General features: G+C 64.8%; 46 protein-coding genes and 2 tRNA genes. 15 read left to right on the top strand and 33 right to left on the bottom strand.

The genetic code is table 11. The features are described from left to right. The 3 genes from B2J86_RS14575 to B2J86_RS14565 form a co-directional block, all read left to right on the top strand. A partial coding sequence (locus B2J86_RS14575) for an FtsX-like permease family protein (protein ID WP_173025981.1) occupies positions 1 to 1269 on the top strand: 1269 nt, incomplete at its 5' end. Between the two features lie 19 nt (positions 1270 to 1288). Continuing rightward, a complete protein-coding gene (locus B2J86_RS14570; protein ID WP_169168790.1) occupies positions 1289 to 2365 on the top strand; it encodes a PLP-dependent cysteine synthase family protein in 1077 nt (358 codons plus the stop codon). 30 nt (positions 2366 to 2395) lie between these two features. Further along, positions 2396 to 3523 carry a lipocalin-like domain-containing protein gene (locus B2J86_RS14565; protein ID WP_173025980.1) on the top strand — a complete coding sequence of 376 codons (1128 nt, stop codon included), beginning with the start codon at positions 2396 to 2398 and terminating at the stop codon, positions 3521 to 3523. A 76-nt stretch (positions 3524 to 3599) separates the two neighbouring features. On the opposite strand, the gene B2J86_RS14560 is transcribed toward B2J86_RS14565, so the two are convergent. From B2J86_RS14560 to B2J86_RS14540, 5 genes are all read right to left on the bottom strand, one after another. Continuing rightward, positions 3600 to 4595, bottom strand: coding sequence for a branched-chain amino acid ABC transporter permease (locus B2J86_RS14560; protein ID WP_169168788.1), 996 nt, complete (start codon positions 4593 to 4595; stop codon positions 3600 to 3602). 12 nt (positions 4596 to 4607) lie between these two features. Further along, a complete protein-coding gene (locus B2J86_RS14555) occupies positions 4608 to 5492 on the bottom strand; it encodes a branched-chain amino acid ABC transporter permease (RefSeq protein ID WP_169634799.1) in 885 nt (294 codons plus the stop codon). Between the two features lie 37 nt (positions 5493 to 5529). Further along, on the bottom strand, positions 5530 to 6726 hold the full coding sequence (locus B2J86_RS14550; RefSeq protein WP_173025979.1) for an ABC transporter substrate-binding protein: 1197 nt from the start codon (positions 6724 to 6726) through the stop codon (positions 5530 to 5532). 61 nt (positions 6727 to 6787) lie between these two features. Continuing rightward, complete coding sequence (locus B2J86_RS14545; RefSeq protein WP_173025978.1) at positions 6788 to 7513, bottom strand: ABC transporter ATP-binding protein; 726 nt, start codon at positions 7511 to 7513, stop codon at positions 6788 to 6790. A gap of 1 nt (position 7514) precedes the next feature. After that, on the bottom strand, positions 7515 to 8285 hold the full coding sequence (locus tag B2J86_RS14540) for an ABC transporter ATP-binding protein (RefSeq protein WP_169168784.1): 771 nt from the start codon (positions 8283 to 8285) through the stop codon (positions 7515 to 7517). A 220-nt stretch (positions 8286 to 8505) separates the two neighbouring features. Between B2J86_RS14540 and B2J86_RS14535 the strand changes: the two genes are divergently transcribed. Then, positions 8506 to 10326 carry an ABC transporter transmembrane domain-containing protein gene (locus B2J86_RS14535; protein WP_173025977.1) on the top strand — a complete coding sequence of 607 codons (1821 nt, stop codon included), beginning with the start codon at positions 8506 to 8508 and terminating at the stop codon, positions 10324 to 10326. Between the two features lie 121 nt (positions 10327 to 10447). Here B2J86_RS14535 and B2J86_RS14530 read toward each other — a convergent pair whose 3' ends face one another. From B2J86_RS14530 to B2J86_RS14420, 23 genes are all read right to left on the bottom strand, one after another. After that, positions 10448 to 10918: a DUF1178 family protein gene (locus tag B2J86_RS14530; protein WP_173025976.1), complete on the bottom strand. Its 471-nt coding sequence runs from the start codon at positions 10916 to 10918 to the stop codon at positions 10448 to 10450. A 33-nt stretch (positions 10919 to 10951) separates the two neighbouring features. Continuing rightward, on the bottom strand, positions 10952 to 11257 hold the full coding sequence (locus B2J86_RS14525) for a DUF2818 family protein (RefSeq protein ID WP_169168781.1): 306 nt from the start codon (positions 11255 to 11257) through the stop codon (positions 10952 to 10954). Between the two features lie 19 nt (positions 11258 to 11276). Next, positions 11277 to 12770: an NADH-quinone oxidoreductase subunit NuoN gene (nuoN, locus tag B2J86_RS14520; RefSeq protein ID WP_169168780.1), complete on the bottom strand. Its 1494-nt coding sequence runs from the start codon at positions 12768 to 12770 to the stop codon at positions 11277 to 11279. A gap of 24 nt (positions 12771 to 12794) precedes the next feature. Then, positions 12795 to 14270 carry an NADH-quinone oxidoreductase subunit M gene (locus B2J86_RS14515; protein ID WP_169634805.1) on the bottom strand — a complete coding sequence of 492 codons (1476 nt, stop codon included), beginning with the start codon at positions 14268 to 14270 and terminating at the stop codon, positions 12795 to 12797. Positions 14271 to 14283: 13 nt separating this feature from the next. Then, positions 14284 to 16320, bottom strand: coding sequence for an NADH-quinone oxidoreductase subunit L (gene nuoL, locus B2J86_RS14510; protein WP_169168778.1), 2037 nt, complete (start codon positions 16318 to 16320; stop codon positions 14284 to 14286). Positions 16321 to 16347: 27 nt separating this feature from the next. Next, positions 16348 to 16656, bottom strand: coding sequence for an NADH-quinone oxidoreductase subunit NuoK (gene nuoK / locus B2J86_RS14505; RefSeq protein ID WP_169168777.1), 309 nt, complete (start codon positions 16654 to 16656; stop codon positions 16348 to 16350). Then, on the bottom strand, positions 16653 to 17327 hold the full coding sequence (locus B2J86_RS14500; protein ID WP_169168776.1) for an NADH-quinone oxidoreductase subunit J: 675 nt from the start codon (positions 17325 to 17327) through the stop codon (positions 16653 to 16655). The genes nuoK and B2J86_RS14500 overlap by 4 nt, the downstream gene beginning before the upstream one ends. A 42-nt stretch (positions 17328 to 17369) precedes the next feature. Further along, a complete protein-coding gene (nuoI, locus tag B2J86_RS14495; RefSeq protein WP_169168775.1) occupies positions 17370 to 17879 on the bottom strand; it encodes an NADH-quinone oxidoreductase subunit NuoI in 510 nt (169 codons plus the stop codon). Between the two features lie 14 nt (positions 17880 to 17893). After that, on the bottom strand, positions 17894 to 18976 hold the full coding sequence (gene nuoH, locus B2J86_RS14490; protein ID WP_169168774.1) for an NADH-quinone oxidoreductase subunit NuoH: 1083 nt from the start codon (positions 18974 to 18976) through the stop codon (positions 17894 to 17896). After that, entirely contained in the window at positions 18973 to 21108 is a 2136-nt protein-coding gene (nuoG, locus tag B2J86_RS14485; protein WP_169168773.1) for an NADH-quinone oxidoreductase subunit NuoG, read from the bottom strand. Before nuoG ends, nuoH begins: the two co-directional genes overlap by 4 nt. A 15-nt stretch (positions 21109 to 21123) precedes the next feature. Then, positions 21124 to 22479 carry an NADH-quinone oxidoreductase subunit NuoF gene (nuoF, locus tag B2J86_RS14480; RefSeq protein WP_169168772.1) on the bottom strand — a complete coding sequence of 452 codons (1356 nt, stop codon included), beginning with the start codon at positions 22477 to 22479 and terminating at the stop codon, positions 21124 to 21126. Continuing rightward, complete coding sequence (gene nuoE, locus B2J86_RS14475) at positions 22476 to 22967, bottom strand: NADH-quinone oxidoreductase subunit NuoE (protein ID WP_169168771.1); 492 nt, start codon at positions 22965 to 22967, stop codon at positions 22476 to 22478. Before nuoE ends, nuoF begins: the two co-directional genes overlap by 4 nt. Next, complete coding sequence (locus B2J86_RS14470; RefSeq protein ID WP_169168770.1) at positions 22964 to 24217, bottom strand: NADH-quinone oxidoreductase subunit D; 1254 nt, start codon at positions 24215 to 24217, stop codon at positions 22964 to 22966. The genes nuoE and B2J86_RS14470 overlap by 4 nt, the downstream gene beginning before the upstream one ends. 27 nt (positions 24218 to 24244) lie before the next feature. Next, positions 24245 to 24853 (bottom strand): NADH-quinone oxidoreductase subunit C, encoded by a 609-nt coding sequence (locus B2J86_RS14465; RefSeq protein ID WP_169168769.1) that lies wholly within the window; start codon positions 24851 to 24853, stop codon positions 24245 to 24247. Positions 24854 to 24862: 9 nt separating this feature from the next. After that, entirely contained in the window at positions 24863 to 25342 is a 480-nt protein-coding gene (locus B2J86_RS14460; RefSeq protein ID WP_007849129.1) for an NADH-quinone oxidoreductase subunit B family protein, read from the bottom strand. 25 nt (positions 25343 to 25367) lie between these two features. After that, the gene (locus tag B2J86_RS14455) at positions 25368 to 25727 is read right to left on the bottom strand and encodes an NADH-quinone oxidoreductase subunit A (RefSeq protein WP_169168768.1); all 360 of its coding nucleotides are present in this window, start codon (positions 25725 to 25727) and stop codon (positions 25368 to 25370) included. A gap of 77 nt (positions 25728 to 25804) precedes the next feature. Beyond that, positions 25805 to 25889, bottom strand: a tRNA-Leu gene (locus B2J86_RS14450). 113 nt (positions 25890 to 26002) lie between these two features. Then, positions 26003 to 26407: a preprotein translocase subunit SecG gene (gene secG, locus B2J86_RS14445; RefSeq protein WP_169168767.1), complete on the bottom strand. Its 405-nt coding sequence runs from the start codon at positions 26405 to 26407 to the stop codon at positions 26003 to 26005. A 41-nt stretch (positions 26408 to 26448) separates the two neighbouring features. Next, positions 26449 to 27198, bottom strand: a complete 750-nt coding sequence (tpiA, locus tag B2J86_RS14440) for a triose-phosphate isomerase (RefSeq protein ID WP_169168766.1) — start codon at positions 27196 to 27198, stop codon at positions 26449 to 26451. Between the two features lie 2 nt (positions 27199 to 27200). Next, a complete protein-coding gene (locus tag B2J86_RS14435) occupies positions 27201 to 28187 on the bottom strand; it encodes an NAD(P)H-quinone oxidoreductase (RefSeq protein ID WP_173025975.1) in 987 nt (328 codons plus the stop codon). Positions 28188 to 28279: 92 nt separating this feature from the next. Next, positions 28280 to 30508 carry a polyribonucleotide nucleotidyltransferase gene (gene pnp / locus B2J86_RS14430; RefSeq protein ID WP_173025974.1) on the bottom strand — a complete coding sequence of 743 codons (2229 nt, stop codon included), beginning with the start codon at positions 30506 to 30508 and terminating at the stop codon, positions 28280 to 28282. 195 nt (positions 30509 to 30703) lie between these two features. Further along, positions 30704 to 30970, bottom strand: coding sequence for a 30S ribosomal protein S15 (rpsO, locus tag B2J86_RS14425; protein WP_169168763.1), 267 nt, complete (start codon positions 30968 to 30970; stop codon positions 30704 to 30706). Between the two features lie 120 nt (positions 30971 to 31090). Next, entirely contained in the window at positions 31091 to 32248 is a 1158-nt protein-coding gene (locus B2J86_RS14420; protein WP_173025973.1) for a pyridoxal phosphate-dependent aminotransferase, read from the bottom strand. Positions 32249 to 32405: 157 nt separating this feature from the next. On the opposite strand from B2J86_RS14420, the gene B2J86_RS14415 reads away from it, so the two are divergent. The 8 genes from B2J86_RS14415 to ribD all read left to right on the top strand — a co-directional run bounded on the left by B2J86_RS14415 (position 32406) and on the right by ribD (position 41021). After that, positions 32406 to 32630 carry a hypothetical protein gene (locus B2J86_RS14415; RefSeq protein WP_173025964.1) on the top strand — a complete coding sequence of 75 codons (225 nt, stop codon included), beginning with the start codon at positions 32406 to 32408 and terminating at the stop codon, positions 32628 to 32630. Positions 32631 to 32732: 102 nt separating this feature from the next. Continuing rightward, positions 32733 to 33311, top strand: coding sequence for a GspH/FimT family pseudopilin (locus B2J86_RS14410; RefSeq protein WP_173025972.1), 579 nt, complete (start codon positions 32733 to 32735; stop codon positions 33309 to 33311). Continuing rightward, a complete protein-coding gene (gene pilV / locus B2J86_RS14405) occupies positions 33299 to 33976 on the top strand; it encodes a type IV pilus modification protein PilV (protein WP_254068133.1) in 678 nt (225 codons plus the stop codon). Before B2J86_RS14410 ends, pilV begins: the two co-directional genes overlap by 13 nt. 2 nt (positions 33977 to 33978) lie before the next feature. Continuing rightward, the gene (locus tag B2J86_RS14400; RefSeq protein ID WP_173025971.1) at positions 33979 to 34902 is read left to right on the top strand and encodes a PilW family protein; all 924 of its coding nucleotides are present in this window, start codon (positions 33979 to 33981) and stop codon (positions 34900 to 34902) included. 19 nt (positions 34903 to 34921) lie between these two features. Further along, on the top strand, positions 34922 to 35671 hold the full coding sequence (locus B2J86_RS14395; protein ID WP_173025970.1) for a PilX N-terminal domain-containing pilus assembly protein: 750 nt from the start codon (positions 34922 to 34924) through the stop codon (positions 35669 to 35671). Positions 35672 to 35767: 96 nt separating this feature from the next. Beyond that, positions 35768 to 39442 (top strand): pilus assembly protein, encoded by a 3675-nt coding sequence (locus B2J86_RS14390; RefSeq protein WP_173025969.1) that lies wholly within the window; start codon positions 35768 to 35770, stop codon positions 39440 to 39442. 30 nt (positions 39443 to 39472) lie between these two features. Then, positions 39473 to 39889 (top strand): type IV pilin protein, encoded by a 417-nt coding sequence (locus B2J86_RS14385; protein WP_169168759.1) that lies wholly within the window; start codon positions 39473 to 39475, stop codon positions 39887 to 39889. 25 nt (positions 39890 to 39914) lie between these two features. Continuing rightward, positions 39915 to 41021, top strand: coding sequence for a bifunctional diaminohydroxyphosphoribosylaminopyrimidine deaminase/5-amino-6-(5-phosphoribosylamino)uracil reductase RibD (ribD, locus tag B2J86_RS14380; protein WP_173025968.1), 1107 nt, complete (start codon positions 39915 to 39917; stop codon positions 41019 to 41021). Between the two features lie 52 nt (positions 41022 to 41073). Here ribD and selD read toward each other — a convergent pair whose 3' ends face one another. After that, on the bottom strand, positions 41074 to 42150 hold the full coding sequence (gene selD, locus B2J86_RS14375; protein ID WP_173025967.1) for a selenide, water dikinase SelD: 1077 nt from the start codon (positions 42148 to 42150) through the stop codon (positions 41074 to 41076). A 91-nt stretch (positions 42151 to 42241) separates the two neighbouring features. Here selD and mnmH point away from each other — a divergent pair, with 91 nt between their 5' ends. Further along, positions 42242 to 43294 carry a tRNA 2-selenouridine(34) synthase MnmH gene (gene mnmH, locus B2J86_RS14370; protein ID WP_173025966.1) on the top strand — a complete coding sequence of 351 codons (1053 nt, stop codon included), beginning with the start codon at positions 42242 to 42244 and terminating at the stop codon, positions 43292 to 43294. 113 nt (positions 43295 to 43407) lie between these two features. Here the strand turns inward: mnmH and fumC are convergent, their stop codons facing one another. Beyond that, positions 43408 to 44808, bottom strand: a complete 1401-nt coding sequence (gene fumC, locus B2J86_RS14365) for a class II fumarate hydratase (protein WP_169634821.1) — start codon at positions 44806 to 44808, stop codon at positions 43408 to 43410. A 139-nt stretch (positions 44809 to 44947) separates the two neighbouring features. Here fumC and B2J86_RS14360 point away from each other — a divergent pair, with 139 nt between their 5' ends. Further along, positions 44948 to 46501: a fumarate hydratase gene (locus B2J86_RS14360; RefSeq protein ID WP_169168754.1), complete on the top strand. Its 1554-nt coding sequence runs from the start codon at positions 44948 to 44950 to the stop codon at positions 46499 to 46501. Between the two features lie 108 nt (positions 46502 to 46609). Beyond that, positions 46610 to 47473, top strand: a complete 864-nt coding sequence (murI, locus tag B2J86_RS14355) for a glutamate racemase (protein ID WP_173025965.1) — start codon at positions 46610 to 46612, stop codon at positions 47471 to 47473. A gap of 81 nt (positions 47474 to 47554) precedes the next feature. Here the strand turns inward: murI and B2J86_RS14350 are convergent, their stop codons facing one another. The 3 genes from B2J86_RS14350 to B2J86_RS14340 form a co-directional block, all read right to left on the bottom strand. Beyond that, entirely contained in the window at positions 47555 to 48079 is a 525-nt protein-coding gene (locus tag B2J86_RS14350; RefSeq protein ID WP_169168752.1) for a YgjP-like metallopeptidase domain-containing protein, read from the bottom strand. A gap of 46 nt (positions 48080 to 48125) precedes the next feature. Further along, entirely contained in the window at positions 48126 to 48758 is a 633-nt protein-coding gene (locus B2J86_RS14345) for a DUF6806 family protein (protein ID WP_169168751.1), read from the bottom strand. 13 nt (positions 48759 to 48771) lie between these two features. Beyond that, a tRNA-Leu gene (locus B2J86_RS14340) sits at positions 48772 to 48864 on the bottom strand. Between the last annotated feature and the right edge of the window lie 194 nt (positions 48865 to 49058).

Here is a 49058-nt window from a genome sequence, read left to right as displayed (position 1 = left end):
TGGGGCGTGGCGCTGCTGCTGCGCGCGCTGCAGCCGCTGGCCGCGCCGCGCCTGCTGCCGATGCTGGCGCTGGAGCGCGCGCGGCGCACGCGCGGCACGGCCGCCGTGGCGGTGGGAGGCGTGGTCGCCAGCCTCAGCCTGGCGGTGGCGCTGACGGTGATGGTGACGAGCTTTCGCGGCTCGGTCATGGACTGGCTCGACGCCGTGCTGCCGGCGCCGCTGTATGTGCGCAGTGCCGGCGCGCAGACCGGCGACGCGCCGGCCTTCGGCCCCGACCTGGTGCGCCGCATCGCCGAGCTGCCCGGCGTCGAACGCGTGCAGGGCACGCGCTTTGTGCCGCTGCTGCTCGACCCGGCGCGCGCGCCCGTCGTGCTGATCGCGCGCCCGCTGAACGGCGACGCGGCACGCACGCTGCCGCTGGTGGCGCCGCCGCTGCCGGTGCCTGCCGGCCACATTGCGGTCTATGCGAGCGAGGCGCTGGCCGACCTGTGGGGCGCCACGCCGGGCCGCACTCTGCCCGCGTTTTCCAAGGCCTTTTCGGCTCTGGCGCAGGTGGGACAAGCCCAGGCAGATCCTTTGTTTGTAGCAGGCGTGTGGCGCGACTATGCGCGCCAGAGCGGCGCTCTGGTGATCGACGCACCGGACTACATGCGCCTGACGGGCGATGCGCGTGCCAACGACCTGGCGCTGTGGCCGCGCGCCGGCGCCGATGTCGCGCAGCTCGAGCGGGCTATCACGGCGCTGGCGGGCGGTGCGGACGGGCTGGGCGCAGAGGCGAACGCCAGCGCGGCGCCGGCGCCGCTGCTGGAGTTCGCCGCGTCCGAAGCGATCCGCGCGCGCTCGCTGCGCATCTTCGACCGCAGCTTTGCCGTCACCTACTGGCTGCAGGCGGTGGCGATCGGCATCGGGCTGTTCGGCGTGGCCGCGAGCTTCAGCGCGCAGGTGCTGGCGCGGCGCAAGGAGTTCGGCCTGCTGGCGCACCTGGGCCTGACGCGCCGCCAGATCCTGGCCGTGGTGGCCGGCGAAGGCGCGGCCTGGACGGCGGTGGGTGCGCTCGCCGGCCTCTTGCTGGGCCTGGCGGTGGCCGTGGTGCTGGTGCACGTGGTGAACCCGCAAAGCTTCCACTGGCGCATGGACCTGCGCCTGCCGCTGTGGCGCCTGCTCGCGCTGTGCGCGGCCGTGGTGGCGGCCGGCACGCTGACGGCGTGGCTGGCCGGGCGCGCGGCGGCCGGGCGCGATGCGGTGCTGGCGGTCAAGGAAGACTGGTAGGCCTGCCACAATCCGCCCCATGCCCCACGCCGCCCTCCTCCAGATCCCACAGAGTCCCTGGCTGCACCAGGCCATCGCCCGCATCGAGGCCGATTTCCAGCGCAGCGCCGACACCCACCTGATCCCGCTCGCGCTGCCCGGCTATGCCGCGCACGGCATCGACCTGTACCTCAAGGACGAATCGACCCACCCGACGGGCAGCCTCAAGCACCGGCTGGCGCGCTCGCTGTTTCTGTATGCGCTGTGCAATGGCTGGGTCCGCGAGGGTTCGACCATCGTCGAGGCGTCGAGCGGCTCCACCGCGGTGAGCGAGGCCTATTTCGCGCGCCTGCTGGGCCTGCCGTTCGTCGCCGTGATGCCGCGCAGCACCTCGCCCGAGAAGATCGCGCAGATCGAGTTCCATGGCGGACGCTGCCACTTGGTGGACAGCGCGAGCGCCGTCTACGACGAGGCCCATGCGATTGCCGCGCAGACGGGGGGGCACTACATGGACCAGTTCACCTATGCCGAGCGCGCCACCGACTGGCGCGGCAACAACAACATTGCCGAGAGCATGTTCACGCAGATGGCGCGCGAGCGCCACCCGGTGCCGCGCTGGATCGTGGTGGGCGCGGGCACGGGCGGCACCAGCGCCACCATCGGCCGCTATGTGCGCTACCAGCGCCACGCCACGCAGGTCTGCGTGGCCGACCCGGCCGGATCGGTGTTCAGCGCCTACCACCGCACGGGCGACGCCACACTGACCGCGCCGGGCTCGCGTATCGAAGGCATTGGCCGCCCGCGCGTCGAACCGAGCTTCATCCGCACGCTGGTCGACCGCATGGAGGGCGTGGCCGACGCCGATTCGGTGGCCGCTATGCGCGCGCTGTCGCAGCTGCTGGGCCGGCGCGTGGGGCCGTCCACCGGCACCAACTTCGCCGCCATGCTCACGCTCGCGCAGGAAATGCGCGCGCGCGGCGAGCAGGGCTCCATCCTGTCGCTGCTGTGCGATGCGGGCGAGCGCTACCTGCCGACCTATTTCAACGCGGACTGGGTCGCGCAGACGCTGGGCTGCTGCGAGGCCGCGGGGCAGCGCGTGCAGGCCGGCATGGCTTGAGGGCCTGCCCACCCCCGTTCGACAGCCGCCATGCGCTTCCTCCCTGCCAACGCCCCGCCGCCCGACGCCTCGCGCCGGCAATGGCTGGCGTGGGCTGCGGGCACAGTGCTGGCCGGGTCCGCCCTGCCCGCTTGGGCGCTGCCGCCGCGCCAGCTGCAGTTCCCGCGCGACTTTGGCAGCCACCCCGATCTGCGCACAGAGTGGTGGTACATCACCGGCCAGGCGCGCGCGGGCGGGCAGCGCTGGGGCTTTCAGGTCACCTTCTTTCGCTCGCGCGTCGATGCCGCGCAAGGGATGCAATCGGCGTTTGCCGCGCGCCAGCTCCTGTTCGCGCACGCCGCGCTGACCGACCTGCAGGCCGGCCGGCTCCACCACGACCAGCGCATCGCGCGCGCCGGCTTTGGCGTGGCGCAGGCGAGCGAGGCCGACACCGACATCCGGCTGCAGGACTGGTCGCTGCGGCGCACCGGCCAGGGCCCGGGCAGCCGCTACAGCGCGCGCGTCACCGCAGGCGACTTCGTGCTGCGACTCGACTTCGACACCACACAGCCCGTGCTGCTACAGGGCCAGCAGGGGCTCTCGCGCAAGGGGCCCGGCGCGGCGCAGGCCAGCTACTACTACAGCCAGCCGCAGCTGCAGGTGGGCGGCAGCGTGGCGCTGGCGGGGCGCCAGATGGCCGTCGAGCCGGCAGCGCAACCCGGCGACAACCGCGCCTGGCTGGACCATGAGGCAAGCGAGGCGCTGATGCACCCGCAGGCGGTGGGCTGGGACTGGATCGGCATGAACCTGCACGACGGCAGCGCGCTCACCGCCTTTCGGCTGCGCCGCGCCGATGGCTCGGCGCTGTGGGCGGGCGGCTCGTGGCGCGCGCCCGGCGCCGCGCCGCGCGCGTTTGCCGCGACCGAGGTCGTGTTCACGCCGCTGCGCTGGTGGGCCAGCCCGCTGGGCCCGGCGCGCTACCCGGTGCAGTGGCGCGTGGACACGCCCGCGGGGCGCTTCGAGGTGCGCGCGCTGCTCGACAACCAGGAGCTCGACAGCCGCGGCTCCACCGGCGCCATCTACTGGGAAGGCCTGTGCGCGCTGCACGCCGCCATGGGCGAGGTGGTGGGCGGCGGCTACCTGGAAATGACGGGTTACGCGCAGGCGCTGCGCTTGTAGAAACAAAAGGCCCCGATGGCCGGGGGGCCGATCGGGGCCTTTGATTGGGGGAGCGCCGCGGGACGCACCAGAAGCCTCAGGCCTTCTTGCCCCCGCGCACACGCGTCAGCCAGGCGATCAGCTCGCCCATGATGCCGCGACGGAAGGCCAGCACGCAGATCACGAAGATCAGCCCGGTGACGATGGTGACCGATTCGCCCAGCGTGTGGAACCACGCAATGCCCGAGACGTTGGCCAGCAGTTCGCCGAGCTCGCCGATCTTGTTCTCGAGCAGCACGACCACGGCCGAGCCGACGAGCGGCCCCGACAGGGTGCCCAGGCCCCCCACCAGCGTCATCAGCACCACGTGGCCCGAGGCCGTCCAGTGGACGTCGCTGAGCGTGGCAAAGCCCAACACCAGGGTCTTGAGCGAACCGGCCAGTCCCGACAGCGCAGCCGACAGCACGAACGCCAGCAGCTTGAAGCGGTTGGTGTCGTAGCCCAGCGAAATGGCGCGCGGCTCGTTTTCCTTGATCGCCTTGAGCACTTGGCCGTAGGGCGAATGCACGGTGCGCACGATCAGCAAGAACGCTGCGACCACGACAACCAGCACCACGTAGTACATCGCTAGGTCGTCCTTCAGGTCGATCAGGCCAAACAGCTTGCCGCGCGGCACGCCTTGCAGGCCGTCCTCGCCGCCGGTGAAGGGCATCTGCAAGCAGACGAAGAACAGCATCTGCGCGAGCGCCAGCGTGATCATCGTGGAGTAGATGCCTTCGCGGCGGATGGCGAAGAAGCCGACGATCAGGCCCAGCAGCGCACCGCTGGCCGTGCCCAGCAGCAGTCCGACTTCGGGGGTGAAGCCCCACACCTTCATGGACTGGCCCGCCACATAGGCCGAGCCCCCCAAAAAGGCGGCGTGGCCGAAGGACAGCAGGCCGGTGTAGCCCAGCAGCAGGTTAAAGGCCGCGGCGAACAGCGCGAAGCACATCAGCTTCATCACGAACACCGGGTAGGCGCCCAGCCACGGCGCCACGAGCAGGCCGACGAATAACAGGCCGTAGCCGATGGCGGAAAGTTTCTTGAAATTCATGTGGGCAGCCCCTTATTTTTCTTTGCCGAACAGGCCGGCGGGGCGGATCAGGAGAACGATGACCATGATGACGAACACCACGGTCGACGACGCTTCGGGATAGAACACCTTGGTGAACCCCTCGATGATGCCCAGCCCCAGCCCGGTCAGGATGGAGCCCATGATGGAGCCCATGCCACCGATCACCACGACGGCGAACACCACGATGATGAGGTTTTGCCCCATCAGCGGCGAGACTTGGTAGACCGGTGCGGCCAGCACGCCGGCAAAGGCGGCCAGCGCGGCACCAAAGGCATAGGTCAGCGTGATCATGACCGGCACGTTGATGCCGAAGGCCTCGACCAGGCGCGGGTTTTCGGTGCCGGCGCGCAGGTAGGCGCCCAGCTTGGTCTTTTCAATCACATACCAGGTGCCCAGGCAGACCACCACCGAGGCCACCACGACCCAGGCGCGGTAGTTGGGCAGCATCATGAAGCCCAGGTTGGTCGCGCCTTCGAGCAGCTCGGGCGTGTCGTAGCCCAGGCCCGAGACGCCGTAGACCGAGCGAAAGACGCCCTCGATCAACAGCGTCAGGCCCAGCGTGAGCAGCAGCCCGTACAGGTGGTCGAGCTTGTAGATCCAGCGCAGCAGAAGGCGCTCGATCAAGATCCCGAACACCCCCACCACCAGTGGCGCCAACACCAGCATCAGCCAGTAGTTGATGCCCAGGTAATTCATGGCCATCCAGGTCACCACGGCCCCCATCATGAACAGCGCACCGTGCGCAAAGTTGATGACGTTGAGCAGGCCGAAGATTACGGCCAGCCCGAGGCTGAGGATTGCGTAAAACGAGCCATTGACCAGCCCCAGAAGGAGCTGGCTGAGCATGGCCGGCAGGGAGACACCAAGAATTTCCATGGGAGGCGGCAGAGGGTGAAGGGGTCAGGTCAGGGGTTTATTTCCAGAGAGCGCACTTGCTCTCGGCCTTGGTCGTGAAGATTTGCTCGCCAGGAATCTTCTTGACGACCTTGTAGTAGTCCCAGGGCTTGGTGGACTCCGACGGCTTCTTGACTTCCATCAGGTACATGTCGTGCACATAGCGGCCATCCGGACGCAGCGTGCCGGTCGCATAGAAGTCGTTCATCTTCATGCCGCGCCATGCTGTCATGACCTTGTCGGCGTCCACGCTCTTGGCCGCTTCGACGGCCTTGAGGTAGTTCATGGTGGCCGAGTAGTCGGCAGCCTGGATGGAGGTGGGCATGCGCTTGGTCTTGTCGAAGAAGCGCTTGGCGAACTTGCGCGTATCGTCGTTCAGGTCCCAGTACCAGCTCGTGGTGAGCTGCAGGCCGGCGGTGTTCTTGAGGCCCAGGCTGTGGATGTCGGTGATGAACAGCAGCAGGCCTGCCATCTTCATGGTCTTGTCGATGCCGAACTCCTTGGCGGCCTTGATCGCGTTGATGGTGTCGCCACCCGCGTTGGCCAGGCCGAGGATCTGGGCCTTGGAGTTTTGCGCCTGCAGCAAGAACGAAGAGAAGTCCGAGGCGTTGAGCGGATGGCGCACCGAGCCCACCACCGTGCCACCCTTGGCCTTGACGGCGGCGGCGGTGTCGGCTTCGAGCGCTTGGCCGAAGGCGTAGTCGGCGGTCAGGAAGAACCAGCTCTTGCCCCCAGCGTCGACGATGGCCGAGCCCGTACCGCGCGCCAGCGCCACGGTGTCGTAGGCGTAGTGCACGGTGTAGGGCGTGCACTGTTCGTTGGTCAGCGCCGACGAACCTGCGCCGTTGTTGACGTAGACGCGCTTCTTCTCGGCCGCGACCTTGGCCGAGGCCAGAGCGGTGCCCGAATTGGTGCCGCCAAACAGCATCGTCAGGCCTTGCGTGTCGATCCATTCGCGCGCCTTGGAGGCGGCGATGTCGGCCTTATTCTGGTGGTCTGCCGTGAGCAGTTCGATGGGCATGCCCAGCACCTTGCCGCCGAAGTCGTCAATGGCCATCTGGATCGCCAAGGCGCCGTTCTTGCCTTCCACGTCGGCATACAGGCTGGACATGTCGGTGATGAAGCCGATCTTGACCTTCTCTTGCGCATGCGCGGCGGGAGCGATCAGGCCGGCGGCGCCCAGCATCATCGCCAGAACCGTAAGTTTGTTTTTCATGGATGTCTCCTGTGGTGGTGAGAGGGGTTGCAAAAACAGGGGGGCGCAGCGGTGCGACCGGTCAAACGCCGAGCAGGTTGTTGAGCACCGGCATTTTTTCTTCGAGCTCGCTGGCGCCGAAGCGCTCGACGATGCGGCCGTGCTCCATCACATAGAAGCGGTCGGCCAGCGGTGCGGCAAAGCGGAAGTTCTGCTCGACCATGACCACGGTGTAGCCGCGCTCGCGCAGCATGGTGATCATGCGCGCCAGCGCCTGCACGATGACCGGCGCGAGGCCTTCGGAGATTTCATCGAGCAGCAGCAGCTTGGCGCCAGTGCGCAGGATGCGTGCCACGGCCAGCATCTGCTGCTCGCCGCCCGACAGGCGCGTACCCTGGCTGTGGCGGCGCTCGGCCAGGTTGGGGAACATGGCGTAGATTTCGTCCACCGACATGCCGGCCGAGCCGGTCTTGAGCACGGGCGGCAGCAGCAGGTTCTCTTCGCAGGAAAGGCTGGAAAAAATGCCGCGCTCTTCGGGACAGTAGCCCAGGCCCAGGTGCGCAATGCGGTGCGTGGGCATGGCGATCGTTTCCACGCCGTTGATCTTGACCGAGCCGCGGCGCGCACCGGTCAGGCCCATGATGGCGCGCAGCGTCGAGGTGCGCCCGGCGCCGTTGCGGCCCAGCAGCGTCACCACTTCGCCGGGCTGCACCACCATGTCCACGCCATGCAGCACATGCGATTCGCCGTACCATGCTTCCAGGTTCTGAAGCTCCAGCGCGGGGGTTTGGGAAGATGCGGTCGCCATGTCAGTGGGCTCCCTGCAGTTGGCCGTCGGTGGTGCCCATGTACGCTTCCATGACCTGGGGGTTGCTCGATACTTCGGCGTACGGCCCTTCGGCCAGCACGGCGCCGCGCTGCAGCACGGTGATGCGGTCGGCGATGGTCGAGACCACCTTCATGTTGTGCTCCACCATCAGGATGGTGCGGCCGGCCGACACCTTCTTGATGAGCCGGGTCACACGGTCCACGTCTTCGTGGCCCATGCCCTGCGTGGGCTCGTCCAGCAGCATGAGCTCGGGTTCCATGGCCAGCGTGGTGGCGATCTCCAGGGCGCGCTTGCGGCCATAGGGCAGATTCACGGTGAGTTCGTCGGCTAGGTCTTCCAGACCCACTTCGGTGAGCAGTTCCATGGCGCGGGCATCGAGCTGGCGCAGGCTGCGCTCGCTTTGCCAGAAATGGAAGGCGGTGCCCAACTTGCGCTGCAGGCCCACGCGCACGTTCTCCAGCAGCGTCAAGTGCGGGAACACCGCCGAGATCTGGAACGAGCGGATCACGCCGCGGCGCGCGATCTCCGCGGGCTTCTCGCGCGTGATGTCCTGGCCGTTGAAGCGGATCAGGCCCGAGGTCGGCACCAAAAACTTGGTCAGCAAGTTGAAGCACGTGGTCTTGCCGGCGCCATTGGGCCCGATCAGGGCGTGGATGGAGCCGCGGCGCACCGACAGGGTCACGTTGCTGACCGCGGTGAAGCCTTTGAACTCTTTGGTCAGGCTTTGGGTTTCAAGTATGACGTCGCTCATTGCGCCTTGGCTGCTCCGTAGGGATGGGCACGGGCGTGCCAAGAAGGCGCGCCCGCGGAATTTCTGTAGCACGCATCCTAAGTGCCCGGCCATTTACCGGCGACTGGGGCTTACGCCTATGTATTAATGCCTACCGTTCCAGAGGCCGGAACGCTGGGCGCCTGCGGCGACGAAAAGGCGCAGCCATGCCCTTCCGGCGGCACGCCCCTAAACTGCCGCGATGGCCTCTTCACACCCTTCTGCGGCACCCGGCGCGCCGCGTGCGCTCAGCGGGCTTCTGCCTTTTCTGCGCCCCTACCGCGGGCGCATTGCGCTGGCCTTGCTGTTTTTGCTGCTGGCCGCCCTGGCCACGCTGGCTTTTCCGCTGGCCCTGCGCACCCTGATCGACGGCGGCCTGGGCGGCACCCGTGCCGACCGCAGCGCGCAGGCGCTGGCCTTGCGCGGCCACTTCGGCGCCCTGTTCGCGGTGGCCGTGGCCCTGGGGGTTTTTTCGGCAGCGCGCTTCTATATGGTCAGCTGGCTGGGCGAGCGCGTGACGGCCGACCTGCGCAATGCCGTCTATGCCCATGTGCTGCGCCAGAGCCCGCAGTTTTATGAAACCACGCAAAGCGGCGAAGTGCTCTCGCGCCTGACCACCGACACCACGCTGGTGCAGACCGTCGTGGGCTCCTCGCTGTCGATGGGGCTGCGCAATGCGGTGATGGGGGTGGGCGCACTGGCCATGCTGGTGTGGACCAATCCCCGCATCATGGCCATCGTGCTGATGATGTTGTTGCTGGTCGTGCTGCCCGGCATGTGGATAGGCCGGCGCGTGCGCCGCCTCTCGCGCGCCAGCCAGGACCGCGTCGCCGATTCCAGCGCCATCGCGGCCGAGGTGCTCAACGCCGTGCCCGTGGTGCAGAGCTACACCGCCGAGCCGCGCGAGGCGGCGCGCTTTGCGCAGGCGACGCAGAACGCGTTCGAGGCGGCCGTGCGCCGCACCAGCGCGCGCGCTGTGCTGGTGGCGTTCATCATCATTGCCAACGCCGCGCTGCTGCTGTGGGGCCTGTACCGCGGCACCGAGGCGGTGCTGGCCGGCCAGCTGAGCGCCGGCCACCTGGGGCAGACCGTGGTCTACGTGGCCCTGCTGGCCGGTGCGGTGGCGGTGCTGGGCGAGGTCTACGGCGACCTGCTGCGCGCGGCCGGCGCCACCGAGCGCCTGATGGAATTGCTGGCCAGCGAGTCCGCCGTGTCCTCGCCAGCGCGCCCACAGCCTTTGCCAGTCACAGGCCAAGGGCTGGCGGTTGCTTTCGAGCGGGTGGGCTTTCACTACCCCTCCCGCCCCACGCAGGCGGCGCTGCGGGACTTCTCGCTGGAGCTGGCACCGGGCGAAACCGTGGCCTTGGTGGGCGCGAGCGGCGCAGGCAAGACCACGGTGTTCCAGCTGCTGCAGCGCTTCTACGACGTGGACCCAGGCGTGGTGGGCTCGGCCGCGGGGCGCATCTGCCTCAACGGCGTCGATCTTCGTGACCTGTCGCTGGAGGCCTTGCGCAGCCACATTGGCACCGTGCCGCAGGACGCGGTGATTTTTTCTGCCAGCGCACTGGAAAACATCCGCTACGGGCGGCCCGGGGCCAGCGATGCCGAGGTGTTTGCCGCTGCGCAGGCGGCGTTCGCGCACGATTTCCTGCTGGCGCTGCCCGAGGGCTATGCCACGTTCCTGGGCGAGCGCGGCGTGCGCCTGTCGGGCGGCCAGCGCCAGCGCATCGCCATTGCGCGCGCCATGCTCAAGAACCCGCCGCTGCTGCTGCTTGACGAGGCCACCAGTGCGCTGGACGCCGAGAGCGAGCGCATGGTCCAGGCCGCTCTCGACTCGGCCATGCAGCGCCACACGGGCCAGCGCACCACGCTGGTCATCGCGCACCGCCTGGCCACCGTGCAAAACGCCGACCGCATCGTCGTGCTGGACCAGGGGCGCATCGTGGAACAGGGCCCACACGCGCAACTGATCGCGCTCAACGGGGTGTATGCGCGCCTGGCGGCGCTGCAGTTCACGGCCTGAGCGCAGCGCGCGCCGCAAAAAACACATCAAATCTGGCCCAAACCCTTACCAGGCAAGCGCAAGCAGCTATCAATTTGGCACTTGCGGGCTGGCCCCGCGGCGGCCCATGGGCGGCAAGCCCTTATTGCAGGGTGTCGGTGGCGCCGTCCGGCAGCGCAAGCGGCAGCACGGCGATGCCTTCGTCGAGCAGTTCCACCGTCTCTGCCAGGCTGGCCTGGCCGCGGATGGCGCGCTCCGGCGCTTCGCCATAGTGCATGCGCCGGGCCTCGTCGGCGAACCGCGGGCCCACGTTCTCTGTCTGTGCAGCGATCTTGCGCGCCCATTGCAACCAAGCGGCCTGCAGCGACGCGGCGGCGGCCGGTGCCGCTGGAGCCGCCGCAACCGGCGCTGCGCTCTCCTGCGCCGCCCCACCCGCTGGGTCGCGCGCCGCGCGCTGGATGCGCGGCGCACTCAGCACCTTGCGCACCTGCGCATCGCCGCACAGCGGGCACTGCAGCAGGCCGCGTTGCAACTGGTCTTGAAAATCGGCTTCGCCGCCAAACCAGCCTTCAAAGGCATGGTCTTTCTGGCAGCGCAGATCCAGCACCTTCATGGCAATGGCCGGGCGCGGGCGCGCTGGACGCCGTCAGCCGCGGCGGCGGACCAGGTAGCGATAGACGAACCCGGGAAAGGCGAGCGTGATGAACAGCGTTCCTGTGATGGCATAGAACTCCCAGCCCTGGGGCGCGATCTGCCCTGCCCGCTTTTCCAGCAGCAGCGCAAAAGCGCCGACCACGAAGTAGAGCAGCAGCATCTCCAGCAGCCGCACAGCCAGCGCTTTGCGCGGCCGCAAAACCGGGCCTACGGCCAGGACCCGGTGGTTGAAGAACGGCAGGTTGGCCGCAAAGCATGCGGACAGGATCACCAGCCAAACGGCTGCGGAGGAGGACACAGGCCTGCCGTCCGGGGCGTCAGGAGGCCAGCGAACGCACGATGGCGTCTGCGCACAGCGCCATCAGGCCGCCGGGCACCAGGCCGAGTGCGAGCACCAGGGCGCCATTGACGGTCAGCACCACGCGCACCTGCAACGGGGCGGACACCGTGGTGGCCGTGAGTGGCGCATCAAAGTACATGACCTTGACGACGCGCAGGTAATAGAAGGCACCGATCAGCGACAGCACCACGGCGAACACCGCCAGCGCGATGTAGGCGGCCTGGCCCGAGGCCATCAGCGCCTGCAGCACCGCTAGTTTGGCGTAGAAACCCACCAGCGGTGGCAGACCGGCCATGGAGAACAGGCACACGGCGAGCACACCGGCGTAGAGCGGGCTGCGCTGGTTCAGGCCGGCCATATCGGAAATTTCTTCGCTCTCGAAGCCTTCGCGGGCCAGCAGCAGGATCACGCCGAAAGCGCCCAGCGTGGTCAGCACATAGGTCACCACGTAGAACATGGCGGAGCTGTAGGCGCCCTCGACCGTCGAAGCGTCCACGTTGCCGTTGATGACGCCCGACAACAAGCCCAGCAGCACGAAGCCCATGTGCGAGATCGTCGAGTAAGCCAGCATGCGCTTGAGGTTGGTCTGTGCGATGGCAGCCAGGTTGCCCACCAGCAGCGAGGCAATGGCCAGGACGGCCAGCATCTGCTGCCAGTCGATCGCCAGGGGCAGCAGCCCGTCCACCAGCAAGCGCATGGCGATGGCGAACGCCGCCAGCTTGGGCGCACTGCCGATCAGCAGCGTGACGACCGTGGGCGCGCCCTGGTACACATCGGGCAGCCACATATGGAAGGGCACGGCGCCAAATTTGAACGCCAGACCGGCCACGATGAAGACCACCCCAAACACCAGCACTTGGTGGCGGATCTGGCCCGAATTGACGGCCTTGAAGACTTCGCCGATGTCGAGCGAGCCGGTGGCGCCGTACAGCATGGACATGCCATAGAGCAGAAAACCGCTGGCCATGGCACCGAGCACGAAGTACTTCATGGCGGCTTCGGTCGCTGTCGCGTTTTCGCGGCGCAGCGCCACGAGCGCATAGCTCGACAGCGTCAGCAGCTCCAGGCCCAGGTAGATCACCAGGAAGTTGTTGGCGCCGATCATGACGAACATGCCCAGCAGCGAGAGCATGGCCAGCGTGAACAGCTCACCGCCGCGCAGCATGCCGCGGTCGCCTGCGTAGGGCCGGCCGTAGACCAGCGTCACCATCATGGCCACGGTGGCGAAGCACTTGAGCCAGTTGCCCATGGCGTCGCTGACGACCATGTTGCCAAAGCCATAGAAGGTGTTGCCGCTGCTGGCATACAGGCCCTGCAGCACAGCCACCACCGCCAGCGTGAGCATGGTCAGGGCATAGGTACCGGTGCGCCGCGGACTGTGCACGCCCAGGTCGACCAGCGCGATCACGCAGGCCATGACCAGAAGCAGGATCTCCGGGTAAATCACCAGCCAACTGATGTTGTCAATCATCTCGGGTCTCTCAATTCAGTTGGTTCAATTCAGCTTGGACAGCGCCACATGCTTGAGCAGCTCGGCCACGGAGGTGTCCATCACATCGGTGAAGGGGCGTGGGTAAATGCCCATGTAGAGGATGGCAACGGCGAGCAGGGCCAGCATGAAGAACTCGCGCCGGCCGATGTCGAGCATGGCCTTCACGTTGGCATTGCCGACCGCGCCCAGGTAGACGCGCTTGAACATCCACAGGCTGTAGGCCGCACCCCAGATCAGGGCCGTGGCGGCGGCCAGGCCGAGCCAGAAGTTGGCCTTGACGGCCGCCAGGATCACCATCCACTCGCCGACGAACCCGGCTGTGCCCGGCAGGCCGCAGTTGGCCATGGTGAACAGCAGGGCAAAGGCCGCGAACTTGGGCATGGTGTTGACCACGCCACCGTAGTCGGCGATTTCCCGCGAGTGCACGCGGTCGTAGAGCACGCCGATCGACAGGAACATGGCGCCCGACACGAAACCGTGGGCAATCATCTGCACCAGGCCGCCCGAGACGCCCAGGTCGTTGAAGATGAAGAAACCCAGCGTGACGAAACCCATGTGCGCCACGGACGAATAGGCCACGAGCTTCTTCATGTCCTTTTGCACCATGGCCACCAAGCCGACGTAGACCACGGCGATCAGCGACAGGGCGATCATCAGCCAGGCCCATTCGCGCGCGGCATCCGGAGCGATGGGCAGCGAAAAGCGCAAGAAACCATAGGCCCCGAGCTTGAGCATGATGGCCGCCAGCACGGCCGAGCCGCCCGTCGGCGCCTCGACGTGCACGTCGGGCAGCCAGGTGTGCACCGGCCACATCGGCACCTTCACCGCAAACGCGGCAAAAAAGGCAAAGAACAGCAGGGTCTGCGCTCCGGCGTCGAGCGGCAGCTTGTGCCAGGTGGCGATGTCGAAGCTGCCTCCGGCCTGGTGGTAGAGGTAGATGAACGCAACCAGCATCAGCAGCGAGCCCAGCAGCGTATACAGGAAGAACTTGAACGCCGCGTAGATCTTGCGGGGACCGCCCCAGATGCCGATGATGAGGTACATCGGAATCAGCGTGGCCTCGAAGAACACGTAGAACAGCAGGCCGTCGAGCGCGCTGAACACGCCGATCATCAATCCCGACAGGATCAGAAACGCGCCCATGTACTGGTTCACACGCTCGGTGATCGACTCCCACGAGGCAATCACCACGACCACGGTGATGAACGCCGTGAGCGGCACGAACCAGAACGAGATCCCGTCCACGCCAACGTGGTAGAAGATATTGAAACTCTCGATCCACGCGGCCTTTTCAACGAACTGCATGGCCGCGGTACCGAGCTGAAAGCCCTCGTACAACGGCAGCGTGACGGCAAAACCGATCAAGGCACCGACCAGTGCCAGCCAGCGCACCATGCGCGCCTGCTCCTCACGGCCGAAGAACAGCAGCAGTGCACCGAACGCGATCGGCGTCCAGATAGCAAGACTCAACAAACCCATTTTTATTTTTCCCCTACTTGTTGAGCCAGACGAAATACGTCATGAGCACGAAGACGCCCAGGATCATGACCAGCGCATAGTGGTAGATGTAACCCGTCTGCACGCGGCGCACCACACTGGCGACCCACCCTACCAGTTTCCATGATCCATTGACCAAGGCACCATCGATGAGGGCCTGGTCGCCGCCTTTCCAGAGGCCTACGCCCAGAGCGCGTGCGCCGCGCGCGAGGATGTTCTCGTTGATCCAGTCGAAGTAGTACTTGTTGTCCAGCAGCGTGTAGACCGGCTGGAACGCCCGCTTGATGGCGGCCGGCAGCGCCGGGTTGACCATGTACATGTAGTAAGAAAGCGCCACGCCTGCTAAGGCCAGCCAGAACGGCGCGGTCGAGAAGCCGTGCAGCGCCATGGCCATGGGGCCGTGGAAGAACTCTGCCAACGCGGCCATGGCGGGGTGCTTGGCGGAGTCCACAAAGATCGCGTCCTTGAAGAAGTCCCCGAACAGCATGGGCTCGATCGTCATGAAGCCGATCACCACCGAAGGAATCGCCAGCAGCACCAGCGGCACCGTCACCACCCAGGGGGATTCGTGCGGCTTGCTGTGGTCGTCGTGATGGTGGTGCGGATCGGGCTCCTCGTCCGCCGCGTGGTGGTGCGCATCCGGGTTCTGGTCGTAGCGCTCCTTGCCATGGAAGACCAGGAAGTACATGCGGAAGGAATAGAACGCCGTGACGAACACCCCGGCGAGCACCGCGAAGTGGGCAAAACCCGCCGCCGGGAGCTGGCTGGCATGCACGGCCTCGATGATGCTGTCCTTGGAGTAAAAGCCCGAGAAGAGCGGCGTGCCGATCAGGGCCAGCGAGCCCAGCAGCGACGTGATCCAGGTGATAGGCATGTACTTGCGCACGGCCCCCATCCAGCGGATGTCCTGGTTGTGGTGCATGCCGATGATGACCGAGCCGGCGGCCAGGAACAGCAGCGCCTTGAAGAAGGCGTGCGTCATCAGGTGGAACACCGCCACCGAGTAGGCCGATGCGCCCAGCGCCACCGTCATGTAGCCCAGTTGCGACAGCGTGGAATAGGCCACCACGCGCTTGATGTCGTTCTGGATGATGCCCAGGAAGCCCATGAACAAGGCGGTGATGGCGCCGATGACCAGGATGAAGTTCAGTGCCGTATCGCTGAGTTCAAACAGCGGCGACATGCGCGCGACCATGAAGATACCGGCCGTCACCATGGTGGCGGCGTGGATCAGCGCGGAGATGGGCGTGGGGCCTTCCATGGAATCGGGCAGCCACACGTGCAGCGGGAACTGCGCGCTCTTGCCCATGGCGCCAATGAACAGGCAGATGCAGATCACGGTGACCAGCATCCAGTCGGTGCCGGGGAAGCCCAGCGCGCCCAGTTCACCGGCCTTGCCAAACACCTCTGCGTAGTTCAGCGTGCCTGCATAGGCGGCGATCAGGCCAATGCCCAGGATGAAGCCGAAGTCGCCGATGCGGTTGACCATGAAGGCCTTCATGTTGGCGAACGTGGCCGACGGCTTGGTGTACCAGAAGCCGATCAGCAGGTAGGACACCAGACCCACCGCCTCCCAGCCGAAGAACAGCTGCAGCAGGTTGTTGCTCATGACGAGCATCAGCATGGAGAAGGTGAACAGCGAGATGTACGAAAAAAAGCGGTTGTAGCCTTCGTCCTCTTCCATGTAGCCGATGGTGTAGATGTGCACCATCAGGGACACGAAAGTCACCACGCACATCATCATGGCGGTCAGGTTGTCGATGAGAAATCCGACCTCCATCTTGAGACCGCCCACCACCATCCAGGTATAGAGCGTCTCATTGAAGCGCGCACCGTCCAGCGCCACGCTCTTGAGCGTCATGGCGGACAGGACGAAGGCGACGAGCACCCCCAGGATCGTCAGCGTGTGCGACAGGCGCCGGCCCATCCAATTGCCACCGAAGGCGGTGCCAAAAATGCCAGCCAGCACGGCGCCAGCCAGCGGCGCCAGGGGAACGACCAGAAGCGTTGCAGCAGAGAGGGTTTGACTCATTGTGGAGAACCTTGCATGTCCGGCGGCTCAACCGCGGAGGGTGTCGAGGGTGTCCGCATTGATGTTGGACTTGTTGCGGAACAGCAGCACCAGGATGGCCAGCCCGATGGCCGACTCGGCAGCCGCCACCGTCATGATGAAGAACACGAACACCTGGCCGTGCATATCACCCAGGTAGTGGGAGAACGCCACGAAGTTCATGTTCACGGCCAGCAGCATCAGCTCGATGGCCATCAGCAGGACGATCAGGTTCTTGCGGTTCAGAAAAATACCGATGACGGCCAGCGAAAACAGCATGGCGCCCAGCGATAAGAAATGCCCCAGTGTCAAAGTCATGCTTTCTTCTCCTCGGTACCCGCGTCGGCCTCGGCAACCACCGGTGGCTGCGCCTTCTGGGTGACCGCCATCTTGAGCAGCTGCACACGGTCGGCAGCTTTGACACGCACCTGCAACGAGGGGTCAATGGCCTTGCTGTCCTTGCGCTTGCGCAGGGTCAGCGCGATGGCCGAAATCATGGCTACCAGCAGGATGACTGCAGCAATCTCCACCGGATAGAGGTATTGCGTGTACATCAGCTTGCCCAGGGCCAGCGTGTTCGAATACGGAATCACATTGCCTGCGGCATCGACCATGGCCGCCAGCGCCTTGGGCTCGTCCATGCCGCGAAAGCCGCCCATCAGGACCGCAGCCATTTCGAGTGCAATCAGCGCGCCCATGGTTGCAGCCACCGGAAAATGCTTCCAGAAACCCTGCCGTATCGTGTTCACATTGATGTCCAGCATCATGACCACGAAGAGGAACAGCACCATCACCGCTCCGAGGTAGACCAGCACGAGCACGATGGCCAGGAACTCGGCCTTGAGCAACAGCCACACGCCAGCAGCCTGCGAAAAAGCCAGGATCAGGTGCAGCACGGCGTGCACCGGGTTGCGGGCGGTGATGACCCGGAAGGCTGCATAAAGCAGCACGACCGAGAACAGATAGAAAAAACCAGTCTTGGCGTCCATGAATCGATTCTTTGTAGAAGTCGGCTTAGAGCGGGCGCTGCATCAGCGATATTTGGCGTCGGCTGCCTTGGCAGCGGCGATTTCGCCTTCGTAGCGGTCGCCCACGGCCAACAGCATGTCCTTGGTGAAGTACAGGTCACCCCGCTTTTCGCCGTGGTATTCGAAGATGTGCGTCTCGACGATGGAGTCGACCGGGCAGCTCTCTTCACAGAAGCCGCAGAAAATGCACTTCGTCAGGTCGATGTCGTAGCGCGTGGTGCGGCGTGAGCCGTCGTCGCGCTGCTCCGACTCGATGGTGATGGCCACGGCGGGGCACACCGCTTCGCACAGCTTGCAAGCAATGCAGCGCTCTTCGCCGTTGTCATAACGGCGCAGCGCATGCAGCCCGCGAAAACGCGGCGACAGTGGCGTTTTCTCTTCCGGGAACTGCACCGTCACCTTGCGCCGGAACGCATAGCGCCCGGTCAGGGTCATGCCTTTGACGAGTTCCACGAGCAAAAAGCTCTTGAAAAAGTCCTTGATGGAAAAAGATGCAGCAGCAACGGCAGCCATTCGTGTGTCCCCGCTTATTTCCAGATGTTCCATGGCGAGTGCAACCACGCCCCGACGATGACCAGCCACACCAAGGTGACTGGAATGAAGATCTTCCAGCCCAGGCGCATGATCTGGTCATAGCGAAAGCGCGGGAAGGTCGCACGGATCCAGATGAACATGGATACCACTACGAAGGTCTTCACGCCGAGCCAGATCCAGCCGGGAATCCAGTTGAACAGCGCGTTATCGATGGGGGACATCCAGCCCCCCAGGAACATGAGCACCGCCAGGATGGACACCAGCCACATGCTGGCGTATTCCGCCAGGAAGAAGATGGCAAAACCCATCCCCGAATACTCGACCATGTGGCCGGCCACAATTTCCGCCTCGCCTTCCACCACGTCGAACGGGTGGCGGTTCACCTCGGCCACGCCGGAGATGAGGTAGACGATGAAAATCGGCAGCAAAGGCAACCAGTTCCAGGACAGGAAGTTGAGCCCGAGGCCCGCCGCCATGCCGCGCGACTGGCCCATGACGATCTCGGTCAGGTTCATGCTGCCGGACACCATGACCACCACCAAAAAGCAAAAGCCCATGGCGATTTCATAGCTGACCATCTGGGCCGAAGCCCGCATGGCACCAAGGAACGCATATTTCGAGTTCGAGGCCCAACCCGCAATGATCACGCCATACACCTCGATGGAGGTGATGGCCAGCATCAGCAGCAAGCCGGCATTGACGTTGGTCAGCGCGACATCCGGACCGAAGGGAATCACCACCCAGGCCGCCAGGGCCGGCATGATGGCCATCACAGGACCGAGCACGAACAGCCCCTTGCTGGCCGCCGTCGGCTGGATGATTTCCTTGGTGAGCAGTTTCAAGGCATCGGCAATCGGCTGCAGCAGGCCCAGCGGGCCGACCCGGTTGGGGCCATGGCGCACTTGCATGAAGCCCAGGAGCTTGCGTTCCCACAGCGTGAGGTAGGCCACAGCACCCATCAGGGGCAACAGCACCACGACGATCTTGATCAGGATCCAGAGCACGGGCCAGGCTGCGCCCGTCCACCAGGTCTGCCCGACCAGGCCCAGGCCGCCGTTGTAGAGCGTATCGATCATGCTGCGGCTCCTTCACGGGCCAGGCGCGCATCGGCCGTGAGCTGCAACGAGGGCGCACGGCGCACGATGCCGTCGAGCTGGTAGATGGATGCCGTCACCGGATCGGGCAGCGCCATCGATGCCACCGGAGCGCTTGCCTGCGTGGCGTTGTTCAGTTGCGCAGCGGGCACACGGGTCACATCGCCCGCCGGTGCGCCGGTCGCCTGCGCCAGCACCTGCTGCGAAGTCTCATAATCAAAGCCCGACAGGCCCAACAGATTCGCCAACACCCGCAGCACCTTCCAGCCAGGGCGGGTTTCGCCCAGTGGCCGCACCACGGCATGGAAGCTCTGCAGCCAGCCCTCGGCATTGACAAAACTGCCCGAGGTTTCGGTGAACGGCGCGATCGGCAGCAGCACGTCGCTGAACTCCATGTTGGCCTTGAAGGGGCTCAGGGTCACGACCATGTCTGCACGGCCCAAGGCCTGCGCTGCGGCAGCGCCTGCAGCACTGTCGTATTCGGGCTCGGTGTTCAACAGCAGCACGCCGCGCAGGCCCCCTGCCAGCATCTGCCCTGCGTTCTGCCCACCCTGTGCCGGCAGCGCGCTCATCCACTGTGCTCCCACGGTGTTGGCAGCTTCCGTGAGGTAGCCGACCGTTGCGCCCGTGTGCTGCCCAATCCACTGTGTCAGGGCCAACAGACCGGTGGCATGCGCATGGTGCGCGGCCGCATTGCCCAGCAGCACGGCTTTGTGCTCGCCACGCAGCAGCGCGCGCGCGATGGACTGGGCCACGTCGCCCGCCTTGCCGGCCGCGTCTGGCGCAGGCACGCCTTTTTCGAGGGCAATGGCGGCGGATATGTCCGCCAGCGCCTGCATCCAGGCCGCTGGCGTGGCAAGCAGCGTGTGCGCTACGGGCAGGGCCCAGTCGCGCACCACCGCGTCAATCGACGACACGCTGCAGCCCTTGCGCGCAGCCTGGCGGATGCGCTGCGCAAACAGCGGATGGTCCTTGCGCAGGTTGGAGCCTACGACCAGCACAGCGTCCAAGGTGGACAGCGACGCAATGGAGCGCCCCAGCCAGCGCACGCCTTCCGGCGCGGTGAAATCGGCATGGCGCAGGCGGTGGTCGATGTTGTCGCTGCCCAGTGCGCGGACCAGCGCGCTCGCGAGGAACAGTTCCTCTAGCGTGCTGTGGGGACTGACCAGCGCACCGATGCTGTCCGCACCGTGCTCGGCCCGAATCTGCTGCAGGCCGTTGGCCACGTACTCCAGTGCCGTCTGCCAGTCGACTTCGCTCCAGACCCCGCCCTGCTTGAGCATGGGGCGCTGCAGGCGCTCATCGCTGTTCAGCGCTTCATAGGAGAAGCGGTCTCGGTCGGCAATCCAGCACTCGTTGACGTCTTCGTTCTCGAGCGGCAGGACGCGCATGACCTTGTTGTTCTTGACCTGCACCACCAGGTTCGCACCGGTGGAATCGTGCGGACTGACCGACTTGCGGCGCGACAGCTCCCAGGTGCGGGCGCTGTAGCGGAAGGGCTTGCTGGTCAAAGCACCCACGGGGCAAATGTCGATCATGTTGCCCGAGAGTTCGGAATCGATCGTGTCGCCGGCCACCGTGGTAATTTCGGAATGCTCGCCGCGGTGGATCATGCCCAGCTCCATGACGCCGGCCACTTCTTGGCCAAAGCGCACGCAACGGGTGCAGTGGATGCAACGCGTCATCTCTTCCATGGAGATCAGCGGCCCCACATCCTTGTGCAGGACCACGCGCTTTTCTTCCTCGTAGCGCGAAGCAGATGCGCCGTACCCTACCGCAAGATCCTGCAGCTGGCATTCACCACCCTGGTCGCAGATGGGGCAGTCCAGCGGGTGGTTGATCAGCAGAAACTCCATGACCGACTGTTGCGCCTGGATGGCCTTGTCGCTCTTGGTGCGCACGACCATGCCCTGCGTCACGGGCGTGGCGCAGGCCGGCATGGGCTTGGGGGCTTTTTCCACATCGACCAGACACATGCGGCAGTTGGCCGCAATGGAAAGCTTTTTGTGGTAGCAAAAATGCGGAATGTAGGTGCCTGCCTTCTCGGCCGCATGCATGACCATGCTGCCTTCGGCAATTTCCACTTTCTGACCGTCAAGTTCAATTTCAACCATATGCTTTTCTCACGATCAGGCAGAAGCTGCGGTCTGAGGGTTCGTCTTCTGGATCAGCGCCTCGAACTCGGGCCGGAAATGCTTGACCATGGCGCGCACCGGCATGGCCGCTGCATCACCGAGGGCGCAGATGGTGCGGCCCATGATGTTGCTGGCGACGGAGTCGAGCACGTCCATGTCCGCCGGATGGCCCTCGCCACGGTGGATCCGGTCCACCAGGCGCCAGAGCCAGCCTGTGCCTTCGCGGCAGGGCGTGCACTGGCCACAGGACTCGTGCATGTAGAAGTAGGACAAGCGCTTGAGCGACTCGACCATGCAGCGGCTGTCGTCCATGACGATGACCGCTCCCGAGCCCAGCATGGAGCCGGCCTTGGCGATGGAGTCGTAGTCCATCGTGCACTCCATCATGATGGCGGCAGGCAACACCGGCGACGACGAGCCACCCGGGATCACGGCCTTGAGCTGGCGCCCCTGGCGCACGCCGCCTGCGAGCTCCAACAGCTTGGCAAAAGGCGTACCCATCGGGACTTCGTAATTTCCGGGTTTTTCCACATCGCCGCTGACCGAATAGATCTTGGTGCCGCCGTTGTTGGGCTTGCCACAGGCCAAGTAGGACGCGCCGCCGTTGCGGATGATCCACGGCACGGCCGCGAAGGTTTCGGTGTTGTTGATGGTGGTGGGCTTGCCGTACAGGCCAAAGCTGGCCGGAAATGGCGGCTTGAAGCGCGGTTGCCCCTTCTTGCCTTCGAGCGACTCCAGCAAAGCGGTTTCTTCACCGCAGATGTAGGCGCCAAAGCCGTGGTGGGCATGCAGCTGAAAGCTGAAGCTGCTGCCCAGAATCTCGTCTCCCAGGTAGCCCGCGGCGCGGGCCTCTTCGAGTGCGGCCTCGAAACGGTTGTACACCTGGAAAATCTCGCCATGGATGTAGTTGTAGCCGACGCTGATGCCCATCGCGTAAGCGGCAATGATCATGCCCTCGATCACGATGTGCGGGTTGAACATCAGGATGTCGCGGTCCTTGCAGGTGCCCGGCTCGCCCTCGTCCGAGTTGCAGACCAGGTACTTTTGCCCCGGGAACTGGCGCGGCATAAAGCTCCACTTCAGACCCGTCGGAAAGCCAGCGCCGCCGCGGCCACGCAGCCCCGACTCCTTGACTGTGGCGATGACCTGGTCCTGCGTCATGGCTTCAGCACCTTCGCCTAGGCCCAGCATCTTGCGCAAGGCCTGGTAGCCGCCGCGCGCCTCATAGTCCTTGAGACTCCAGTTGGAACCGTTGAGCCCGGCGTAGATTTGCGGCTCGATATGGCGGTCGTGGAAGCAGGTTTCCACGCCCGCGGCCTGGAACTGGGAAAGGACTGCTGCTGTGTTCATGGCTGGCCCTCCACTGCGCGCAGGCTGTCGACCAGTTGGTCGAGCTTGTCGTTGCCCATGAAACTGCACATGTTGCGGTCGTTGACCAGCATCACCGGCGCATCGGCGCATGCCCCAAGGCATTCGCACTGCTGCAGGGTGAACATGCCGTCTGCCGTGGTTTCGCCCATGGCAATGCCCAGCTTGTGTTCCAGGTGTTCCAGGGCCTTGCCGCCGTCACGCAACAGGCACGGCAGGTTCGTGCACACGGCCAGCTTGTACTTACCCACCGGCCGCTGGTTGTACATGTTGTAGAACGTGGTGACTTCGTGCACCGCAATCTGCGGCATGCCAAGGTACTCGGCAATGGCAGCCTCGCTCTCCTCGCTCACGTAGCCCTGCTCCGCCTGGACAATTGCCAGGCAGGCCATGACCGCGGACTGCTTCTGCTCCGCAGGGTATTTGGCCACTTCGCGCGCAAAGCGCGCTTGGGTCGCTTCAGAAATCATCGGTCAATCTCTCCGAACACGATATCCATGGTGCCAATGATGGCCACCACGTCGGCCAGCATGTGACCACGGGCCATTTCGTCCATGGCAGCCAGGTGCGCGAAACCAGGTGCACGGATCTTCAGGCGGTAGGGCTTGTTGGCACCATCGCTCACCAGATAGATGCCGAACTCGCCCTTGGGGTGTTCGACCGCCGCGTAGGCCTCGCCCTCGGGCACGTGGAAGCCTTCGGTGAACAGCTTGAAATGGTGGATCAGCTCTTCCATGTTGGACTTCATGGATTCGCGGTCGGGCGGCGCCACCTTGTGGTTGTCGGTGATGACAGGGCCTGGGTTGGCACGCAACCACTGGATGCACTGCTGGATGATGCGGTTGGACTGGCGCATCTCGTTCACGCGCACCAGATAGCGGTCGTAGCAATCGCCCGTCTTGCCCACCGGGACATCGAAGTCCATGCGGTCATAGACATCGTAAGGCTGGGTCTTGCGCAGATCCCAGCCAATGCCGGAGCCGCGCAGCATCGGCCCGGTCATGCCCAGATTGAGTGCGCGCTCAGGTGCCACCACACCAACGCCCACGGTGCGCTGCTTCCAGATGCGGTTGTCGGTCAGCAGGGTTTCGTACTCGTCCACGCAGGCGGGGAAGCGCCGCGTGAAGTCTTCGATGAAATCGAGCAACGAACCCTTGCGGTTCTGGTTGCGCGCCTCGAGCGACTTGGCGTTGCGCACCTTGCTGGCCTTGTACTGCGGCATGCTGTCGGGCAGGTCGCGGTAGACACCGCCGGGGCGGAAATAGGCGGCGTGCATGCGTGCGCCGGAGACCGCCTCGTAGATGTCAAAAAGGTCCTCGCGCTCGCGGAAGGTATAGATCAGGATGGTGGAGCTGCCGCAGTCATTGCCGTGCGAGCCGAGCCACATCAGGTGGTTCAGCAGGCGCGTGATCTCGGAGAACATCACCCGGATGTACTGCGCGCGCAGCGGCACTTCCAGGCCCAGCAGCTTCTCGATGGCCAGGCAGTAGGCATGCTCATTGCACATCATGGACACGTAATCGAGACGGTCCATGTAAGGCAGCGACTGGATGTAGGTTTTGTGCTCGGCCAACTTTTCAGTCGCACGGTGCAGCAGCCCGATGTGCGGGTCGGCGCGCTGCACGACTTCGCCGTCGAGCTCCAGCACCAGGCGCAGCACGCCGTGCGCGGCCGGGTGCTGCGGCCCCAGGTTCAGGGAATAGTTCTTGATTTCAGCCATGGTGGATCACAGAAGGCGCTCCGCGCCTCAGTGCAGGCCTCCGTATTTGTCTTCGCGAATGATGCGCGGCGTAACTTCGCGCGGCTCGATGGTTACCGGCTCGTAGATGACACGGCGCTGCTCGGCGTCGTAGCGCATCTCCACGTGGCCCGACAGCGGAAAATCCTTGCGGAATGGGTGGCCGATGAACCCGTAGTCGGTCAGGATGCGGCGCAGGTCGCCATGCCCATCGAACACGATGCCGTACAGGTCGAATGCCTCGCGCTCGAACCAGGCCGCCGAGTTCCAGAGAACCGTCACCGAGGGCACCACCGGGAAATCGTCATCGGCGCAATACACCTTCACGCGCACGCGCTGGTTGAGGCTCACCGACAACAGGTGCGACACCACGCAGTAGCGCAAGCCCTCCTGCGGACGATCGCCATATGAGGAATAGTCGAGACCGCACAGATCGATCAGTTGCTCGAACTGGCAGCCCGGCGCATCGCGCAATTGCCGCATCGCTTCCAGATAATGCGCAGCAGGCACCTCGACGGTCACTTCGCCCAGTGCCACCGACACCTGGCGCACCTTGTCGCCCAATGCGGCCACAAGGGTATCCCTGAGTTTTTCAGGGTGAATGGCAACAACTGTCATGGAACCCCTTCAGACGCGCGCGATGGTGTTGGTGCGGCGGATTTTCTGCTGCAGCTGGATGATCCCGTAGATCAGCGCCTCCGCCGTGGGCGGGCAGCCAGGCACATACACGTCCACCGGAACGATGCGGTCACAGCCACGCACCACCGAATAGCTGTAGTGGTAGTAGCCACCGCCGTTGGCGCATGAACCCATGGAGAGCACCCAGCGCGGCTCACTCATCTGGTCATAGACCTTGCGCAGCGCGGGCGCCATCTTGTTGCACAGCGTGCCCGCCACAATCATCAGATCGGACTGGCGCGGGCTGGCACGGAACACCTCGGCACCAAAACGGCCGATGTCGTAGCGCGCCGCCGCCGCATGCATCATCTCGACGGCGCAGCAGGCCAACCCAAAGGTCATAGGCCACAGCGACCCCGTCTTGGCCCAGTTCACCACGGAGTCATAGCTCGTGGTGATGAAGCCTTCCTTCATCACGCCTTCAATCATTGTGTCTGTCCTCGCTCAAGCCCGGTCATTCCCAATCCAGGGCACCCTTTTTCCACTCGTAGACAAAGCCCACGACGAGGATGGTCAGGAAAATCACCACTGCAACGAAACCCACCACCCCGACATCATGGAATGCCACGGCCCAGGGAAAAAGAAAGGCAATTTCGAGGTCGAAAAGAATGAACAGGATGGCCACCAGGTAATAGCGCACATCGAACTTCATGCGCGCATCCTCAAAGGCCTCGAAGCCGCACTCGTAGGGAGAGTTCTTTTCGGGGTCCGGGCGATTGGGGCCCAGAATGTAGCCCAGCGCCAAAGGCACGACACCCACGGCAATGCCGACCAAAATAAACAAAAGAACGGGGAGATATTGATCGAGGTTCATCTTGGGGATGTGCTCACCGCTGGAGCCTTATCCGACATGACCGCTGAACGGGACATGTGGACAAGCTCTTTTTTGTTTGGTGCCGTCGGCGAGACTCGAACTCGCACAGCTTTCGCCACTACCCCCTCAAGATAGCGTGTCTACCAATTTCACCACGACGGCTGTTGTGTTGTCTGAATGGCTTGAGGAACCTGTTGGTTTTTGCTTTCCAGACAATCAGGGATTCTACCCCGGAAAAACCCTGCCTTTGGGCTTCTCCAGAGATTTACGCACTTTTATTTCGCAGGAATCTGCGCACTGCCGGGAGCGTCGCCCTGGGCCGGAGCAGGTGCGGCAGGCGCCGGTGCCGCATTGCCTGGAATGGCGGCGGCAGGGCCGGTTTCCACGGCGGGCGCGGCCACAGGGGCAGAGCCTTCCAGCACACTGCCCGAACTGACAGGACGTGCGTTGCCAAAGTAGGCCAAGGCCAGCGTGCAGACAAAGAAGACCGCCGCCAGCACCGCCGTGGTGCGCGAGAGAAAGTTGGCACTGCCACTGGCGCCAAACAGGCTGCCCGAGCTGCCGCTGCCAAACGCTGCGCCCATGTCCGCACCCTTGCCGTGTTGGATCAGAATCAGGCCAATCATGCCCAGGGCGGTCAACATCTGTACCGCCAAAATTACATTCACTAGCATGCTCATAGTTCGATTACTCCTGATTTAATAGCTGCCACCGCACGCCCTTATTGGGCTGCAGCAATAATTCTCTGAAAGTCGTCGGCCTTGAGCGAGGCCCCGCCCACCAGACCACCGTCGATGTCGGGCTGCGCCAGCAGCTGCGCCGCATTGGCCGCATTCATGCTGCCACCATAGAGCAGGCGAATATGTTGCGCTTTGTCGCTTGCCGCCGCCAACTGGGCGCGCAGCACGGCATGCACCTGCTGCGCCTGCTCGGGCGAGGCGGTCTGGCCGGTGCCGATGGCCCAGACAGGCTCGTACGCCACTACCACTTCGCTGATGCAGTGGCCAATCAGATGGATCACCGCCGCCAGCTGGCGCCGCACCACGGCCTCGGTCTGGCCAGACTCGCGCTCGGCCAGGGTTTCGCCCACGCAGACGATGGGCGCGACCCCTGCCGCCAAGGCGCGCTGCGCCTTCATGGCCACATCGACATCGGTCTCGCCATGGAACTGGCGGCGCTCGGAATGCCCCACCAGCACGTAGCGCACGCCAAAGTCGCGCAGCATGGCGGCCGACACCTCGCCGGTGTAGGCCCCCGCCTCGTGCTGCGACACGTCCTGCGCCGCCAGCGCCAGGGGCGAACCCGACGCCAGCGACTGCACCTGCGCCAGATAAGGCGCGGGCACTGCCACGGCCACGTCGCACCCCTCTCCCCGCTGCACCAGGCCGGCCACCAGCGCGCGCACCAGGGCATCGTTGGCGGCCAGGCTGCCGTTCATCTTCCAGTTGCCTGCAATCAGCTTCTTCTTCATGGTCACCACGTCAAAACAATCTTGCCAATGTGCTGGCTGGACTCCATCAGCGCATGCGCGTCACCGGCCTGCGCCGCGGGAAACGTGCTGTGGATGACCGGCCGCACCGCGCCTGCCGCGAGCAGCGGCCACACATGTTCGCGCAGCGACCGGGCGATGGCGCCCTTGAACTCCACCGGGCGGGGCCGCAGCGTGGAACCCGTGATCGTCAGGCGCCGGCGCATCACCAAGCCCGCATTGAATTCGCTCTGCAGTCCGCCCTGCACTGCGATGATGACCACGCGGCCGTCCTCGGCCAGGCATTCCACCTCGCGCGCCACATAGCTGCCGGCCACCATGTCCAGCACCACATCGGCGCCCTTGCCGCCGGTGATGCGCTGCACCTCGGCGACAAAGTCCTGCGTTTTGTAGTTGATGGCATGGTGCGCACCGAGCGCGAGGCACGCCGCGCATTTTTCATCGCTGCCCGCCGTCACGATCACGGTGGCGCCCAACGCCCGGCCCAACTGGATCGCGGTCACGCCGATGCCGCTGCTGCCGCCTTGCACCAGCAGGGTTTCGCCGCGCTGCAGGCGGCCGCGGTCGAACACGTTGCTCCAGACCGTGAAGAAGGTCTCGGGCAGCGAGGCCGCCTCCACGTCGCTCAGGCCCGCCGGCACCGGCAGGCACTGCGCGACCGGCGCAACGCACCACTCGGCATAGCCGCCACCGGCCACCAGCGCGCACACGCGGTCGCCCACGCGCAGACCCGCCTGCGCCATGGCGGCCGCATCGCCACTCTCGACCACGCCGGCCACTTCAAGGCCCGGCAGGTCGGAGGTGCCGGGCGGCGGCGCATAGCCGCCCTTGCGCTGCAAGACGTCGGGCCGGTTGATGCCGCTGGCCGCGACGCGGATCAGCAGCTCGCCGGCGCCGGCCACGGGCACAGGGCGCTCGCCCAGACGCAGCACGTCGGGCGGGCCGAATGAGGTAATTTCTACAGCACGCATATCGATCAGCTTTCGTTGATTTGAATGACTTAAGCCACTAACGCACGACTGGCGTGCGTTAGTAGCTCTCATATCAATAGCAAATCAGTCGATCAGCCGTTGAGCTGGCCTTGCTGATCGAGCGGCAGGGCCTGCTGTTGCTGCTGTTCGCCTTCGCGGGGCGCCGGCTCGCGGCGCTCGCCGCGGTCAGCACGCTCGGCGGGCGCCGGGCGGTCGTTGCCGCCATTGCTGCGCTCGGCCAAGGCCTTCATCGACAGCTTGACGCGGCCCTTTTCGTCGGTCTCGAGCACCTTGACCTTGACGATCTGACCTTCGGTCAGGTAGTCGCTGACGCGCTCGACGCGCTCGTGGGCGATCTGGCTGATGTGCAGCAGGCCGTCCTTGCCGGGCAGCAGGTTGATCAGCGCGCCGAAGTCGAGGATCTTCGTCACCGGACCTTCATAGACCTTGCCGATTTCCACTTCCGCGGTGATCTGCGCGATGCGGCGCTTGGCTTCGTCGGCCTTGGCGGTATCGGTCGAAGCGATGGTGATGGTGCCGTCTTCATCAATGTTGATCTGGCAGCCGGTCTCTTCGGTCAGCGCACGGATCACCGAGCCGCCCTTGCCGATCACGTCACGGATCTTCTCGGGGTTGATCTTCATGGTGTAGAGCTTGGGTGCGAAGCTGGAGACTTCGGTGTTGGCCTCGCCCATGGCTTCCTGCATCTTGCCCAGGATGTGCATGCGCGCTTCCTTGGCCTGCGCCAGGGCGACCTGCATGATCTCCTTGGTGATGCCCTGGATCTTGATGTCCATCTGCAGTGCCGTGATGCCGGCGGTGGTGCCCGCGACCTTGAAGTCCATGTCACCGAGGTGGTCCTCGTCGCCCAGGATGTCGGTCAGCACGGCGAAGCGGTTGTCTTCCTTGATCAGGCCCATGGCGATGCCCGCCACGTGCGCCTTCATCGGCACACCGGCATCCATCAGCGAGAGGCAGCCGCCGCAGACCGAAGCCATCGACGAGGAGCCGTTGGACTCGGTGATTTCCGAGACCACGCGCATGGTGTAGGGGAATTCTTCCTTGTTCGGCAGCACAGCGATCAGCGCGCGCTTGGCCAGGCGACCGTGGCCGATTTCACGGCGTTTGGTCGAGCCCATGCGGCCCACTTCACCGGTGGCGAAGGGAGGCATGTTGTAGTGCATCATGAAGCGGTCTTCGTACTCGCCGGCCAGCGCGTCGATGCGCTGCGCATCGCGCTCGGTACCCAGCGTGGTCACCACCAGCGCCTGGGTTTCGCCGCGCGTGAACAGCGACGAGCCGTGCGCACGGGGCAACAAGGCATTGCGGATCTCGATGGGGCGCACGGTGCGCGTGTCGCGGCCGTCGATGCGCGGCTCGCCCGACAGGATCTGGCTGCGCACGATTTTGGCCTCGATGTCGAACAGCATGTTCTCGACAGCGACGCTGTCGAACTCCACGCCTTCGGCGTTGAGGCCGGCCAGGGTCCAGGCGATCACTTCGCGCGTCGCATGGGTGCGGGCTTGCTTGTTGCGCAGCTGGTAGGCGGCGCGCATTTTTTCCTCGGCCAGGGCCGCCACCTTGGCGATCAGCACCTCGTCCTTGGCGGGCGCCTTCCAGTCCCACACGGGCTTGCCGGCATCGCGCACCAGTTCATGGATGGCGTTGATGGCGATCTTGCTCTGTTCGTGGCCAAACACCACGGCGCCCAGCATCACGTCTTCGGGCAGTTGCTGCGCTTCGGACTCGACCATCAGCACGGCCGCTTCGGTGCCGGCGACGACCAGGTCCATCTGGCTGCTCTTGCGCGCCGTCTGGCCGGGGTTGAGCACGTATTCGCCATTGATGAAGCCCACGCGCGCAGCGCCGATGGGGCCGCTGAACGGGATGCCGGAGATGGCCAGGGCGGCGCTCGACGCGATCAACGCGGCGATGTCGGCGTCGACTTCGGGGTTCAGCGACAGCGTGTGGATGACCACGTGCACTTCGTTGAAGAAACCTTCGGGGAACAGCGGGCGGATCGGGCGGTCGATCAGACGGCTGGTCAGGGTTTCGTGCTCGCTGGGCTTGGCCTCGCGCTTGAAGAAGCTGCCGGGGATCTTGCCGGCGGCGTACGTTTTCTCGATGTAGTCCACCGTCAGGGGAAAGAAGTCCTGACCGGGCTTGGCGCCCTTGGAGGCCACCACGGTGGCCAGCACCACGGTGTCATCGATGTTCACGACCACAGCGCCCGACGCCTGGCGCGCGACCTCGCCCGTTTCCATGATGACGGTCTTGTCACCCCATTGGAAGGTCTTGCTGACTTTGTTGAAAATGCTCATGTTTGCTCCTGAGTTAATAGCTGGTAACGCTCTACCAGAGGGCGCCAGCGGCCAATTCAGAACACGATGCCATTCCAGTGAAACCGCCCGCGGAAATCCATTGGAATGACACAGCTTCGCTCTGCATTGCACACCGGCAAAGTAAAAAACGCCTGAGCTAGCGCGCTAACCCAGGCGTTTTTGCTGTGGCAACGCTTACTTGCGCAGACCCAGCTTGGCAATCAGGTCAACGTAACGCTGACCGTCTTTGCTCTTGAGGTAGTCCAGCAGCTTGCGGCGGCGGCTCACCATGCGCAGCAGGCCGCGGCGACCGTGGTGGTCCTTGGCGTGCGTCTTGAAGTGGGGCATCAGTTCGTTGATGCGGGCCGTGAGCAGGGCCACTTGAACTTCTGGGCTACCGGTATCGTTGGCAGCACGGGCGTTGGCCTTGACGACTTCGGCCTTGATGGAGGATGCGATCATTTGGTTTTTCCGGATATGTGGCCTAGCGCCTCTTGCGAAGCACGGCGGGCACTGGTTTTACTTGCGCCAGAAGCTGGAAGGGCCACCGGCGTGCGTCTTGCACCATGCAAAACCCTGCAATTATAACGCGAGCCAGCTTTTGAGCCGCTGCACTCCGTCCACCAGGCGCTGCGGGTCGCGCGAGGCAAAGCACCAGCGCAACCAGCCCTGGGCCTCGTCGCCAAAGGCGTTGCCCGGCGCCAGTCCCAGCCCGGCCTCGGCCACCAGGCGCTTGGCCACCGCCAGCGAATCACCCTGCCCCGCCAGCCTGAAAAACGCATACATGCCGCCGCGCGCCGGCGCCACTTCCACGCCGGGCAGCGCCTGCAGCAGCGGCACCAGCGTGTCGCGGCAGGTTTTAAGGTGCGCCACCACGCACGGCGTGATCTGGTCCGCATGCTGCAGCGCCGCCAGGCCCGCGCGCTGCGTGAACACGCTGGTGCACGAGGTGTTGAACTCGATCAGCTTGCCCATGTGCTGGGTCATGTCGGGCGGCATCACCAGCCAGCCCAGGCGCCAGCCCGTCATCAAGAAACTTTTGGAAAAACTCTGCACCACCACCAGCAGGTCCTCGGGCCCGGCCACATCCAGAAAGCTCGGCGCGCAGCCGTTGGCTGTGGGCTCGTAATACAGGCGCTCGTACACCTCGTCGGCCAGAATCCAGGTGCCGGTGCGGCGGCAATGCTTCAGAATCTGCTGCTGCTCGCCAGCCGTCAACGTCCAGCCCGTGGGGTTGTTGGGCGCATTGACGATCAGCAACCGCGTGGTCGGCGTGATGGCTGCGAGCAACTCACCCATGTCCAGCGTCCAGGCCCCACCCGCCTGCGGCCGCAGCGCCACACAGCGCAGGCGTGCACCCATGATGCACGGCTGCGCCGTCAGGTTGGGCCACACCGGTGTGACCGCCACCACCTCGTCGCCCGCATCCACCAGCGCCTGCACCGCCAGCATTAGCGCATTCACGCCGCCCGAGGTGATGGCGATGCGGTCGGCACCCACCGGGCCATGCAGACGGCTCGTGTAAGCGGCCACGGCGTCGCGCAGCTCGGGCAGGCCCAGGTTGTGTGCATAAAAGGTCTCGCCGCGCTCCAGGGAATCCACCGCTGCCTGCCGCACCACCTCGGGCGTGCTCTCATCGCTCTCGCCAAACCAAAAGGCCAACACATCGCTGCGCCCCATGCCGGCGTTGGCAACTTCACGGATACGGGATTCTTCGAGGTTCAGTACAGCGTGGCGCATGGCAGGATGGATATAGAGAGTGACAACGCAGCATCGTATGGGATGCTGCACGAAACGCTCTACCCACCAACCCTCAAGCCACGGAGCGCTCATGCACCAATCCAGTTGCCACAAAATCCTGCGCTGTCATTGGGGCACCGCCGTCTTGGGCGCCTGCATGGCCCTAGGCCTTCTGGCTATGTCCGAAGGCGCGCATGCCGCGCGGCAGAAGAAAACCACCGACGCCACCACCAGCAAGGCGGCCAAGAAGCACGGCGCTGTCAAAGTCAAGCACCAGCGCAGCCCGTCTGAAGAAACCAGCGCCGAGCGTGACCGGCGCTTGTACCGGGAGTGCAAGGGACTGCCCAATGCGGGGGCATGCCGGGGTTATACGCAGCGCTGAATCGGCACGCAAACCACAGCGGACCGACCACTGGTCCGACAGCCCTCGCCATTTGTCTGCACTTCCGGCGTCCGGAGACATTCGCCCGCTACCATGGGTTACATGTCTTTCCTTCTGTCCTATCAAAGCACTACTGTCCGCCGACGCACGCATGGTTTCACCCTCATTGAAGTCATGGTGGTGGTGGCCATCATGGCCGTGCTGGCAGCCATTGCGGCCCCCAGTTTTACCCCCTTGGTCGAACGCTGGCGGGTACGGCAAACGACAGAGCAACTGCAGTCCACCCTGTATTACGCACGCTCTGAAGCCATCAAGCGCGGCGGGCAGGTGGCCATCCAGAAACTCCCCAACACCACCAATGGCTGCACAACGGCAAGCGGCACCCGAGACTGGGACTGCGGCTGGTTCGTCTGCGCCGACACCAACGGCAATGGCACCTGCAATGCCGGCGAGCCCGTCCTGCAACGCTACGACGCGCCTGCCAACGTGCAGGTCACCCGCACCGGTGGTGGCGACAGCATCAAGCTCAACCGATGGGGCCTTGTGGACGGCGCCTGGCTCGGCTTCAGCCTCGTACCGTTAAACAAATCCACGACGAACCCTGCCGCACGCGGTGTTTGCATGAGTTCTGGCGGGCGAATTCGCGTCATCCCCCCAGAGGACATTCCATGCAACGGCTGAAGTCCATGAAGCGCACATCCATCCACTTGCAGCGCGGCATCACGCTGATCGAATCCCTGGTCGCCATCGTCGTTATGGCCTTGGGAATCCTCGGCATCCTGGGCGTGCAAATGCGCACACTGAGCGACACCCAAACCACCGTGCGCCGTGCGCAGGCCATCCGTCTCATCGAGGATTTGAGCGAGCGCATGAAAGTCAACCCCAACGCCTTAGGCAATATCAACGCTTACGTTTCCACATTCAGTGCAGAACCCACGCCAGGCGACTGCTCCAGCGGCTGCAGCCACAGCGCACAAGCCGCCTACGACCTGGCCGTCTGGAAGCAAGCCGTCAAAAACACTCTCCCTCTGGGCCAGGCCAACATCTTTTTAGCCCCCGGTGAAGGCACGGGCGCCAACCCTAACCGCCGGCAATTGGGCGTAATGGTCAGCTGGCGCGAAAACGAACGCGACATCGCCGACTCAACCGACAAGAAAAACTACAAGGACAACACCGACGCCACCCAAGTCCGCGCCGCCGACGGCACCCTCACCGCAGGCACCGATACCGCCAACGCCTGCCCTGACGACCGCACTTGCCATCTTCAATACATCCCTGTCTCCGCGCGCTGCGCACCCTACACCGGCGGGGGCGGCACAACCCAATATTTCTGCCCGGGCTCTTGAAAATGCTCTCAAAAACCTTCGCTTTCCGCGCTTTCCCTGCGAACCCTGGAGGCGAAAAATACCCAAAATCCGTGGCCCGGCGCGCACTCACCCAGCGCGGCGTCACGCTGATTGAGTTGATGGTCGGAATCGCCATTGGCCTGCTCACCGTGGCTGTTGCCATGGGCGCGCTCATGGTTTCGCGCAGCGTCTCGGGCACCGTGAGTGACGCCAGCGGCATTCAGCAGCAAGCGTCCAATGCCATGCGCGTCATCGGCTTGCAACTGCGCCAAGCGGGTTCGCTGTATCTCAACCTCAACTCCACCAATGCGGCGAGCGTCAACGCTCCCACCGCCCCCGTGGCGTTTGAAACCACCGCAGCCGCATCAGGTACCGGCAACAGCTTTGACCCTGCCACCCACACACTCCTCGGCGGCAACAGCCCTATTACCCTCACCGTGGGCTACCGCCGCTACAAGGAAGCCGTCTACTCCGCCGCCGCCGAGCAATCCTTAGTGCGCAACTGCCTGGGCGGCCCAGCCGACACCAACAACGATCAGCGGGTGGAAAGCATTTTCCAACTCAATGACAGCGAACTAAGGTGCAACGGCAACGGCGCGGGCTATCAGCCCATCGTGCAGAACGTGGCCAATTTTCAGGTGCGCTACCTGCTGCAAGACAACACCACACCGGGTGACACCAAGATCCAGTACGTCACCGCGGATAGCGTAGACAACTGGGGCAAGGTGCAGGCGGTAGAAGTCTGCCTGGTGCTCTATGGCGTAGAGCCCATCGATATGCCCGCTGGCAGTACTTACACCGATTGCGACGGTGCCACCAACGTGGACATGGCCGCGCTCACAGGCGTGCGCGCCCGGCGCATGCACATTGCCTTTCGCAACGTTTATCAACTGCGCAGTCAAGGGCTGATTGGCACAGTGCTTTAACCCTTCCAAGAAAAACACCATGCAACGCATGCCCCCCGTCCACCACCGACACCAACAGCAGCGCGGCATAGCGCTGTTTGTCGTCATCGTATTCGTCATGCTCTCGATGCTGCTGGCACTGTGGGCATCACGCACTTCGCTGTTCAACGAAATGGTGGTGGGCAACGATGCCGACTACCAGCGTGCCTTCGAGGCCGCGCAGGCCCTGCTGCAAGACGCCGAACTAGACATCCGCGGTGAGAATGCCGATGGCAGTTTTTGCACCGGCAGCGGCGATATCTGCCGCACCGGCACTCCCGACAAAATCCCGCTCGAAGCGAAAGACGTAGGACCTCTGCTGGCCACCCTGGACAGCCTGACCACCAAGTGCCGCAATGGTCTGTGCGTCAAACGCTCCGACAAACAGGATTTCTGGAACAACGCCGATGCCTCCAAGGGCATCACGCTGGCCCAAATGACAGTCAACACCATCGGTGCGCGCTATGGACAGTTCACCGGAGCGGCCGTGGGTACTGCCTCTGCGCCCGCCAACCCTATCCTGGCCGACACCAGCGCCGCAACCCAAGGCGGCTGGTATTGGATCGAAGTGCTGCCCTACGACGAGAGCAGCAAAAGCTCCGGCCTCATCGTTGGCGGCCCGAACAACCTGCTGCCGCTCAACCTGACGCCCAGCGTGGTGTACCGCATCACCGCCCTGGCCTATGGCCGCAAGCCCAACACCCTGGTGGTGCTGCAGCAAAGCTACGCGCAGCAAAAGCGCAAAGACTGACGCCAATTCTTGAAAAAGTGAGCTACCAGCGCAAGCCACACAAGCCCTAGAGCCACATTTCGCCCATCACATCATTGACGCCAGGAGGAGCACACAATGCCCCGCAACACCTCTCCCCGCTTTCGCAAAACCCTGCTAGCCCTGGCCGCAGGCGCCGCCCTGGCCCCACACGGCGCCTGGGCACTCACCCTTGCCGAAGCGCCACCGGGCACAGTGGAGCCATATGTGACGCCCAACGTCATCATTTCCATTGACGATTCGGGCAGCATGAACTACTGCCTGACTTTGCAAAAAGACGGCAAAGAAGGCACTTCCAGCTGCGCCATCGAATGGGACAAGAACGGCAACCCTACAAAATATGCCAACGCTATCGACACCAAGGTGCCCAATGCCGATGGCACCTGGCCTGGCAACAGCCGCCGCATCAACGTACTGAAATACGCATTGATTGGCGATAGCGGCATGGGCGGAGTTTTCCGCGACACCGCCGTGCTGCCAGACAAGAAAATTCGCATGGCCTGGCAGGCGATGAACGCCAACAATGGAACTCCAGGCAACGTGAATACTGGGACCACAGCGCAGACAAGCACCAACTCCATGAAGGTGCTGAATCAAACGCACCGCGACAATTTCATCGCCTTCACTGCGAAGCTGACACCTGGTAGCAGCACCCCGTCACACAAAATGTTCAAGCAGGCCGATGAATACATGCGGCTTTCGCTGAATCAGAACGGCCCCTGGTCAAGCAACCCCGGCGGCAGCGACGCCGCGAGCAAGGAATACCTTGGCTGCAGGCGCAATTACCACATCATGATGACGGACGGGCGCTGGAACGGCACTGTGTCTGGCGGTTCACAAGACGACAACACAAAGAACCAAACCCTGCCATTTGGCGATTCGAATGGCATGGTGTTTGGCAGCACGAACGCCGCGATGCGGCCCAATAACAGGCTCTACCACGACAGTTATAGCAATACCCTGGCCGACTGGGCCTTCTATAGCTGGGCCAAGCCACTGCAAACCTCGGGCCTGACCGGCACCATGCAGCCCGCCACCGACTACCGCAAGGCACCAGCCACCGAAAACTTTGGCAACGACAAGGTCGGCAACCCCGCCATTCTGGACCGCTACTGGAACCCGCGCTACAACCCCGCCACCTGGCCGCACATGGTCACGTACACCATCGGCTTCAGCACCATGGCCGTCACCTGGCCAAAGGCGCCTGAAATCATTGGCCCCACGGACAAGGTCCCTTTTGGTTATGACAACAGCTTTCTCGACTTGGTGACGGGCAACAAAAAGTGGCCCGACATGGGTATTGGAGAGGAAGTCCGCTCCCTGGACCTGTGGCACGCCGCCCTCAATGGCCGGGGGCGCTTTTATGCCGTGACCCAGGGGGAAGACCTTGAAAAGGCCTTCCGCGACATCTTCGGGCAGATCAACACCTTGAACGAGCCTGACTTGACTTCCACGGCCACCAGCGGCGCCAACACTTCGCGCAACGATGTGGGAAAGTTCACGGGCGCCTACGAGCCCATTAATGCGTGGAAGGGCTTTGTGACCGCCGAAACCGTGCAAAAAGATGGCACCACCGTCTCTGCCGCGGGCTGGGGAGGCAAAAACACAGCCGACAAGCTGGACGCACTGACCAACGTGAACAACCGTCTGGTACTGGGTTGGAGCGACAAGTGGAGTGTCTCCAGGTACCAGGGCGGCGTGCCCTTTCAGTGGGCCAACGACGAAACCAACCTCAGCAGCACACAAAAAGCCCTGCTGGGGCTGAACCCCGGCGCCACTGGCGTCACGGTGGCCACTAACGGTCAGAACCGGCTCAATTTCATTCGCGGCGACCGCAGCCTGGAGGGCTCCGAGTCCAGCGGCTACACCACAGCCAAGCCTTTCCGCGAGCGCAAGAGCCGCCAGGGCGACATCGTCAACTCTGTGGTTTGGTACACGGGCGCGCCAGCCAGCAACCACGCGCTCAAGGGCTATGCGGCCTTCACACGCAGCAATGCAGCCCGCCCGGCCATGATCTACGTAGGCGGCAACGACGGCATGCTGCACGGATTCTCGGCCGACGACGGCAGCGAAAAAATCGCCTATGTTCCCAGGGGCGTGATCCCCACCCTGCCCCTTCTGACCGCCCCCCAGTACAACAACAAGCACAAGTACTTTGTGGACGGCTCACCCATGACCGGCGACGTGGACATGGGGACGGGCGTGCAGGACCCCGACGACCCTGCCTACAACCCCGACTACGCGCCCAGCTGGCGCACCCTGCTGGTGGGCACACTGGGCGCAGGGGGCAAAGGCTACTTTGTACTGGACGTGACCAACCCCACTGCAACCGACGCCAGTGACGGCACCCCCGGCTTTGCGGAGGGCAATGCACAGAAGTTGGTTAAGCTCGACCGCACCCGCGGCGCCAGCGAAGCCTTGCCCAACTGCGCACTGACCGGCATGAGCGACGCCGAGAAGACCGCCTGCACCAAGGCCGTGGAAGAGGACAAGGACCTAGGCCATATCACCGCCCGGCCCGTGCTGGATGAGAGCAATCCTATGCGCACCACGCAAATCACGCGCATGAACAACAACCGCTGGGCTGCAGTGATGGGCAATGGTTACAACAGCGTCAACCAGCGACCCGTGCTGCTGATCCAGTACCTCGACGGTGCCCAAGAACTGCTGCGTATACCCGTCACCACCGATGTCGCAGGCTCTGGCAATGCAGCCGATAACGGTTTGTCGGCCCCGCGCCTGGCGGACCTCAATGGCGACGGCCGGCCCGACGTGGCCTATGCGGGCGACAACCTAGGCAATATGTGGAAGTTCGACCTCACCAACATGAGCGACACTGCCTGGGGCGTAGGCTTTGGCGGTCAACCGCTATTCACAGCCAAGGGCCCAACGGCACTGAATTCTCCGTCGCGACCCAACATCCAGCCCATCACCATTGCACCCACCGTGCGCGCCAACGACCGCACCATGACCGCGGGTACAGGCTCCGACAAGAAAACCGTGAACGTGGGCGGGATGATGGTGGCCTTTGGCACAGGCCGCAACGTGGCCGACAAAGACTCGGAAAGTGTGCAGGTGCAAACCCTGTACTCGGTACTCGACAACACACGCTACCGCGTCATCAGCACGATCAAGGGCAAGCGCCTGGAAGTGCATCCTGGCGAAGCCTCCTGCTCTCCCCCAGCCAACTGCGTGCCCCAACCCAAAGCACTGGGCGACGGTGTGATCAACGCCAAACTGGCCGAGCAAAAAATCACCGAGCTCAGCGGCGGCGACTTCGCCACCCTGGATGTGAAAAATGCGGAAAACGAACTGAAAAAAGAAACCTGGGGGAATTACAACGGCTGGTACATGGACCTTCCCGCAGTGGGCGAGCGCCTGCTCAAACCCCTGGAGTTTTATGATGGCAGCAATATTTTGGCGATGTATTCCCAAGTGCCCGCCAAAGGCTCGGACGTGGATCCGAACAAAGAAAGCTGCGACTCCACTTCGGTCGACGAAGAACGCCAGTACCGCACTCTGGTCAACATCATGGACGGCAAGCGCCCCACGGTGCAACTCGTAGACAAAAATGGTGACGGCATCTACAACGCCACCGACGCGAACGTCTCCCGCGTGAGAGTCTCGAAGGGCTCGCACACTCTGATTACCCAAAGAAACAAAGTCATCGACATTGACGTCAAGAACAATAAGGAAGCGCTTGCCCGCATGCCCGAACAGTCCCTGCGCCCTAGCTGGCGCCAGGTGAGATAAACAGCCTTCCAGCTCAGAAGCAATTCTTATATGAAACATCCACACCAGGGCTTTACACTCATAGAGGTCATGATCGTGGTCGCCATCATCGGCATCCTCTCGGCCATTGCCTTGCCCAGCTACAACGAATACATCCGGCGCGGGCATCGGGCAGATGCGCGGGCCGGACTATTGCAGGCACAGCAGTGGCTCGAGAGGGCTGCTACCGCCACCGGTGTCTATCCCACCACACTGCCAGCCGCGTTGGCATGGTCAGGAGACGCCACCAAGCGTTATGACATTGCCTTTGCTGCGGGGAACACGAATTCGGCCTTCACACTCACGGCAACGCCCAAGGGAGCGCAAACGGGCGACAAGTGCGGCAACTACACTCTGACCAATACGGGGCTGCGAGGGGCCAAAGGCGTCACCACGGGAGCCATAGTCACCGAGTGCTGGGGCAAGTAACCGCTGCGGTACCATCCCGAGCGCAATGACAACAACGGCGCTCTTCATGAACCAAGCGCTTGGGCTCGCAGCCCAGGCGCTTTTTCTTTCCAATCCCAACCCGCGCGTGGGCTGCGTGCTGGTGGCGCCCGATGGCCGGGTGATCGGCCAGGGCTTCACCCAGCAGCCCGGCGGCGCGCACGCCGAGGTGATGGCGCTGCGCGACGCGGCGGCCGCGGGCTTTGATACGAACGGCGCCACGGCCTATGTGACGCTGGAGCCCTGCGCGCACCAGGGACGCACAGGGCCATGCTGCGATGCGTTGGTAGCGGCGGGCATTGGCAAGGTGGTCGCGTCCATTGCCGATCCCAATCCGCTCGTGGGCGGACAGGGCTTTGCGCGGCTGCGCGCAGCGGGCGTGGAGGTCGAGGTTGGCCCCGGCGGCGCTGAGTCGCGCGAACTCAACATCGGTTTCTTCAGCCGCATGGTGCAGGGCATGCCCTGGGTGCGCATGAAACTGGCGGCATCGCTCGACGGCACCACGGCGCTGCACAACGGCACCAGCCAATGGATCACCTCGCCCGCGGCGCGCGCCGATGGCCATGCCTGGCGCGCACGCGCCTGCGCGGTGCTGACCGGCATTGGCACGGTGCTCGAAGACAACCCGCGGCTGGACGTGCGCGAATGGGACACGCCACGCCAGCCGCATCTTGTGGTGGTGGACAGCCAGTTGCTGACGCCGCCGGATGCTCAGCTTTTCATAGCTGGGCGCGCTTGCTACATCTACGCTGCGATCCAAAGTGACGCCAAAAAATCGGCACTGGAAGCGCGCGGCGCCACCGTGGTGACGGTGCCCGGCCCCCATGGCAAGGTGGATTTGCCCGCCATGCTGCGCGACCTGGCGCAGCGCGGTGTGAACGAGCTGCACGTGGAGGCCGGCCACAAGCTCAACGGCTCGCTGTTGCGCGAGGGGCTGGTGGACGAGCTGCTGGTGTACCTGGCGCCCACGCTGCTGGGGTCGGGGCTGGGCATGGCCCACATCGGTCCGCTGCAGGCACTGGCGCAGGGCCAGGCCCTGGAGTTCACGGACGTGGAGCGCGTGGGGCCGGACCTGCGGGTGCTGGCGCGGGTGCCGGGGCGCGACCGGTTCTGAAAACGGTGCGCCCTCAGCCGAGGGCTGAATCCACCCAAGGCACGGCTGTGACTCAGGTGCAGACCAGGCGGCTGCCCTGCCCCGCCTCTTGCGCCTGCATGGCGCCCACCACGGCGGCACTGTCAAAGCCCGCGCTGCGGAAGGCTTGCAAGACGGCGTCCAAGGCATCGGCACTGCAGCTCACGAGCAGGCCGCCGCTGGTCTGCGGGTCGGTCAGCAGCGTGCGCTGCCATGCGGGCGCGCCGGCGGGCCACAGCACCTCGCCGCCATAGGCGGCCCAGTTGCGGGCCGAGGCGCCGGTGGCCATGCCCTGCTGCGCGAATTCGACCGCGCTGGCGATCAGGGGCACCTGGGCCAGGTCCACGCGGGCGGACAGGCCCGAGCCCCGGCAGACTTCCAGCAGGTGCCCCGCCAGGCCAAAGCCGGTCACGTCGGTCATGGCGTGCACGCCACCGAGTTGCGCCAGCGCGATGCCCACGCGGTTGAGCTGCGTGGTGTGGCGCAGCATCTCGGCGTAGCCCTCCGCGCCCAGCACGCCCTTTTTGAGGGCGGCCGAAAGCACGCCCACGCCCAGCGGCTTGCCCAGCACCAGCACGTCGCCCGCCTCGGCATCGGCGTTCCGGCGCACGCGCTCGGGGTGCACCAGGCCCAGGCCGACCAGGCCGTAGATGGGTTCGAGCACGTCGATGCTGTGGCCGCCGGCAATCGGGATGCCGGCCTCGCGGCAGACGGCGGCGCCGCCTTCGAGCACGCGGCCAATCACCTCCGGCGGCAGCTTGGCAATAGGCATGCCGACCAGCGCCAGCGCCATGATGGGTGTGCCACCCATCGCATAGATGTCCGACAGCGCGTTGGTCGCGGCAATGCGGCCAAAGTCGTACGGATCGTCGACGATCGGGGTAAAGAAGTCGGTGGTGGCGACCAGCGCCTGCTGGTCGTTCAAGCGGTAGATGGCGGCGTCGTCGGCGGTCTCGGTGCCCACCAGCAGCTCGGGCGGTACGAGGCCCTGCGGCGCCCGTGCCAAAATCTCGCGCAGCAAGCCGGGCGCAATCTTGCAGCCGCACCCTCCGCCATGGGCGAACTGGGTGAGCTGGATGGTCTTGGAATCAACAGGTGTGGATGCGGTCATGGTGGCGGGCATTGTGCCAGCCACGCCCTCGTTCTCCCGTCCGCGGCCTTTGCGCACGCCCTTCCCAACCACCCACTGGAACCCACCTCCCATGAGCCACCGCAGCCCCGTGCGCGTGCACGAGCGCCACGCCTTCGACACCCTCATCGATGCCCGCTCACCCGCCGAATTCGCGCTCGACCACATCCCCGGCGCCATCAACTGCCCCGTGCTCGACGACGAGGAGCGCCACACGGTCGGCACGCTCTACAAGCAGCAGGGCGCATTCGAGGCGCGGCGCGTGGGCGGCGCCATGGTGGCGGCGAACCTGGCGCGGCATCTGCGCGGCGTGCTGGCCGACCGCCCGGCGACCTGGAAGCCCCTGGTCTATTGCTGGCGCGGCGGCATGCGCAGCGGCTCGATGGTGACCTGGCTGCGCCTGGTGGGCTGGGACGCGCAGCAACTCGCCGGCGGCTACAAGGGCTGGCGTCGCCACGTCATCGACCAGATCGAGGCCGTGGCGCCGCAGCTGGACCTGCGCGTACTGTGCGGCCCCACCGGCAGCGCCAAGACGCGCGTGCTGCAGGCGCTGGCCGCGCGCGGCGCGCAGGTGCTCGACCTGGAAGCCTGCGCGCGGCACCGCGGCTCGGTGCTGGGTGCCTGGCCGGGCGTGGCGCAGCCCTCGCAGACCGCGTTTGAAACCCTGCTGGTCCAGGCGCTGGAGCCGCTCGACCGGCAGCGCCCCATCTATGTCGAGGCCGAAAGCAGCAAGATCGGCCGACTGGCCGTGCCGCAGCCGCTGGTGCAGCGCCTGCGCGCCAGCCCCTGCATCGAGATCCAGGCGAGCAGCGCGGCGCGGCTGGACTATTTGCTGCGCGACTATGCCAACCTCGGCGACGACCCCGAGCAGTTGGCGCGCCAGCTCGGCACGCTGCGCGAGCTGCACGGCACGCCGGTGATCGAGCGCTGGCAGGCCTGGGCACACGCGCGCGCGCTGGCGCCGCTGTTTGCCGAGCTGGTGGCACTGCACTACGACCCGCTGTATGCGCGCTCGCAAAGCACGCACCTGTTCCAGTGGGCCGGGCGCCAGGCGGTGGTGGCCAGCGACCTTTCGCCCACCGGCATAGAGACCGTAGCCGATAGGGTGCTGGCGCTGGCGCCCTGACAACCCGGCGGATTTTCTGGAATTTGGACCAAAAGTGCCTCTAACGCTTATGAGATAAGCGCTTGCAGCTATTGAATCGATAGTGGACGCTGGCGCCGCAGCGGCGCAGCCACCTAGACCATGTGCGCCGGCTGCACCCAGGCGTCGAACTGCTCGGCGCTCACATGGCCCGAAGCGATGGCGGCTTCGCGCAGGCTCAGGCCTTCGTGGTGCGCTTTCTTGGCGATCTGCGCGGCATTGTCGTAGCCGATGTGCGGGTTCAGCGCTGTCACCAGCATCAGCGAGCGCTCCACCAGCTCGGCAATGCGGGCGCGGTGGGGCTCGATCCCCGCGGCGCAGTGCGTGTTGAAGCTGCCCATGCCGTCCGCCAGCAGGCGCACGCTCTGCAGAAAATTGTGGATCACCAGGGGACGGAACACGTTGAGCTCAAAGTTGCCCGATGCGCCGCCGATGGTGAGGGCCACATCGTTGCCCATGACCTGGGCGCAGAGCATGGTCAGCGCCTCGCACTGCGTCGGGTTGACCTTGCCGGGCATGATGGACGAGCCGGGCTCGTTCTCCGGAATGGCGATCTCGCCCAGGCCGCTGCGCGGTCCGCTGGCCAGCCAGCGCACATCGTTGGCGATCTTCATGAGGCTGGCGGCCAGCGTCTTGAGCGCGCCGTGCGCATGCACCAGCGCATCGCAGCTGGCCAGGGCCTCGAACTTGTTCGGCGCGGTCACCAGCGGCAGCCCGGTCAGGCGCGCCAGCTCGTCCGCCACCGCCACGGCGTAGCCGGCCGGCGCGTTGAGCCCGGTGCCCACGGCCGTGCCGCCCAGCGCGAGTTCGCACAGGTGCGGCAGGGCCGCCTGCACATGCCGCTGCCCGTGCGCCAGCTGCGCGGCCCAGCCCGAGATTTCCTGCCCCAGCGTGACGGGCGTGGCGTCCTGCAGGTGCGTGCGGCCGATCTTGACGATGCCGGCAAACGCCTCGGCCTTGGCCTGCAGCGTGGCGTGCAGCGCGGCCAGCGCCGGCAGCAGGTGGTGCGTGACGGCATCGACGGCGGCGACGTGCATCGCGGTGGGGAAGACGTCGTTGCTCGACTGGCTTTGGTTGACGTCGTCGTTCGGGTGCACCAGGCGGCCCTCGCCGCGCTCGCCGCCCAGCAGCTCGCTGGCGCGGTTGGCCAGCACCTCGTTCATGTTCATGTTGGTCTGCGTGCCCGATCCGGTCTGCCAGACGACCAGCGGAAATTCACCCGCGTGCTGGCCGGCAATCACTTCATTGGCTGCGGCCACGATGGCATCGGCCTTGGCGGCATCGAGCAGGCCCAGTGCCTGGTTCACGCTGGCGCTCGAACGCTTGACCTGGGCCAGCGCGCGCAGCAGCTCGGGCGCCATGCGCTCCCCCGAGATCGCAAAATGCTGCAGCGAGCGCTGCGTCTGCGCGCCCCAGAGCCGGTCGGCCGGCACGTCAATGGCGCCAAAGCTGTCACGTTCGGCGCGGAAGGCGGTGGCAGGTGCTGCAGGGGTCATCGTGCGTCCTCCAAAGTAGTGCGCCAGCATACCCCTGCCGCTGCGCAGCGGCCAAGATGGGGGGCCGCAACCCTGGTGGCAGGGGCGTTCGCGCCCTGCAGGGGATAATCGAAGATTCGCGACCTCTGATCCCCATGCCATGACCACGACCATTCGCCAGCAAGACCTGATCGACTCCATCGCCGGTGCACTGCAGTACATCAGCTACTACCACCCCACCGACTACATTGCCCACCTGGCGCGCGCCTACGAGCGCGAGCAAAGCCCCGCGGCCAAGGACGCGATGGCGCAGATCCTCACCAACTCCAAGATGGCGGCCACCGGCCACCGCCCGATCTGCCAGGACACCGGCATCGTCAACGTGTTCCTGAAGATCGGCATGGACGTGCGCTGGGAAGGCTTCACGGGCGGCCTCGAAGACGCCGTCAACGAAGGCGTGCGCCGCGGTTACGACTTTGCGGAAAACAAGCTGCGCGCCAGCGTGGTGGCCGACCCGCATTTCGCGCGCAAGAACACCAAGGACAACACCCCGGCCGTGATCTTCACGCAGATCGTACCCGGCAACACCGTGGACATCACGGTGGCCGCCAAGGGCGGCGGCTCCGAGAACAAGTCCAAGATGGTCATGATGAACCCCAGCGACTCGCTGGTGGACTGGGTGCTCAAGACCGTGCCCACCATGGGCGCCGGCTGGTGCCCGCCGGGCATGCTGGGCATCGGCATCGGCGGCACGGCCGAAAAGGCCGTGCTGCTGGCCAAGGAAAGCCTGATGGAAGACCTGAACATGTACGAGCTGCAGGCGAAGAGCCAGCGCGGCGAGAAGCTCGACCAGGTCGAAGAGCTGCGCCTGGAGCTGTACGAAAAGGTCAACGCCCTGGGCATCGGCGCGCAGGGCCTGGGCGGCCTGTCCACCGTGCTCGACATCAAGATCAAGATGTACCCCACGCACGCCGCCAGCAAGCCCGTGGCCATGATCCCCAACTGCGCGGCCACGCGCCACGCCCATTTCGTGATGGACGGCTCGGGCCCCGTGTACCTCGATGCGCCTTCGCTCGACCTGTGGCCCAAGATCGACTGGGCGCCCGACTACAACAAGAGCAAAAAAGTCGACCTCAACACCCTGACCAAGGCCGAAGTGGCAGGCTGGAAGCCCGGCGATACGCTGCTGCTGAGTGGCAAGATGCTCACTGGCCGCGACGCGGCGCACAAGCGCATCCAGGGCATGCTGGCCCAGGGCGAGAAGCTGCCCGTGGACTTCACCAACCGTGTGATCTACTACGTCGGCCCCGTGGACCCAGTGGGCGACGAGGCGGTGGGCCCCGCCGGCCCGACCACGGCCACGCGCATGGACGGCTTCACCGACATGATGCTGGAACAGACCGGCCTGATCGCCATGATCGGCAAGGCCGAGCGCGGCCCGGCCGCCATCGAGTCCATCAAGCAGCACCAGAGTGCCTACCTGATGGCCGTGGGCGGCGCGGCCTACCTGGTCTCGAAGGCGATCAAGCACGCCAAGGTGGTGGGGTTTGAAGACCTGGGCATGGAAGCCATCTACGAGTTCGACGTGGTCGACATGCCCGTCACCGTGGCGGTGGACTCGGGCGGCACCAGCGCCCACCTCACCGGCCCGGCCGAATGGCAAAAGCGCATTGCCACGGGCGAGTTCAAGGGCATCGGGGTCACCGCCGCCTGACGCACGCCGGGGGCGTGGTGGCAGCGCACGCGCCTGTGCCAGGGGCTGGGGCGTGCGACCCTGCCCTGGCCCAGACCCTTTCTTCCACCCCTACTTTGCCGTGCTTGCATGACAGTCCCTTCACAGCCCATCGGTGTGTTTGACAGCGGCGTCGGCGGCCTCAGCGTGCTGCGCGCGCTGCGCGCAGAACTGCCTTACGAGCGCTTCGTCTACCTGGCCGACAGTGCCCACGCACCATACGGCGAGCGCGGCGACGCCTATGTGGGCGCCCGCACCCATGCGATCACGCAGTACCTGCGCGCGCAGCACGGCATCAAGGCCCTGGTCGTTGCCTGCAACACGGCCACGGCCGCAGCCATCCACGAGGTGCGCAGCCGCCACGCCGACCTGCCGCTGGTGGGGCTGGAGCCCGCGCTCAAGCCCGCCCTGTCGGCCACGCGCACCGGGCGGGTGGGCGTGATCGGCACGCGCGGCACGCTGACCAGCGCCAAGTTTGCGAAACTGCTGGCCTCGGTGGCCGGGCAGGCCGAGTTCGTGACGCAGCCCTGCGACGGCCTGGCCCACGCCATTGAACGCAGCGTTGCCCAGCCGCTGCCCAGCCACCCATCTGCGACTGAAATACGGGCACTCTGCACCCGCCACCTCCGCGCCATGGGCCGTTTTGGCACCAAAGCGGGGCAGATGGACACCCTGGTGCTGGGCTGCACGCACTACATTTTTGCTGCCGACGACCTGCGTGCGCTGGTCGGCCCGCAGGTGCGCTTCATCGAAACCGGCGAGCCGGTGGCGCGGCAGACGCGGCGGCTGCTGCAGTCGGCCGGCCTGTTGGCCAAAGAGCCACTGGGCGGCGCGCACGCCGGACCGCCACCCGTGCAACTGCTCACGACCGGAGCGCTGGACCCCCTGCAGGCCGCGGCGCAGCGCTGGCTGGAACTGCCCGCCGACTGCTGTGCCCAGGTGGTCATCCCGTGAATTTGATTGAAACTGGTCTCAAACGCTTGCCAGACATACGCTTGCAGCTATGGATATCGCAGCAAGCCTGCCGGCGGCTTTTCAATCGGCGCGCCAAATGCGCCCACCGCCACGCTCCAGGTGCGTCAGGTACAGGCGCAGGTCAAACTCGTACTGGTGGTAGGCCGGCTCCATGTGCACGCACAGCTGGTAGAAGGCCTTGTTGTGCTCGCGCTCGCGCAGGTGCGCCAGCTCGTGCACCACGATCATGCGCAGGAACTCGTCGGGCACCTGCTTGAACATGGCGGCCACGCGGATCTCGTGTTTGGCCGCCAGCTTGCCGCCCTGCACACGCGAGACGCTAGTGTGCAAACCCAGGGCATTGCGCACCACATGGATCTTGCTGTCGAACAGCACCTTGTGGACCGCATCGGCATTGCGCAGATGGCGGGTCTTCAGGGCCTGGGTGTAGTGGTAGAGCGCCTTGTCGGTGCGCACCGCGTGGGCTTGCGGGTATTTGCGCTGCAGCAGCGCCGCCAGACCGCTGCCGCCCTCGCCCAGCATCCCACGCACCTGGTCCTGCAAGGGCTGCGGATAGGCACGCAGATAGGGCAGGTCGCTGTGCATGGACATTCAAAGGGCTGGCCGCCGGACAGCGGCCAGCGCGCCGCCATCAGTGCAGATGGCGCGGGCGGCGACCACCGCCGCCACCGTGGCTGCCGCCGGAGCCGCCCGAGCCGCGCGGTGGCTTGCCGATTTCAAGCGAATTCACGAGCGCGTCAAAGCGCTGGCTGAACAGCTTGTCGATTTCGGCCACCACGCCGCCCAACTCGGCGCCATCGAAGTGGCGCTCCATCATGTTCACCACGTCCTGCACCAGCAGGTCGCGCTGCACCTGCATGATGGCGGCGGGCGTCGGGCCCACGAACAGCATGACGAAGTCGTCGCGCGATTCGGCATCGTCTTCTTCCTCGTCCTCGTCGAACTCGGCGTCGTAGAACGTCACCTCGATGGCGGCGCCTTGCTCGGCCAGTTCATTGAGGCTCATGCACATCTCGTCGAGCGACTGGCGGAAGTCCTCGTCACCGCGCACCGTCCAGCACAGCTGCAGCGTGTGCTCCTTCGCGTCGAACTGAATGCCAGGCTCTTCTTCATAGGCACTGACCGAGCCGTCGGCCAGCGAGCGCGCGCCGGCATATTTCCACAAGGGCTTGAGCGCTTCCTGCAACTGCTCGTAGCCGGCATCAGGGCGCAGCGGCACCTGACCATGGACATGAATTTCGAAGGGAGCGTTGTAATTTGACATGATTGAATCGTAGTGGTGCCCCGAGCCGGGGTCGAACCGGCACGCCCCTTTTCAGGAAAGCGGCGGATTTTAAGTCCGCAGTGTCTACCAATTTCACCATCGGGGCGGGCTGCATGGCGCAAAGCCTCGTCTGCAGCGTAACCCGGGCCGCGCACCTGTGCAATGCCCAAACTCTGCCGGGCCCCACCGCGGCGGACGCCCAAAGAAAAAGGGAAGCCGAAGCTTCCCTTTGAGAACTGGAGCGGGAAAAGAGTCTCGAACTCTCGACCTCAACCTTGGCAAGGTTGCGCTCTACCAACT

It is taken from the genome of Acidovorax sp. SRB_14, assembly GCF_012932145.1.
GTDB lineage: Bacteria > Pseudomonadota > Gammaproteobacteria > Burkholderiales > Burkholderiaceae_C > Simplicispira.
Note: the sequence above shows the minus strand (reverse complement) of the source record. Positions and strands in the feature narration are given on the sequence as shown.

Coding starts and splice junctions, on each gene's coding strand:
- B2J86_RS14535 (WP_173025977.1), top strand. CDS start 8,506: ATGGCCTCTTCACACCCTTCTGCGGCACCCGGCGCGCCGCGTGCGCTC.
- B2J86_RS14400 (WP_173025971.1), top strand. CDS start 33,979: ATGCTCTCAAAAACCTTCGCTTTCCGCGCTTTCCCTGCGAACCCTGGA.
- B2J86_RS14550 (WP_173025979.1), bottom strand. CDS start 6,726: ATGAAAAACAAACTTACGGTTCTGGCGATGATGCTGGGCGCCGCCGGC.
- nuoF (WP_169168772.1), bottom strand. CDS start 22,479: ATGAACACAGCAGCAGTCCTTTCCCAGTTCCAGGCCGCGGGCGTGGAA.
- nuoG (WP_169168773.1), bottom strand. CDS start 21,108: ATGGTTGAAATTGAACTTGACGGTCAGAAAGTGGAAATTGCCGAAGGC.
- murI (WP_173025965.1), top strand. CDS start 46,610: ATGACAGTCCCTTCACAGCCCATCGGTGTGTTTGACAGCGGCGTCGGC.
- B2J86_RS14530 (WP_173025976.1), bottom strand. CDS start 10,918: ATGAAGGTGCTGGATCTGCGCTGCCAGAAAGACCATGCCTTTGAAGGC.
- B2J86_RS14465 (WP_169168769.1), bottom strand. CDS start 24,853: ATGACAGTTGTTGCCATTCACCCTGAAAAACTCAGGGATACCCTTGTG.
- B2J86_RS14345 (WP_169168751.1), bottom strand. CDS start 48,758: ATGTCAAATTACAACGCTCCCTTCGAAATTCATGTCCATGGTCAGGTG.
- ribD (WP_173025968.1), top strand. CDS start 39,915: ATGACAACAACGGCGCTCTTCATGAACCAAGCGCTTGGGCTCGCAGCC.
- nuoE (WP_169168771.1), bottom strand. CDS start 22,967: ATGATTTCTGAAGCGACCCAAGCGCGCTTTGCGCGCGAAGTGGCCAAA.
- nuoL (WP_169168778.1), bottom strand. CDS start 16,320: ATGAGTCAAACCCTCTCTGCTGCAACGCTTCTGGTCGTTCCCCTGGCG.
- B2J86_RS14470 (WP_169168770.1), bottom strand. CDS start 24,217: ATGGCTGAAATCAAGAACTATTCCCTGAACCTGGGGCCGCAGCACCCG.
- nuoN (WP_169168780.1), bottom strand. CDS start 12,770: ATGATTGACAACATCAGTTGGCTGGTGATTTACCCGGAGATCCTGCTT.
- pnp (WP_173025974.1), bottom strand. CDS start 30,508: ATGAGCATTTTCAACAAAGTCAGCAAGACCTTCCAATGGGGTGACAAG.
- B2J86_RS14540 (WP_169168784.1), bottom strand. CDS start 8,285: ATGAGCGACGTCATACTTGAAACCCAAAGCCTGACCAAAGAGTTCAAA.
- B2J86_RS14545 (WP_173025978.1), bottom strand. CDS start 7,513: ATGGCGACCGCATCTTCCCAAACCCCCGCGCTGGAGCTTCAGAACCTG.
- B2J86_RS14390 (WP_173025969.1), top strand. CDS start 35,768: ATGCCCCGCAACACCTCTCCCCGCTTTCGCAAAACCCTGCTAGCCCTG.
- B2J86_RS14555 (WP_169634799.1), bottom strand. CDS start 5,492: ATGGAAATTCTTGGTGTCTCCCTGCCGGCCATGCTCAGCCAGCTCCTT.
- B2J86_RS14565 (WP_173025980.1), top strand. CDS start 2,396: ATGCGCTTCCTCCCTGCCAACGCCCCGCCGCCCGACGCCTCGCGCCGG.
- B2J86_RS14560 (WP_169168788.1), bottom strand. CDS start 4,595: ATGAATTTCAAGAAACTTTCCGCCATCGGCTACGGCCTGTTATTCGTC.
- B2J86_RS14385 (WP_169168759.1), top strand. CDS start 39,473: ATGAAACATCCACACCAGGGCTTTACACTCATAGAGGTCATGATCGTG.
- secG (WP_169168767.1), bottom strand. CDS start 26,407: ATGAGCATGCTAGTGAATGTAATTTTGGCGGTACAGATGTTGACCGCC.
- fumC (WP_169634821.1), bottom strand. CDS start 44,808: ATGACCCCTGCAGCACCTGCCACCGCCTTCCGCGCCGAACGTGACAGC.
- nuoK (WP_169168777.1), bottom strand. CDS start 16,656: ATGACTTTGACACTGGGGCATTTCTTATCGCTGGGCGCCATGCTGTTT.
- B2J86_RS14420 (WP_173025973.1), bottom strand. CDS start 32,248: ATGCGCCACGCTGTACTGAACCTCGAAGAATCCCGTATCCGTGAAGTT.
- B2J86_RS14410 (WP_173025972.1), top strand. CDS start 32,733: ATGTCTTTCCTTCTGTCCTATCAAAGCACTACTGTCCGCCGACGCACG.
- tpiA (WP_169168766.1), bottom strand. CDS start 27,198: ATGAAGAAGAAGCTGATTGCAGGCAACTGGAAGATGAACGGCAGCCTG.
- B2J86_RS14350 (WP_169168752.1), bottom strand. CDS start 48,079: ATGCACAGCGACCTGCCCTATCTGCGTGCCTATCCGCAGCCCTTGCAG.
- mnmH (WP_173025966.1), top strand. CDS start 42,242: ATGAGCCACCGCAGCCCCGTGCGCGTGCACGAGCGCCACGCCTTCGAC.
- B2J86_RS14455 (WP_169168768.1), bottom strand. CDS start 25,727: ATGAACCTCGATCAATATCTCCCCGTTCTTTTGTTTATTTTGGTCGGC.
- B2J86_RS14570 (WP_169168790.1), top strand. CDS start 1,289: ATGCCCCACGCCGCCCTCCTCCAGATCCCACAGAGTCCCTGGCTGCAC.
- B2J86_RS14460 (WP_007849129.1), bottom strand. CDS start 25,342: ATGATTGAAGGCGTGATGAAGGAAGGCTTCATCACCACGAGCTATGAC.
- selD (WP_173025967.1), bottom strand. CDS start 42,150: ATGACCGCATCCACACCTGTTGATTCCAAGACCATCCAGCTCACCCAG.
- rpsO (WP_169168763.1), bottom strand. CDS start 30,970: ATGATCGCATCCTCCATCAAGGCCGAAGTCGTCAAGGCCAACGCCCGT.
- pilV (WP_254068133.1), top strand. CDS start 33,299: ATGCAACGGCTGAAGTCCATGAAGCGCACATCCATCCACTTGCAGCGC.
- B2J86_RS14415 (WP_173025964.1), top strand. CDS start 32,406: ATGGCCCTAGGCCTTCTGGCTATGTCCGAAGGCGCGCATGCCGCGCGG.
- B2J86_RS14395 (WP_173025970.1), top strand. CDS start 34,922: ATGCAACGCATGCCCCCCGTCCACCACCGACACCAACAGCAGCGCGGC.
- B2J86_RS14360 (WP_169168754.1), top strand. CDS start 44,948: ATGACCACGACCATTCGCCAGCAAGACCTGATCGACTCCATCGCCGGT.
- nuoI (WP_169168775.1), bottom strand. CDS start 17,879: ATGGCTGCCGTTGCTGCTGCATCTTTTTCCATCAAGGACTTTTTCAAG.
- nuoH (WP_169168774.1), bottom strand. CDS start 18,976: ATGATCGATACGCTCTACAACGGCGGCCTGGGCCTGGTCGGGCAGACC.
- B2J86_RS14500 (WP_169168776.1), bottom strand. CDS start 17,327: ATGGACGCCAAGACTGGTTTTTTCTATCTGTTCTCGGTCGTGCTGCTT.
- B2J86_RS14515 (WP_169634805.1), bottom strand. CDS start 14,270: ATGGGTTTGTTGAGTCTTGCTATCTGGACGCCGATCGCGTTCGGTGCA.
- B2J86_RS14435 (WP_173025975.1), bottom strand. CDS start 28,187: ATGCGTGCTGTAGAAATTACCTCATTCGGCCCGCCCGACGTGCTGCGT.